This is a genomic window from Pseudoalteromonas distincta, from assembly GCF_000814675.1.
Taxonomy (GTDB): Bacteria; Pseudomonadota; Gammaproteobacteria; order Enterobacterales; family Alteromonadaceae; genus Pseudoalteromonas; species Pseudoalteromonas distincta.
Genome location: NZ_JWIG01000011.1, coordinates 173,014 through 218,359, shown reverse-complemented (window position 1 = coordinate 218,359; position 45,346 = coordinate 173,014). Strand labels below are relative to the sequence as shown.

The 45,346-nt window shown below is 38.0% G+C and carries 41 protein-coding genes, 2 tRNA genes and 1 pseudogene (1 of these 44 cut by a window edge); 25 read left to right on the top strand and 19 right to left on the bottom strand.

What is annotated here, in order from left to right:
* The 4 genes and pseudogenes from QT16_RS20575 to QT16_RS08905 form a co-directional block, all read right to left on the bottom strand.
* A pseudogene (locus QT16_RS20575) lies at positions 1 to 712 on the bottom strand (helix-turn-helix domain-containing protein); the annotation flags it as partial.
* A gap of 177 nt (positions 713 to 889) precedes the next feature.
* Positions 890 to 2,152, bottom strand: a complete 1,263-nt coding sequence (locus QT16_RS08915; protein ID WP_039488057.1) for a valine--pyruvate transaminase — start codon at positions 2,150 to 2,152, stop codon at positions 890 to 892.
* Between the two features lie 136 nt (positions 2,153 to 2,288).
* Positions 2,289 to 2,948, bottom strand: a complete 660-nt coding sequence (locus QT16_RS08910; protein ID WP_039488055.1) for a glutathione S-transferase — start codon at positions 2,946 to 2,948, stop codon at positions 2,289 to 2,291.
* Positions 2,949 to 2,958: 10 nt separating this feature from the next.
* Entirely contained in the window at positions 2,959 to 5,250 is a 2,292-nt protein-coding gene (locus tag QT16_RS08905; RefSeq protein ID WP_039488063.1) for a peptidase U32 family protein, read from the bottom strand.
* A 506-nt stretch (positions 5,251 to 5,756) separates the two neighbouring features.
* Between QT16_RS08905 and QT16_RS08900 the strand changes: the two genes are divergently transcribed.
* The 3 genes from QT16_RS08900 (at position 5,757) to QT16_RS08890 (ending at position 10,034) form a co-directional block, all read left to right on the top strand.
* On the top strand, positions 5,757 to 6,860 hold the full coding sequence (locus QT16_RS08900) for an endonuclease/exonuclease/phosphatase family protein (RefSeq protein WP_039488053.1): 1,104 nt from the start codon (positions 5,757 to 5,759) through the stop codon (positions 6,858 to 6,860).
* A gap of 177 nt (positions 6,861 to 7,037) precedes the next feature.
* Positions 7,038 to 9,425, top strand: coding sequence for a tetratricopeptide repeat-containing diguanylate cyclase (locus QT16_RS08895; RefSeq protein WP_039488050.1), 2,388 nt, complete (start codon positions 7,038 to 7,040; stop codon positions 9,423 to 9,425).
* Between the two features lie 189 nt (positions 9,426 to 9,614).
* Positions 9,615 to 10,034, top strand: a complete 420-nt coding sequence (locus tag QT16_RS08890) for an MAPEG family protein (protein WP_002963227.1) — start codon at positions 9,615 to 9,617, stop codon at positions 10,032 to 10,034.
* Positions 10,035 to 10,161: 127 nt separating this feature from the next.
* On the opposite strand, the gene QT16_RS08885 is transcribed toward QT16_RS08890, so the two are convergent.
* Together QT16_RS08885 and QT16_RS08880 are read right to left on the bottom strand one after the other, a co-directional pair.
* Positions 10,162 to 12,009 (bottom strand): ABC transporter ATP-binding protein, encoded by a 1,848-nt coding sequence (locus QT16_RS08885; RefSeq protein WP_039488048.1) that lies wholly within the window; start codon positions 12,007 to 12,009, stop codon positions 10,162 to 10,164.
* A 97-nt stretch (positions 12,010 to 12,106) separates the two neighbouring features.
* Positions 12,107 to 12,943 carry a hypothetical protein gene (locus QT16_RS08880; protein ID WP_039488046.1) on the bottom strand — a complete coding sequence of 279 codons (837 nt, stop codon included), beginning with the start codon at positions 12,941 to 12,943 and terminating at the stop codon, positions 12,107 to 12,109.
* 248 nt (positions 12,944 to 13,191) lie between these two features.
* Between QT16_RS08880 and QT16_RS08875 the strand changes: the two genes are divergently transcribed.
* On the top strand, positions 13,192 to 13,596 hold the full coding sequence (locus tag QT16_RS08875; protein WP_007580188.1) for a GFA family protein: 405 nt from the start codon (positions 13,192 to 13,194) through the stop codon (positions 13,594 to 13,596).
* A gap of 6 nt (positions 13,597 to 13,602) precedes the next feature.
* On the opposite strand, the gene QT16_RS08870 is transcribed toward QT16_RS08875, so the two are convergent.
* A complete protein-coding gene (locus tag QT16_RS08870; RefSeq protein ID WP_039488043.1) occupies positions 13,603 to 14,400 on the bottom strand; it encodes a class I SAM-dependent methyltransferase in 798 nt (265 codons plus the stop codon).
* Between the two features lie 149 nt (positions 14,401 to 14,549).
* Here QT16_RS08870 and QT16_RS08865 point away from each other — a divergent pair, with 149 nt between their 5' ends.
* The 3 genes from QT16_RS08865 (at position 14,550) to QT16_RS08855 (ending at position 17,105) form a co-directional block, all read left to right on the top strand.
* A complete protein-coding gene (locus QT16_RS08865; protein WP_039488041.1) occupies positions 14,550 to 14,963 on the top strand; it encodes a hypothetical protein in 414 nt (137 codons plus the stop codon).
* A gap of 174 nt (positions 14,964 to 15,137) precedes the next feature.
* Positions 15,138 to 16,541 (top strand): M28 family peptidase, encoded by a 1,404-nt coding sequence (locus tag QT16_RS08860; RefSeq protein WP_039488038.1) that lies wholly within the window; start codon positions 15,138 to 15,140, stop codon positions 16,539 to 16,541.
* A 117-nt stretch (positions 16,542 to 16,658) separates the two neighbouring features.
* Entirely contained in the window at positions 16,659 to 17,105 is a 447-nt protein-coding gene (locus QT16_RS08855) for a DUF4826 family protein (RefSeq protein ID WP_002962716.1), read from the top strand.
* Positions 17,106 to 17,167: 62 nt separating this feature from the next.
* Here the strand turns inward: QT16_RS08855 and QT16_RS08850 are convergent, their stop codons facing one another.
* The 12 genes from QT16_RS08850 to QT16_RS08795 all read right to left on the bottom strand — a co-directional run bounded on the left by QT16_RS08850 (position 17,168) and on the right by QT16_RS08795 (position 25,520).
* Positions 17,168 to 17,626, bottom strand: a complete 459-nt coding sequence (locus QT16_RS08850; protein WP_039488036.1) for a GNAT family N-acetyltransferase — start codon at positions 17,624 to 17,626, stop codon at positions 17,168 to 17,170.
* Between the two features lie 154 nt (positions 17,627 to 17,780).
* Positions 17,781 to 18,938: a ribosomal protein uL16 3-hydroxylase gene (locus QT16_RS08845; RefSeq protein ID WP_039488034.1), complete on the bottom strand. Its 1,158-nt coding sequence runs from the start codon at positions 18,936 to 18,938 to the stop codon at positions 17,781 to 17,783.
* Positions 18,939 to 19,026: 88 nt separating this feature from the next.
* A complete protein-coding gene (purB, locus tag QT16_RS08840) occupies positions 19,027 to 20,397 on the bottom strand; it encodes an adenylosuccinate lyase (RefSeq protein WP_002962710.1) in 1,371 nt (456 codons plus the stop codon).
* A gap of 31 nt (positions 20,398 to 20,428) precedes the next feature.
* Positions 20,429 to 21,031 (bottom strand): high frequency lysogenization protein HflD, encoded by a 603-nt coding sequence (gene hflD / locus QT16_RS08835; protein WP_033028400.1) that lies wholly within the window; start codon positions 21,029 to 21,031, stop codon positions 20,429 to 20,431.
* On the bottom strand, positions 21,031 to 22,131 hold the full coding sequence (mnmA, locus tag QT16_RS08830) for a tRNA 2-thiouridine(34) synthase MnmA (protein ID WP_002962705.1): 1,101 nt from the start codon (positions 22,129 to 22,131) through the stop codon (positions 21,031 to 21,033). Before mnmA ends, hflD begins: the two co-directional genes overlap by 1 nt.
* 246 nt (positions 22,132 to 22,377) lie before the next feature.
* The gene (locus QT16_RS08825) at positions 22,378 to 22,818 is read right to left on the bottom strand and encodes an NUDIX hydrolase (protein ID WP_039488031.1); all 441 of its coding nucleotides are present in this window, start codon (positions 22,816 to 22,818) and stop codon (positions 22,378 to 22,380) included.
* Positions 22,811 to 23,497 (bottom strand): pseudouridine synthase, encoded by a 687-nt coding sequence (locus tag QT16_RS08820; RefSeq protein ID WP_039488029.1) that lies wholly within the window; start codon positions 23,495 to 23,497, stop codon positions 22,811 to 22,813. The genes QT16_RS08825 and QT16_RS08820 overlap by 8 nt, the downstream gene beginning before the upstream one ends.
* Positions 23,497 to 23,826 (bottom strand): TusE/DsrC/DsvC family sulfur relay protein, encoded by a 330-nt coding sequence (locus QT16_RS08815; RefSeq protein ID WP_002962700.1) that lies wholly within the window; start codon positions 23,824 to 23,826, stop codon positions 23,497 to 23,499. The genes QT16_RS08820 and QT16_RS08815 overlap by 1 nt, the downstream gene beginning before the upstream one ends.
* Before the next feature lie 3 nt (positions 23,827 to 23,829).
* The gene (locus QT16_RS08810; protein WP_039488026.1) at positions 23,830 to 24,096 is read right to left on the bottom strand and encodes a DsrH/TusB family sulfur metabolism protein; all 267 of its coding nucleotides are present in this window, start codon (positions 24,094 to 24,096) and stop codon (positions 23,830 to 23,832) included.
* A complete protein-coding gene (tusC, locus tag QT16_RS08805) occupies positions 24,093 to 24,449 on the bottom strand; it encodes a sulfurtransferase complex subunit TusC (RefSeq protein ID WP_002962696.1) in 357 nt (118 codons plus the stop codon). The genes QT16_RS08810 and tusC overlap by 4 nt, the downstream gene beginning before the upstream one ends.
* Positions 24,446 to 24,799: a sulfurtransferase complex subunit TusD gene (gene tusD / locus QT16_RS08800; protein ID WP_024596911.1), complete on the bottom strand. Its 354-nt coding sequence runs from the start codon at positions 24,797 to 24,799 to the stop codon at positions 24,446 to 24,448. The genes tusC and tusD overlap by 4 nt, the downstream gene beginning before the upstream one ends.
* Positions 24,800 to 24,854: 55 nt before the next feature.
* The gene (locus QT16_RS08795; protein ID WP_008133668.1) at positions 24,855 to 25,520 is read right to left on the bottom strand and encodes a Bax inhibitor-1/YccA family protein; all 666 of its coding nucleotides are present in this window, start codon (positions 25,518 to 25,520) and stop codon (positions 24,855 to 24,857) included.
* Positions 25,521 to 25,771: 251 nt separating this feature from the next.
* Between QT16_RS08795 and QT16_RS08790 the strand changes: the two genes are divergently transcribed.
* The 18 genes from QT16_RS08790 to QT16_RS08705 all read left to right on the top strand — a co-directional run.
* Positions 25,772 to 25,862, top strand: a tRNA-Ser gene (locus tag QT16_RS08790).
* An 83-nt stretch (positions 25,863 to 25,945) separates the two neighbouring features.
* Positions 25,946 to 26,036: transfer RNA gene (locus QT16_RS08785), tRNA-Ser, on the top strand.
* Between the two features lie 431 nt (positions 26,037 to 26,467).
* A complete protein-coding gene (locus QT16_RS08780) occupies positions 26,468 to 27,304 on the top strand; it encodes a LytR/AlgR family response regulator transcription factor (protein ID WP_039488022.1) in 837 nt (278 codons plus the stop codon).
* A gap of 118 nt (positions 27,305 to 27,422) precedes the next feature.
* Entirely contained in the window at positions 27,423 to 28,235 is an 813-nt protein-coding gene (locus tag QT16_RS08775; protein WP_039488021.1) for a CPBP family intramembrane glutamic endopeptidase, read from the top strand.
* Positions 28,236 to 28,248: 13 nt separating this feature from the next.
* Complete coding sequence (locus tag QT16_RS08770) at positions 28,249 to 28,497, top strand: hypothetical protein (protein ID WP_039488019.1); 249 nt, start codon at positions 28,249 to 28,251, stop codon at positions 28,495 to 28,497.
* 173 nt (positions 28,498 to 28,670) lie between these two features.
* Positions 28,671 to 29,051 (top strand): hypothetical protein, encoded by a 381-nt coding sequence (locus QT16_RS08765; RefSeq protein WP_039488017.1) that lies wholly within the window; start codon positions 28,671 to 28,673, stop codon positions 29,049 to 29,051.
* 128 nt (positions 29,052 to 29,179) lie between these two features.
* Entirely contained in the window at positions 29,180 to 29,638 is a 459-nt protein-coding gene (msrC, locus tag QT16_RS08760; protein WP_039488015.1) for a free L-methionine (R)-S-oxide reductase MsrC, read from the top strand.
* Positions 29,638 to 29,916 carry a hypothetical protein gene (locus QT16_RS08755; RefSeq protein WP_002961910.1) on the top strand — a complete coding sequence of 93 codons (279 nt, stop codon included), beginning with the start codon at positions 29,638 to 29,640 and terminating at the stop codon, positions 29,914 to 29,916. Before msrC ends, QT16_RS08755 begins: the two co-directional genes overlap by 1 nt.
* Before the next feature lie 15 nt (positions 29,917 to 29,931).
* On the top strand, positions 29,932 to 30,582 hold the full coding sequence (gene proQ / locus QT16_RS08750; RefSeq protein ID WP_002961909.1) for an RNA chaperone ProQ: 651 nt from the start codon (positions 29,932 to 29,934) through the stop codon (positions 30,580 to 30,582).
* A 26-nt stretch (positions 30,583 to 30,608) separates the two neighbouring features.
* Positions 30,609 to 32,633, top strand: coding sequence for a carboxy terminal-processing peptidase (prc, locus tag QT16_RS08745; protein ID WP_039488011.1), 2,025 nt, complete (start codon positions 30,609 to 30,611; stop codon positions 32,631 to 32,633).
* A 181-nt stretch (positions 32,634 to 32,814) separates the two neighbouring features.
* Positions 32,815 to 34,263 (top strand): Na+/H+ antiporter NhaC, encoded by a 1,449-nt coding sequence (nhaC, locus tag QT16_RS08740; protein ID WP_200886964.1) that lies wholly within the window; start codon positions 32,815 to 32,817, stop codon positions 34,261 to 34,263.
* Between the two features lie 47 nt (positions 34,264 to 34,310).
* Positions 34,311 to 36,905, top strand: coding sequence for an aminopeptidase N (gene pepN / locus QT16_RS08735; protein ID WP_039488006.1), 2,595 nt, complete (start codon positions 34,311 to 34,313; stop codon positions 36,903 to 36,905).
* Entirely contained in the window at positions 36,906 to 37,127 is a 222-nt protein-coding gene (locus QT16_RS08730) for a DUF2835 family protein (protein WP_010552655.1), read from the top strand. It begins immediately after the preceding gene.
* A gap of 252 nt (positions 37,128 to 37,379) precedes the next feature.
* Complete coding sequence (locus QT16_RS08725; RefSeq protein WP_002961905.1) at positions 37,380 to 39,479, top strand: DUF1302 domain-containing protein; 2,100 nt, start codon at positions 37,380 to 37,382, stop codon at positions 39,477 to 39,479.
* 13 nt (positions 39,480 to 39,492) lie between these two features.
* Positions 39,493 to 40,857, top strand: coding sequence for a DUF1329 domain-containing protein (locus QT16_RS08720; RefSeq protein ID WP_002961904.1), 1,365 nt, complete (start codon positions 39,493 to 39,495; stop codon positions 40,855 to 40,857).
* 126 nt (positions 40,858 to 40,983) lie between these two features.
* Positions 40,984 to 41,979 (top strand): WD40/YVTN/BNR-like repeat-containing protein, encoded by a 996-nt coding sequence (locus tag QT16_RS08715; protein WP_002961903.1) that lies wholly within the window; start codon positions 40,984 to 40,986, stop codon positions 41,977 to 41,979.
* Positions 41,979 to 44,300 carry an efflux RND transporter permease subunit gene (locus tag QT16_RS08710; protein ID WP_002961901.1) on the top strand — a complete coding sequence of 774 codons (2,322 nt, stop codon included), beginning with the start codon at positions 41,979 to 41,981 and terminating at the stop codon, positions 44,298 to 44,300. Before QT16_RS08715 ends, QT16_RS08710 begins: the two co-directional genes overlap by 1 nt.
* 208 nt (positions 44,301 to 44,508) lie before the next feature.
* On the top strand, positions 44,509 to 45,346 hold the 5' portion of the coding sequence (locus QT16_RS08705; RefSeq protein WP_039488002.1) for an NAD-glutamate dehydrogenase. The gene runs 4,004 nt beyond the window's last position; the window shows 838 of its 4,842 coding nt (coding positions 1-838); its start codon is at positions 44,509 to 44,511; the stop codon falls past the right edge of the window.

Below are 45,346 nucleotides of genomic sequence, written 5' to 3'. Positions count from 1 at the left end.
TTAGGATGCTTTTTCATCCAATGTTTACTAAACGTAGTTTTTGTATAACTACGCTTAGGCTTAACCAATAAATGTTCATTTTTCAGGTAACTAAAGAAAGCGTCTCGACCTAAACTTATGCCTTGCTCTATGAATTTGGGTTTAAGTAGAAAGTATAATTTTCTTCCGCCTAAACGCGGCATAAAACGCCGTATTTCCAATACCATCGCTTTAACTGGTGCGAGTTCAATCGCACGCAATTTAGCTCTGCTCTCTCGTTGATATATCGCTTGTCTCGTTATACCAAGCAGCTTGCAAGCACGTTCTAAGCTAACTATTTTTTGCTTTTGAAGGCTTCTTGCTCCTTGGCAATATACTTTTTTCGAAGGCTTGTCCCATGCTCAGCGTCAAGAATATTAACCACTTCATTGAGTAACAGGTTACTTAAATGCTCATCTTCAAGCTCTCGTTCGAGGCGTTTTATTTTTTGAGCGGGACTTTCTTTGGCTTTAGGTGATGTAGGCATAGTTATCTTAGGTGATTGAGTCCAATCCATCTTACCGTGTTTTCTTAACCAAGTAAGCACGGTAGAACGACCTTGTATGCCATAAATTTTTTGGGCTTGTTTATAAGTCATATCGCCTTTTTCTACAGCGTCGACAACTTGTAATTTAAAGCCTAATGAATAATCTCGTTGTGTTCGTTTGATCGGTGTATTATTTGACTTGGTCATAATAAATCCTAAATGTGTAAACACATTTCAGGACGAGACAATATGTTAAAAAAGGGCGCGTAGGATACCAACTTGTATATAAATTTAAAGGGGATAAAGTGCGTTTGCATGAATTTCAAACGAATATATAAGCGAGTTAAATGACTGATGCCGATATTAATATCGGCATCGTTATATTTACTTTATTAGGCTTTTAATCGCTTCTAAGCCTTTTTTTAGGGTATCTGCATCGGTAGCATAGTTAATACGGATACACTCGTGCTTGTGCGCCCAATCATCGTTAATGCCGATAAAAAAGTTGTGACCTGGGATCACATACACGTCTTGCTCTTTAAGTTGTTGATACAACACCTCGCTTGTTATTTTTGCATCTTTAAACCACAGCCACATAAAAAATGCACCTTCAACTTTGTGCAAATAAACAGGCAGTTCGGCAAATACTTCGTCAAACAACTCAATTGCTATGTGTGCTTTATTACGATAAAAAGGCAGTACAACATTACGACACAGTGGCAGTAGTTCGTCGTCGTTAATTAAGCGTGTCACTAAGCTTGGGCCAATACTATTTGGCGATAAAACCATGCTGCCGTTTACGCGGCCAATTGCTTTAATAATCTCATTATTGGCAACCACAATACCGCTGCGTAAACCCGGTAGGCCCAGTTTTGAAAGTGACATACATAAAATAATGTTTGAGTTCCACGTTAGGTTTGCGTCGGTGTAAATACAACCTGGGAACGGATCGCCGTACGCGTTATCAATAATGAGTGGAATACCATATTGCTTAGCAAGCAAATCAAGGTGTTTTACTTCATCATCAGTAATTACATTACCTGTTGGATTGGTAGGGCGTGATACGCACAGCGCGCTTATGCTGTTGTCGTTTGCTAGTGTTTTTTCAACTGCTTTAAAATCAATGACGTATTTAAACTGTTTTGATGTGCTGCCTGTATTTAAAATTTCGATATCAGGCTTTATGGCAACAAACATATCAGCCGATAAACCTTGATCGGCATAACCTATATACTCTGGCGCGAGGGGGAATAAAATCTTTTTATGGCTGCCATCCGGCATTTCGCCTGCCAACATATTAAACAGCACAAAAAAGTTAGCTTGACTGCCATTACCAAGTGCTACGTTATCAGCGCTAATATCCCATGCGTACTCTTTACTTAGCTGGCCAGCTAATGCGGCTCTAAACTCGTCGTTACCGGTTGGGCCATCGTAAAGGCCAAACACCTGCGATACTTTATTGCTGGCAACAAGTTTTTGTAATTCACTTAAAAAAACCTCATTTACTTGTGGTACTAATGCGGGGTTACCGCCACCCAGCATAACAATATTGGGATTGTTACTGTTTTTAGCACCGCCTAAGTCTTCCATTAATTGGGTAATGCCGTTGGGTTGTGTAAATTTAGTGCCAAAGTTTGAGTAGTTCATAATGCATAGCGTTTGTTAATAATGGGGAGGGCAGTATAGCGTAAATATAGGGCTTAAATCCGATGATGAGAATAATTCAATGCTGAGATTTACAGCTAGTTAAAGTAATGTAATTCCTTATAAAACAAAGGCTAATTTAAGACTTTTTAACGCCGTATAAAAACTCTTCGCCGCAGTCCATATACAAATCAAATTTGGCCATGACTTTGGTGAACATGGGGGCGTGTAAAAACTCGTTTAACCATGCGCGTACATGCGTGTATTCACTTTGTAAGTACCAGTGTTTATCTACACGGGCAAACTGTCTAATAAATGGCAGCAGGGCATAATCGGCTAGACTTTTTTCATCGCCCATCAAGTATTTATGGGTGGTTAGTTTTGCTTCAAATTGCTTAATAAACTCTTCGCAGGCTTTTTGGTAATAAATTTGTGCCATGTCTTTTGTACGCGCATAAAATTTGTGCTTTTCGAGCACAGGTTTAAATTGCGTATCGTTTAGCTTAATTAACTCAAGCATGCGCTCAAGTGCTAATGGGTCTTGAGTATGCAGTAAATTATGCGGATCGTTTTGCTTTAAAGCCCACAGCATAATATCGAGGCTTTCATCTATAACTTGGTTATTAGGCAGTAATAAAACAGGCACAGTGCCTTTAGGCGATATTTGCAATAGATGCGGCGGTTTATTTTTAGTTTTTATAGCGCGTAGAAGTACTTGTTGCTCTGCCATTAAAATACCCATTCGTGCACGCATTGCGTATGGGCAGTGTTGTAATGAATATAATAATGGCAATGTCATGTTAGTTACCTTAGCTATTTAGGCCTTCAACATACTGCTGGCGGGTTTGTACTTTAACCAAGCTATTTAAGTGTTCAACCGCTTGTGTTTGCCCGTTAATTAAATCTTGAAAATGCGCAAGTAACACGGCTTTATCCAGTTTTTCTTTATCGCCTGAACCAATGTCGGTTAAATCAATCATAAACTCGTCAAATTTGTCGGCAAAGTCACTCACAATATCCATGTTTAAAAATTGCTCATGGTTATAAATACTTGGGTAGCCGCCTTTTTGCTTATCAATAGCAAAGCTAATACCTTTAACATTGGTAACGGTAGTTTCTTTTTTACAGCTCAGCATACAGCTTGCGTCAATACGTGGTTTTTTACATCCTACTGTTTGCTGGAAAAAACACTGTCGGCTAGTCATCATTAGTATTGGATGATAAATGCTGTACATCATTTTAAAGTTGTTAGGGCGTTTAATATTACGCATTTGTGGTTTGTTTATTTCGTTTGAAATAAACGCGCCTTTTGCGTTTAAATCTTCTTGTAGTGTTAGTAACGCATAAGAGTTTGTGGTGTTTAACAACGGGCCTGCAATCCAGTCAATACCCATTTGTACTGCTTTAAATGCAACGCCTGTGTTGTTACTAATAATAAGCTTAGGTTTTACAACCTCGAGCAAACGTACCGCTTCTTCAAAATCTTTACCAATTAACACCGCCGGAAACCACGGAATTAACTGTGGGTGCTCTAAAAATACATTAATGTATTTATCGTTATCGGTTCTAAAGCTCTCTGGTAATTTAAAGTAAACATCGCCACCTGTTAAATCACATAGATGAACGTCTTTTATGTCCGATATTAAAATAGAGAGTGTTGTTTTGTTGTCGGCTTTAGGGTGGTTTACTAGTTTTGGCAGTTCAACAGGGGCGAGGACGTCTTTGCCTTCGTTTAATAAAAACGCGACTTGCTTCTTAATACGGGCAAGCTCTTTAAACGGAATGCTCAAGTTGTCGCCTAAGTTTGAGTAATCCATATTTTTAATTTCAAAATTGGCATTACTAAAGGTTTTAAAGCGTTTATCAATAGCTGCAATATCAACAACCGATTTATCGGCGGTTTGCATAGGCATTTGCGATTGAACTTCAAAGCGTAGAGGTTGAAGGGCGCTTTGCTCTGCTAGGGTGTTGTCGTGTTTATCGTTTATTGTCAGTGTGACTGTAAATGGCTGGTTTAATTGGCCGCTAAACTCAAAGCGTAGTTCTCGTTTTGAAATATCTAAAAACTCAATCTTCTTTTTAACTAACGTATCAATGTCATTTTTTTCTGCGGCGAGTTCTTGTTGTGCATCGTAAATTTGCACAACCGAAATTGCGTTACTCTTTTCGTTAGCGTGATCAAAGCTATGGTCGCGCGGGTTGTCGGTAAACATGTTTTTTGTCATGTCACCTTGCAAAAACTTATTAGTGAAATTACGGTTAAATACTTTATATAAGCTTGAATCGTCTTCAATTAAATTACCTGTTTGTACAAAGGTATCTATTTGTTTGCGCCAGCTATCAATAACGGTATGAACGTAGTTAGCACCTTTAATGCGGCCTTCTACTTTTAACGAGTCAACACCCGCGGCTACCAACTCCGGTAAATCAAAATAGGCTGAATTGTCTTTTAAGTTTAATGGGTGTTTGTTACCCATAGCGGTTGGCTCGTATTCATCACGACATGCTTGTGAGCAACGACCACGGTTACCTGAGTTACCCACACTTACTGAGCTTGAATAACATTGCCCCGAAAACGCAATACACAATGCACCATGTACAAACACCTCGGTTAATACATCGCATTTGTGCGCTACGTCGGTCAATATTTTAATTTCAGTTAAGTTAAGCTCGCGCGATAAATTTACACGTGTAGCGCCAATGCGCGCTAAAAACTCAACCTGTGATTCGTTATGCGTAGTTAACTGAGTCGATGCGTGAATATGCAAAGTAGGAAAGTGCTTTTTAACAATGTTGAACAACCCTAAATCTTGCACAATAATGCCATCGAGCGTGGTATTTACGAGTTGGTTAAGTAGCTTAAATAGCGCGCCCATTTCGTGCTCTAATATAACTACGTTTAGCGTTAAAAATATTTCACAGCCGTATTCATGGGCTAGGCGAAGTGCGCCGTTAAGCTCATCAAACGAAAGATTAGACGCTCGGTTACGTGCATTAAAGGTATCTAATCCACAATAAACCGCATTAGCACCGGCTACAATGGCGGCTTTTACCGCGTTAACATCACCGCCTGGGGCTAATAGTTCAATCTTTCTACTCATTACAATGTCGCTTTGCTCATATTTAATTGCCGCGAATTTTATATGGTTAAGCACGTTAATGCTATTTATTGAGGGATATAATAAAGACTAATACCAATTCGCTTAATTAAGTGATCTATTTTGAGGCTGGAAAAACGTGTTGATAGCTAGGCAAAAAATTCGCTATTTAGTTGTTCTCGGCAATTGCTCCTGCATTGCTCTACCTTCTGCATCCATGCAGTCGTAAATGAGAATTTTTTAACACAGGTAGCGACACGTTTAGCCCCGCAAAATGATTAAGTATTATTGCGGATTGGTATAGAATAAAAGAGTGCATAAAATTACAATTAAGGTGGCTGATTTATTACGTAAACATGTAATAAAATGATAGTTTATAAGCAGGCAACACTTTCAACTTTACTTAGGCGAACCCCATCAGCAATCAAGATCTTAAACAGTTAGATACAGATTTAAACAGTGATGAATCTGGAATTATTAACACCCAACTAAAAATAGCCACATTTAACCTGTTTAACTATCTTGAGCCGCCCAATGCATACTATGAGTTTGAGAAAATTTATACCGCGCAGCAGTGGGCTAAAAAGCAGCGTTGGATTGTTGATTACTTAACAGAACACGCCCCTGATGTGATTGGTTTTCAGGAAGTGTTTAGTATTGACTCATTAAAAGAGCTAGTAGGCGAGCAAGGTTATAATTACTTTGCAGTAGTTGATACGCCAGAGGTGATTGACGACTTTATTTATAAACGCCCCGTAGTGGCGATTGCCTCTAAATACCCCATAGTTGAAGTGGCAGCGGTTGATCACGATAGTGAGCTTGCAAGTATGCTTGGCCTTAATAGTGAGTTTACTTTTAGTCGTAAAGTATTAAGAGCAACCATAGTGTTGCCGCACATAGGCAATACCGATTGTTATGTGGTGCATTTTAAATCTAAGCGGCCAATGATTAATGTTGACGAGCACAATAAAGAGCTTACGCCCGAGCAAAACATAATTGAGATTTTAAAAGCCAATTTAGCGGGTGGGTGGGGCTCAACGATTCAGCGTGGCAGTGAAGCCACATTGCTAATGATACAAATGATTGCTCGCCGCGAAGCTACGCAGCAACCAATGCTATTAATGGGGGACTTTAATAATGAACTTGCGGATGGCGTATTAAGTCATTTACTGACAAGTACGCTACGCTTTGCGCCTGCATTTGATGCTAAAACCTACCTCGCTAAATATTGTTTAAATGATTCATGGGATTTGTTTGTTAAGTCGCAGCTAAGCGAAGATGAACCGTCTAATGGTGAGGCAATGGCTAGCGATGAAATAAGCCATAGTGAAAGCCATAGCATTTTTGATTTAGCTGATGAAAACGAAGCAAAAAATGTTAATACAACTAAGCTTATGCCTTTAAGAGCACCAACACATTATTATGGCGCAAGCAGCTCCGTGCTTGATTATATTTTATTATCATGTGAGTTTGATGCCAGCTACCTTGGCAGTTTTTTTGAGGTGATTGAGTATAATACTTATGATCGTCACTTAATTAATCCCGAATTTGAGCGCGATGATTTAAGTACCGATCATGGAATTGTGTTAGTTACACTAAAACTAAGAAGTTAGGCTTGCTCTATGCATAATTATGCTAAAATTATAAATTAAAAGTATTCATATAGCAGCAATACTTGATGTATTGCGCCGGTTTGTATATTTTATCACCAGTCTTTTGAATTGTATTAATAATAAATTACTAAAATGGTAAATATGGAATTTTATACCTACTTGAATCATAAGCGAAATATGGATTTACCTTCGCAAATACATAGTTTCATTGTAAAGCGAATTTATAATTTTACATTTTTAGTGAAAGCTTTGCTTTTTGCTTTGTTTGTTAGCTTAAACAGCGCTTACGCACAAGAAACCACCTCATACAGTTTAACTAATGAATCTAATGCAGGGCTGCTAAAAAGAGCTGAATTACTTATAGATACTGACGTTATAACAAGTATTGAACTAAGTAAGTCGTTGTTGTCACAAGCGCAAAGTGCTGATGACACGTTACTCAGCGCAAAGCTACATAACTTGCTAGGTAGGGCGAATAAAAAAAATAACAATATTAATGCATCGCTCGAGCACTTTTTACAATCCTCTGTTTACTACAGCAAATTAAATGATTCACGAAACCAAATAAAGGCGTCTATTAATTATATAAATATATTATTAGAAGAAAAACGTTATGACGAACTTACTACCCGCATTGAAACTTTATTACCAACAACCCTTGTGTATGGCGATGACTTTTTTATAGCGCAAGTGCTACTTATTAAGGGAGATTCGTTTTATGGGCAAAAAAAGTACGATAACGCGAACGCGCAATATACATCTGCTTTAAAATACCTTGTTGACGAAGACGAATTAATACAAAGACAGTTAGGTGAAACGTATAAAAAATTAGCTCAGTCGTACAAACGCCTCAAAAATAGAGAGCAAACGGCTCACTTTTATACAAAAGCTTTAGAAATATACACAAGTTTAGGTGATTTAAAGCTAATGGCGCGTACTTTAAATACACTAGCAGAAGCACACCGTTATTTAGATAACTTAGTTTTAGCCCTTGATTACTCCACTCGCGCATTAGAAATACATAAAGACATTGACGATCCTGTTGGCTTTGCTAAAGCATTACTAGGGGCGGGTATTATTTATCGTCATATTAATCTTTATGAAAAATCACTTGAACATATAAATGAGGCATATTTATATTATAAAAAAGTTAATAACATGCTTGGGATTGCTAAAACATCAAATCAAATGGGACTGGTTTATACACGATTAAGGCAGTTTGATCAGGCCGAATTTTTCTATCAAATAACTATCGATTTGCCAAAAGGTATGGTCGAGGAAAAAACGCTCGCTTCAGCTTTAAGAGAAATGGCTGTTATTAACCTCGAATCTGGCGACTTAGCATCAGCGATGCAATATGCTAAAAAAGCTTATATCACTTATAAAAACAAAAACCTTACATCGTACATTTCTACAACAGCACGTATTATTGGTAATATTTATCGTGCCCAAGGAAATAACAACAAGGCTATAGAGTATTACAAAGAGTCATTGTCGTTTGCCAGAGAAACAGGTGGTAAACTTTATGAGATAAAGTCGCTTACTGCGCTTGCGGGCATTTTAATTGGTATTGATACAAATGAGGCGATTTCCTTACTGAAAAGGTCACTCGCTTTATCAACCGAAATAGATGATAAATTACATATGCTATATGCCTATCGTGAAATTCGAATAGCAGAAAAATTGCGTGGTCGTATAGAAGAGTCACTTCGTTATGCAGAAGAAGAAATAGCCCTAACCGATATTATTCAAAATGAAAGAAATGAAGATAAATTGGCGCTTGAAAAAGCACATTTACATTCGCACAAAATGGAAATAGAGCTTGAGACGTTAAGAGAAAAAGAAAAACGCCATCAGCTTGAGCTTGAAAAGAAAAATAATCAAATTGAAATCGCCGCCCAAGCTAGAGTTATATCAGAGCTAGAGCTATCAAAGAATAAATACGCCAGTATTGCGCTCGCATTTTTATTAGCCGCTTGTTTAGCTATTGTATTACTGGTTTATAGAAGTTTTATTGCCTCTAAAAAACGTAATGAAGAGTTAGACTATTTGGCAGCAAGAGACCCTTTAACCAATTGTTATAACCGTCGTATTTTATTTGAGGTTATGAATCGCGACTTTTTGGATTTACCTCAGATTGAAGAGTACTGTATTTTAATGGTCGATATTGATCATTTTAAAAGCGTTAACGACACCTATGGGCATAGCATTGGCGACACAGTACTTTGTGGCGTAGCCGAGCTTTTACAAGCTAATATACGTAAAAGTGATAGCGTGGCCCGTTTTGGTGGCGAAGAATTTTGTATTATTTTGCCCAACACAACTCAAGAGCAAGCAATACGTATAGCTGAGGCTATTCGTATTAAAGTGGAAAAAGCGACATTTGATGATATTCCTGTTACGTGTAGCTTTGGGGTTACGTCTATTAAATTTAAAGCCAGAACACCTTCTGAGTTAATTGAACAGGCTGATTTAGCTCTTTATGAGGCTAAGTCCTTGGGGCGTAATCAGGTAGCGTTATGGGATGCTTCGCTTGAAGAGTTTAAACTTTTTAGATCGGAGTAAACCCAGCAGTATACAGTTTAGTTTTGATGTTATTTTTTAAAATTATAACAAGTAAATTTTATACAATGCTGTGTGTTACTTACATATGTAATTAGGCTTATTAAATTAACCCTTTGAATATCAGTGTATTAACTTAGGCTTTAAAATTGCAATCAATACTAAGTTAAAAACAAAACAAGGGATTTAATAATGACTGAAGTTGCACTTTCGGCCTATTTGGCATTTTACCTCTATTTAATTATGTTGCTTGTACAGTGGGCTGTGGCTACGTTTAGCAAAGCTAAAGAACCAAATGCTGTACCAGGTAAAATTGACGAGGATTTATCGCACGACAGCTTTATATTTAGAGCACATCGTACGTTTCATAATACGCTTGAAAACAGTGCATTATTTATAGGTACGGTGTTATTTGCGTTTGTAATTAATTATCAAAGCCCGATTTTTGCAATGTGTATTTGGGTGTATTTAATTGCGCGTTTAATTCACATGGCGCTGTACTACGCTATAGCAACGGAGAAAAACCCAAGCCCACGTAGTTACTTTTTTTTAATCGGCGTACTTGCTAATGTGGTTATGCTGATAATGATAGGGTTAAGGCTAATCTCTTAATTTATAAAAAAGTTATAAAATTTATTTATAACGATAAAAAAAGCGAAGAGCCTCTAAGGCATCTTCGCTTTTTTGTTTAGGTAGCAGCAGAATATAAACCACGTCTACAGTAAGGTAATATTAATGGCTAATCGACGCCTATAAACCCACCCGTTTGGTGAGTCCACAGAGCGGCGTAAATCCCGCCTTTAGCGATTAGTTCTTCATGAGTGCCTTGCTCAACTACGCCGCCATCATCAAGTACAATTAATCTATCCATTTGTGCAATGGTTGAGAGCCTATGCGCTATCGCGATTACTGTTTTACCTGTCATTAAATCATCAAGGCTTGCCTGAATTGCTGCTTCTACTTCTGAGTCGAGTGCGCTGGTGGCTTCGTCGAGTATGAGTATTGGAGCGTTTTTAAGAAGTACACGTGCAATAGCAATACGTTGGCGTTGACCGCCTGAAAGCGTAACACCGCGTTCGCCCACTTGTGCATCAAAGCCTTTATTACCTTTGCTGTCGACCAAGTCGTTTATAAACTCAAGCGCCTTAGCTTGTTTGGTGGCGTTAATCATCTCATCGTGGGTTGCATCGGGGCGACCGTACAAAATATTGTCTTTTACTGAGCGATGAAGCAAGGAGGTATCTTGCGTTACCATGGCTATATATCTGCGTAGGCTTTCTTGGCTTACGTCTGTGATGTTTTGCCCATCAATTTTTATTGTTCCAGAGTCGGTATCATAAAAACGCAGTAATAAGTTAACAAGTGTTGATTTACCCGCGCCAGAGCGACCAACTAAACCAATTTTCTCGCCAGGTTTAATATTTAAGTTTAAACCGTTCATTACAGGGCTGCGATTAGTCTCGTTTGCAGCTTTTCCGTAATTAAAGTGTACGTTGTTAAACTCAATGGCACCTTGGCTTACGTTAAGCGTATTAGCGTTTGGTTTATCGGCAACTTCGATAGGGTTTGACAGTGTTTTCATACCATCGGCTACGGTGCCAATGTTTTCAAATAAGCTGCTTATTTCCCACATGATCCACTGCGCCATACCGTTTAATCTAAGCGCTAAACTAACAGCAACTGCAATGGCGCCGGCGCTAATTGCACTAAGTGACCATAAATAAAGTGATACAGCGGCAACCGAAAATACTAATAGGTAATTTAAGCTTTGAATAACAAAGTTTAAGCTGGTTACTAAGCGCATTTGCTTGTACACAGGCTGTAAAAATACATCCATGCTTTGTTTTGCGTATTGCTCTTCACGCTGGGTATACGAAAACAATTTAATAGTGGAAATGTTGGTGTAGCTATCAACAATACGGCCGGTCATTTCTGAGCGCGCATCGGCTTGTGAGCTGGCAATTTTTTTAAGGCGCGGTACAAAGTAAAGTTGCACGCAAATGTATAAAACCAACCAAACTAATAAAGGGATCATTAAGCGCCAATCAGCTTCGGCAACTAAAAATACCATTGAGCCAAAATAAACCACGATATACATTAATACATCGAGTAGTTTGGTCACTGTTTCGCGAACGGCTAAAGAAGTTTGCAGTACTTTAGTGGCTATTCTTCCTGCAAATTCATTTTGATAAAAGCTAACACTTTGGCGCAGTAAATAACGATGCGCTAACCAGCGAATCGACATAGGGTAATTGCCCAGTAATGCTTGGTGCAAAATAGCAGAATGAAAAAATACGACTACGGGCAATACCAGTAAGAGCATGACAGCCATTTTGATAAGTTCTGATTTTTGCTCTACAAACAAGGTTTCTGGTGTGTAGGCCGTTAACCAATCAACAAGTTGGCCCATGTAGCTAAATAAAGAAACCTCTAAAATAGCGAGCATGGCGGCGCTGATTGACATTAGCACCAACGACAATTCCATTCCTTTGGTGTAGTGACGACAAAAAGCAAATAAAGTAGAAGGCGGCTGAGTGGGTTGGTCCTCAGGAAATGCTTTTGTCATTTTTTCAAATAATCGATACATTTTAAAAACTTAAATGGCAAATAATGGTGAGTATCATACCATTTAAGTATTTTTAAATGCAGGTTTGTGGGGCATTAATTATGAGTGTTATTCTTATTTATTGCGTTGGGTTACTTAGGTTTATTCCTTCGCTCATGTATAAATCGTCATATCTGAGACCACCATTTCCGTAAGGCTTTTTAATTGGGCCTGTATTACAGTTTGCTAAAAAGTATATAAGAGGTTGTTCGCGCTTCATTCTAAATTGTGCATTTTTATATACCAGCGTTTGACTGTTAAACTCACCACCTTTTACGTAAACATCATATTGCTGACCTTGCTCTGAGGCTGCTGCGTTATTAACAACGTACCATACGTCGTACCAAGTATTTGTTTGCAGAGGTTTAGCTGACTGTTTTGTAGTGTAGTTTTGAATGTTGCTATATCCGCTGTCGGTTTTAACCATTAAAGCGCCATCGTTTACAAACCCGTTTGATTCTGTTTTATCGGTTACGCGAAGTGTTGGCTCAAAGGCATCGTAAGCATGTTTATTTATTAGCGCTGGAGAAAGGTTACTCAATCCAAAAGCATGGTTATTAGGAAACGCAGCCACGTTTATACGCATATAAAATGTGTAGGTGGCGCCAACTTCAACCGCTTGTGGAAGTTTTGTATAAGAAAGCGCTTTACGATTTCCTACAATGCCCTCAGCCGCAGGCTTTTTGAGTAAATAATGATTTGTTGATGCAGATGCTTGTTCTGATTGTATAACTGTTATTTGTGGATTTTTAACCTGTGGCTTAGTTTCATTTTGGGTATCGACACTTTGCCACTTGCTAAGTGAATTTTCAAAGTCATCAATAAGCAGCCAATCGCTCGATGTATTTTTTTGAATGGTTGAACACGACGCTAACGCGCTTAACAAACATAAAAGTGACATGTGTTTAAAATGCATAATTGGCTCTCAGTAAGTTTAGATATTTTTGGTTAACCAATTATTGTTTTGGCTATAACTTTAAAGTAAAGGTTATGTAACCAATTTAATGTTTTTATGTCAATCATTAAAAAAATAGGTATGGCGTGGGAATTGCGGAGATATAAAAATTATTATTCCATTCAGAAAATTAACCAGTAAACTTATCCATTAAAGCAACTCAGCAAATTTAAGCTGAGTTTAAAATAATTTAATAGTTAGGATGTTATATGTATACGGGTTCATGTTTGTGCGGTGAGGTAAGCGTTGAAGTGTCGGGCAGTATAACCAGCATTATTCATTGTCATTGTTCACTGTGCAGAAAAAACAGCGGGACTGCATTTGCAACCAATGGCTTTGTAAATACAGATGACTTCACAATAACTAAAGGGCAGGCACTACTTAGCGAGTATAGTTTTAAAGTAGGGCGTACTCGTTACTTTTGTAAATGTTGTGGCTCGCCGGTTTATAGTAGCAATAATGATGACAAAAGCAGAATACGAATTCGTTTAGGAATATTTGATAGCGATATTACTGAGCAGGTTTTATCGCATAATTTTGTTACGTCTAAAGCTAACTGGGAGAAGCTAGAAACAAGCTTACCGTGCTATGAAAAACATGAACCTGGTCGGTAAAGCGTTTTATTCAATGTGGTAAATGCTGTTAATACTTTTATAAAGGTCTGGCGCAAAGTTTATAAACACCGGTGAGTTTTGTATTTCATCAACGTTTATATGCATTAATGTTTGCTGGCTTAGTATGATCACTATATTTTTGTATTCGTTAAACTCTATTATCGCTAAGCACTTAAAATGTTGCCTTAAAAGTACTAAAAGCATTTGCAGCTCTTGGCCTGTTTGTGGGTTTAAATTAATGATTACTTGCGTATTTTGCTCACTGCAGCGATTTATATTTTGCCAAAAGCTATCGCTGGTTAAAAAAGGCTGATGATATTCACCACTAAAAATATCGATAGTGATTACGTTAAAGTGATCATGGCATTGGGTAATATATTGTTCGGCGCATTGTAAATAGCTGCTGTGCTTAATAGGTAACTTAAAGTGCTGGGCTGCAATTAAGGCAATGCTTGGGTTTATTTCTACCGTGTTAAATGTATTGATGGTGTTTATGTAATGCGTATTACTTTGTAAGTGATACATAATTCGCTCAAACCCTGCAGTGCCTAAACCTAAATTTAATATATTTAGTGTATCTACCGGTTTAAGTAAAAATAACATCATACACTGGTTTACAGGTACTATTACTTGCTCTGGGTGCGTAAGGTTCATAACGCCTTGAATTGTTATGTCTTCATTGGTTTTTTGTGCAAGCGTTAACCAACGGTATTCTTTATTTTGATACACGCATACGGGGCCGTATGCACTTTGCTGCGACTCAATAAGGTTACTTTTAATTGTATCTTCTTTTAGCTGACGCATAACTTAAACTATTAATATATACACAATGACAGTGTGCCACGAAAAACACATTTTTTTGTAGATTATTGTGTAACAAGGTTTGTAATTTAACCTCTAAATATAATATTGTATTAGCAATTAACCACTTAGACGTTATTCAAGGATTGGAAATGGGATTGATTTTAGGGCCTGCTGTTTTAGCGTGGTTTGCGGTATTTATCTATTCTTTACGATTAGGGTATGTGCTTATTTATAAAAATATGAGCGTATTAACCACAGTGTCTACTTTTGCAATTAGTATTGTTGGTATGTTGGCTTTTATGACGTATGGATATAGGCAGTTTGTAAACAATACCTCAGTTTGGGCATTTGAGATCCCAAGTTACTTTTTATTTAGCAAAATAGCTTTTATAGGTGTATTGAGTGGTTTTTTACTTAACTACTATATTAAGCCTGAAAATAGTTCGGAGTTTTTGAGCTGTTTTGCATTTGTATTAATATTTATGTTTTCTGCTGGTGTGCTTGCAAGCTTAGGAGGACATGAGGCCTTTTTGAAAGAATTTGATATTAAAACCACTCATTAAAAGTATGCACAATAAATTTTGGCCCAGTACATACTAAAGGTAGTGGGCTTTTTACTTTCCTAGTAACCTCTTGTAAATGCGCTTTAGCGTGCTCCTTTCTTCATCTACCTCAAATGTATTGCCATAAAATCTTAGTTAAGTAATGGTTACACTATAATAATTAGGAGCTAATAGATGCTTAAAACACCTTTAAAAATCACAACAACGTTACTTAAATTTACTGCAATTGCAGGCGCCTGCACACTTGCATTATCAGCACATGGGAAAACACAACTTCAATACACAGAACAGCAAAAATTACATGATATAGCAGCTCAAGTATCAGCCGAACGTATTGGTAGTGACATTCAAACGCTGGTGGATTTTGGTACTCGCCATACGCTTTCAGAAACTAAATCGGATACTCGAGGCATTGGTGCGGCTAGGCGCTGGATAAAAAATGAATTTGAAAAAATATCCGCGCAGTGTGGCGGTTGTTTGGAAATCATTGAAGTAAAGGACACTATATCGGGCGAAAAGCGCATTCCTAATCCTGTTGAAGTGGTTAACATTGTGGCTATTCAACGAGGGTCAAGCGAGCCTAATCGCATGGTGATTATGTCGGGTGATATAGATTCTCGTGTAAGTGATGTTATGGACTTTACGAGTGATTCACCTGGGGCAAATGATAACGCATCAGGTGTGGCGGGAGTAATTGAAGCTGCTCGTGTTTTAAGTAAATACAAATTTAATGGTTCGGTAGTTTACGCGGCGCTTTCGGGCGAAGAGCAGGGTTTGTTTGGCGGAAAAATATTAACGGCTTATGCGCAAAAGCATGACTGGCAAGTTCATGGCGTTTTAAACAACGATATGATTGGCAATATTACCGGTATTAATGGGGTAACTGATAATACAACTGCGCGTATATTTTCAGAAGGTACCCGTGTTGTAGAAACAAAAGAGCAAGCTAAGACTCGCCGCTTTACAGGTGGTGAAGTTGATTCGGCGAGTCGAAATTTAGCTCGTTACATAGATACTATTGCTGACAGATACATTCCTAACCTAGATACAATGCTTGTATATCGATTAGATAGATTTGGCCGTGGTGGGCATCATCGTCCATTTAATGATGCAGGTTTTGCTGCAGTGCGTATTATGGAAACTAACGAGCACTACGATCGTCAACATCAAGATTTACGCACTGAAAATGGCGTTGAGTATGGCGATACTATTGAAGGCGTTGATTTTGATTATACAGCTAAGTTAACTTCACTTAATGCGGTAACGATGGCATCTATGGCGTGGGCGCCCGCACCGCCAAAAGAAGTTAAAATAAAGGGAGCTGTTACAGCTGATACGTCGTTTTCATGGCAACAAAGCAGTGATGAAAATATTGCTGGCTATAAAATTTATTGGCGTTACACGAGCGAGCCGCAATGGCAGTTTAGTAAATACGTTGGTAAGGTTTCACAGTACACACTTAAAAACGTAGTGATTGATAATTATTACTTTGGTGTAGCCTCTGTTAGTAAAGACGGTGTTGAGTCGCCAGTAGTATTTCCGGGTGATGTGGGTTCGTTTGATCACAATATAAAATAATAGTTTGGCTAAAAACACAGCAAACAGAGCGCTTTAAGGTGCAAATGACCGTTTTATACTTGCACCTTATTTACTAAGCCCTTAGAGTGTTAAAAAAGAAGTAAAAGGTTAATAAAAATGCAGCAACAAGAAAAAAAGCCGTTAACAGCAAAAGAACAAGTTATAACTGATGAGCAAAGAATGCAGTGGCAACGCGAATGTTTTCAAACAGCGCAAAAGCATTTAGCCGAAAAGGGCATTATGCCAAAATCAGTAGTTGATAAAGACAGCCGTTTTTTAGCACCACTTTGTGCAATGTGGAAATTTAAAGCACAGAACGGTAAAACATATTGGGTAGTAACAGGGCGGTTACCTACAGATCATGCTGAAGTAAGTGCAGCTACAGATGCGCGTGATGCAATGCGGTATTTTTCTTTGCAGTGGCAATTAAAAGCGGATCAGATTATGAGTACAGGCGCGCGTGATAAAACACAAGTAGACTTTGCTAACTTACTTATAAATAGAGCACATGGCTTGTACGAAATGTATGATAATGAACCGCTGTGGGCAAATGAGACAAAATAACGACAGTTTGGGTTAAGTAAAAAAGTAGAGGGTGATAGCTTATTTATTGCCCTTTTCTTTATCTAATGGACAAGTGTAAAGGGAGTAGTATTAAACGCCGAAACGGGGCATTGCATACGTTGCCTAGGAATTCCCGCCTCCATAAATACATTCCCTTGCTGAATAAAGCCATTGCGCTTAAAACGTTCTACCTCATTTAAAATACAATTAATGCTTACTTCTTTAATACCTTGGTTTGACGCTAATTCAACAATAAAGTTGAGAAGCGATTTATATACTTTGCGATTACGGTGCTCAGGTAATACAGCTATTCTGCCGATTAAGCCATCTGTACATAATCTACCTGTTGCTATTGGGCAGTTTGCATCGTCTGTAACAAGTACATGTAATGCAATTTTATCTAGGCTATCAAATTCGATATGCTTGGGGATATGTAACTCGTAAACAAAAACTCGCTCTCGAATTTTTTGTAGCATATCTTTTTTTATATCCCATTCAACCTTATCAACCAGATAGCCCATTGCAAACTCCTATTGATACCAAATTAGAATGAGTAAGCAATCACAGCAAAATTATTTAAGCCAATATCAGATGAAAATTAAAAATTTTAACTGACCTGTATACATAATATTTTACGCTGTAAAATGCTCATCATTATTAATATAATTGGTATTATTACTCGTGGTCTATATTAAACCAGATCCCCTCATTAACAAGTGTAGTAAAAGTTTGAGTAAAAACTAAACTTGGCTTTGTTAAATTTAATGCTGAACTTTCAAAGTCAGTATGATCGGTAAGTAGTTTTACCGCCGCTAAGTCGGTTAACGGCATAGCGTAATTTTCGCCATTTACACTTAGTAAAACTTCTGTATCGAGTTGCTGATAAATAGCGCGTGTGCCACCTAAGCGTTCAAACACTGCTTCTTCATTACTTAAATCATCGCTTATTTGCTCTGACGTAAATGGAGGCTCTACTGGCGCTAAATCCATTTCATGTTTGGGCTGACTGAGTGTTGAGCCTAACCATTGTTTAAATAAATCGTCATTTTCTAAAAGTGCTGCCATCAGTGTTTTAACTTTATTAACTTCAAGGTTTGTAAGTTCACCTTTTGATTTTCTTAATGTGATGTTGTGATCGGTATAACGTTTTTGTCCGCTTTCGGTATCAATAATATGATCGGCAAAGCTCGACAATAAATCTTGTTGATTTGGCGCCCTAAAACCAACTGAATAATTGAGCGCGTTTTCTACAGCGTAACCTTCGTGAGGGCACCCTGGTGGAATATATAAAATATCGCCAGGCTCTAATATGCAATCGATTACGGCTTCAAATGCTTCTACTTGCAGTAATTTTTTGTTTTGAGCAAACTGCTTAAGTGTTGGATCGGGCAGGCCTACGCGCCAATGACGTTTACCTTCGCCTTGAATAATAAATACGTCATACTGGTCTAAATGTGGGCCAACACCACCATTAGGCGTTGAATAGCTAATCATTAAATCATCTATGCGCCAGTTTGGAATAAACCTAAATGGCTCTAGTAGTTGTGCAGCTTCGCTATGCCAGTGATCAACTGCTTGCACGAGCAATGTAGAATGATCGTCTGTTAATTGCTCAAAGTCTTCAAATGGACCTTGGTGCGTTTGCCAATCATTTTTATGATTGGTGATAATACGTGACTCTATGCTTTCTTCCATTGCGAGACCGGCAAGTTCATTAGCATCAAGTGGGTCTTGAAAATCAGCAAAACCTTGTTTGATTAAAAGCGGTTTCTTTTGCCAAAAATGGCTTAAAAACTCTTGCTCAGACAAATTATTTATTTTTAATTGATACATACATTATGCCTACTAGTTAGTGCAATGGGGTTAAAACAAAAAAAGCGAAAGGATGATCCTTTCGCTTTTTAAAAGAGCAATTTAGTTTTTAAACTAAATCATCAATAAACTCAACAGCACGACCAATGTAATTAGCAGGTGTTAGTTTTTTCATTTCTACTTTAGCGTGCTCTGGAAGGTCAAGACCATCGATAAAGTCAGCCATTATTTCTTGATTTACACGTTTACCGCGTGTTAAATCTTTAAGTTTTTCGTATGGCTTTTCAATGCCATATTTACGCATAACGGTTTGAATCGGCTCGGCTAGCAATTCCCAGTTTTGATCAAGCTCGTCAGCTAAACGTTGCTCGTTTACTTCAAGCTTGCTTACACCTTTAAGTGTTGATTGGTATGCAATAATCGCATAACCCATACCTACACCTAAGTTACGTAATACCGTTGAATCGGTAAGGTCACGCTGCCAGCGAGAAACTGGTAATTTTTGTGCTAGATGAGCAAAAATAGCGTTTGCTAAGCCTAAGTTACCTTCTGAGTTTTCAAAATCAATTGGGTTAACTTTATGCGGCATTGTTGATGAGCCAATTTCGCCAGCAATTGTTTTTTGCTTAAAGTGATTAAGGGCAATGTAGCCCCACATGTCACGGTCAAAATCGAGCAATATAGTGTTAAAACGTGCAATTGCGTCAAACAACTCTGCAATATAGTCATGCGGTTCAATTTGTGTCGTAAATGGATTTAGTGTTAAACCTAAGCTTGATACAAATTTATCTGCGTGAGTATGCCAGTCGTAATCTGGGTATGCACTAAGGTGAGCGTTGTAGTTACCAACAGCACCGTTAACTTTACCTAGCATTTCTACTTGAGCAATTTGGTCTCGTTGACGCTTCAAACGCATGTATACGTTAGCAAACTCTTTACCCATCGTTGATGGTGTAGCTGGTTGCCCGTGCGTACGAGTCATCATTGGAATGGCTTTGTACTCAATCGCTTTTTCTTTAATTGCGCTTAAAAGCTCATCGCAATAAGGAAGCAAAACCTTGTTACGTGCTTCGCTAAGCATTAAACCATGAGATAGGTTGTTAATATCTTCTGAAGTACAAGCAAAGTGAATAAATTCATTGATTGCATGAAGCTCACTGTTATCGGCTACTTTTTCTTTTAATAAGTATTCAACCGCTTTAACATCGTGGTTTGTAGTGCGTTCAATATCTTTAACGCGCTGTGCATCAGCTTCGCTGAAGTTATCTACAATAGCGTTAAGTAGTGCATTTGCTTGCTCGCTAAATGCAGGTACTTCTTTTATATCGCTTGCTGCAGCTAACGCTTGCAACCAACGCACTTCAACAATTACGCGGTATTTAATTAAGCCAAATTCGCTGAAAATACTGCGTAGTTCAGTGGTTTTGCTGCCGTAGCGACCATCCACTGGAGAGATAGCCGTTAACGCTGAAAGCTCCATAATAACTCCTAAATTTTAGTTTGAACGATAGTTAAATTTTTGATTTAGCAATGGCGAGTATTTTTCTTTTTGAAAAGAAAAAGTGACGGCGTTTACCGCCCATTTGTCGCCATAATACTGCACTTCTAACACCGGCTAGTAATAGCGCACGGATTTTATTTTGAGTGAGCTGCTGTTTTAATAACTCGGGTTTACCATAAACCTGTATTCGGTGCCCAAGGGGGCTCAGCACCGACGAGTATATATCTGCTAAGCCGGCAACAACACTCTCGTCGGTAATAGCAAAATGATCCAAACGACGATGAATATCATCAATTCGTTTGCCTAATTCGTTTAAGCTCTTGTCGTTTGCATTTAGTGCACGTTCAAGCTGCATTAAACCACCTACGTACTTTACTATTTCAACATCTTTTTGAGCGCCAGCAGTTAGCTGTGCCATTAATGTTTTATAGCCATCACGCAGGTTATCTGTACCTTGATAAACGTCCTCTGGTGATTCAGGAGATGTTTGAATAATACTTGAAAGTAAGATTTCTAAATCGTGTTCGTTGTTGCTGCCGTATTGAGCAATTTTTTGAACTTGTTTAGCAACCTGGCACATGGCGGCAAGCGCCATGACTTGGTATTCATTCATTACTTAATCACCGAGTCAATAATACCACCACCTAAACACACATCTTCTGCATAAAATACAGCAGATTGACCTGGCGTAACTGCTTTTTGTGGTTCATCAAATAATACACGAGCCATGCCGTCTTCACCTACAAGTAGGGTACAGCTTAAGTCTTCTTGACGGTAACGTGTTTTAACTGTGCAGCGAGTGGTACCTTTAGGGCCAACGCGGTCTACCCAATGTAATTGGTTTGCATTAAGACCATTACTGTATAGGCGAGGGTGATCTTTACCTTGACCAACAACAAGTACGTTACGTTCTAAATCTTTATCAACTACGTACCATGGTTCGCCAGAACCTTCCTTCATACCACCAATTAACAAGCCTTTGCGTTGTCCAAGCGTATGGTACATTAAGCCTTCGTGCTCGCCTACGTTGTTACCGTCAGTGTCTTCGATAACGCCAGGTTGAGCTGGTAAGAACTTTTGTAAAAAGTCTTTAAATTTACGCTCACCGATAAAGCAAATTCCGGTGCTGTCTTTTTTATCGTGAGTGATTAGGTCTTGTTCTTCTGCTATTCGGCGTACTTCTGGTTTTTCGATATCGCCTACCGGGAATAACGTTTGGCCAATATGTTCATGGCTTAAGGTATATAAGAAGTAGCTTTGATCTTTATTGTTATCAAGTCCGCGACACATTACGTATTTGTCATCGCGAAGCTCACGGCGAACGTAGTGTCCGGTTGCAATAAAGTCAGCACCGAGTGCTTGAGCCGCAAATTCTAAAAAGGCTTTAAATTTAATTTCTTTATTACACATTATATCTGGGTTTGGAGTACGACCCGCTTTGTACTCTGCTAAAAAGTACTCAAATACATTATCCCAATATTCAGCAGCAAAGTTTACTGTGTGAAGCTCAATGCCTAATTTGTCGCACACGGCTTGTGCATCTTTTAAGTCATCAGCGGCGGCACAGTATTCATCATTGTCGTCTTCTTCCCAGTTCTTCATAAACAGGCCTTCTACTTGGTAGCCCTGTTGTTGTAATAAATATGCAGATACAGAAGAATCAACACCGCCGGACATGCCAACAATGACTTTAATGTGACTATTTTCGCTCATGAATAATTTCGCTTATACAGATTGCTGTTAACTTGGAAAGGCCGCGATTATAGCATGTATTTTGTTTGTGCTTAAAGAGCGTAGGGCGGCAAAGGACATAATTTGTCACTATTTTATTTGTATAACAAATAGCAAAGTAACCTTACGAAGTATTGTATAAATTTATTTATCGATTTTTTGATGAAAAATGATACTTTCAAATTCCTCAAAATACATAAACTAGGGATTAGTGGAGGAAACTATAATTTAGTCATCGTAAATTGTATCTAATCTCAAAGCCTTTTTGCTTAAGCTATCTTCAACACACTTGAGCACTAAAGGGCTCCTAAGCGGTAATGATTTTATTTGCTCTAATGTATGCCAGTTAGCGCTGATAATGTCAGAATCTATTGGTGTTGGTGCTTTTATATTATTAGGCGCTTCAAATAAAAAGCAGAATCGCAAATAGTGCACTGCGTTATCGGCATGCAAATTATAAACACCTAAAAACCCAATAGGCGCAAGCGCTAAGCCTGTTTCTTCTAGTAGCTCTCTGCTTGCAGCTTGTACAAGTGTCTCATTTTGCTCTAAATGACCCGCAGGTTGATTGTAACAAATTTGCTTTGTAAATTTATCGCGCTCTTTTACAAGTAAAAACTCATTTTGCTTTTTTACTATTGCTGCAACCGTGACATGCAGTTTATGCATCAACTACGCCCTTAATTACTTTGTATTCACCACAATTAATATCATCCAACGTATAGTTGCCAATGCTATAGCGGATAAGGCGAAGTGTAGGGTGTCCAATATGCGCGGTCATTCGACGAACCTGTCTGTTTTTACCTTCATTAATAGTAATACTTAGCCAAGTGGTAGGGATTGCTTTTCGCTCGCGTACAGGGGGATTACGCGCCCAAATTGTTGGCTCATCAATTATTTTAACGTTAGCGGGGAGTGTAAGCCCGTCTTTAAGTTCTACGCCATTACATAAATCATTAATTGATTCTCTCGTTGGTTCACCCTCAACTTGTGCCCAGTAGGTTTTATTCGTTTTTTTATCAGGAGCAGTTAAGGAGTTTTGTAGTTTCCCACAGTTTGTTAAAAGCAATAAACCTTCACTGTCTCTGTCTAACCTTCCTGCTGCGTAAACTTCTTTAATAGGAATAAATTCAGCAAGCGTTTTTCTGTCTGCGTCATCTGTAAATTGGCATAGCACATCAAACGGCTTGTTGAATAACACAATTTTTCTGTCTTTAGATGCTATTTGCGGCTTTATTTCTCTTTTACCAGATGGCGTTTTGTTAAGTGCACTGCGTGAATAAGTACGCCCAGTACTTCTTTTTGGCTTGGCTTGTGTTGCTTGATTATTGCCTGATTTAGATCTCATTATATGCACCTAGCTGGTTTTGGTAATCCGGCTATTTTTGTTGCTTGCTTGGCTGGGCCTTTAGGAAATAATTTATATAAATAAAGGCTATTTCCTTTATCTTCACCGAGTGCTTTAGCCATTGCTTTTACAAGCATTCTAATCGCTGGACTGGTGTTATATTCAATGTAAAAATCACGAACAAAGTTAATAACTTCCCAGTGCTGCTCACTAAGTGTGATGTTTTCTTGAGTAGCAATTATAGGCGCCAGCTCCTTTGACCATAAAGTATGGTCGAGCAAGTAGCCTTGTTTGTCGGTTTCAATCTGTTGGTTGTTAAATTCAAGCATGAGTTACCACGTAATTGATTGATTAGTTGATAAAGTGAGTGCCATAAAGTCTTCATAGCTAATTGCTTTATCGTTATCTGCTAATTTTATTGCACGTACTTGCGCGTCTTGTTCAAGTATTAACAATGTATCTGCAAATTGTCTAAATTGTTTTTTTGCAAAGCAGGCATCACCAACAAGTAGTACCTTATCGCCTGATAAAATTAAATTCTCAAGCTGATTTGCCGAGTAATAGTTAAGCGGCTTTGAAAAAATATGTAACGTACTCATAGATTCACCACATGTTGCTGCGCTTTAATTAGTGTTTGTTGTTGACTAAAGTTAAGAGCTTTTGCCTCTATGAGTAAATCATGTTTATTTAAACCATAATCAAGCAATGATTTTTCACACACGAAAATATTTTCAACATCATATATTTCGAGTGTTTTAATATTTTTAAAAAAGTCTTTTAAGCCAATATTGTTTGGTTGTTGGTGCTTTTTTAAAGCTAAAACGGCGGGGCCGCTAAACAACCAACTTACATTTTGATCAACAGCAGCAAATATCAATGTCATATCTAGTGCATCACGAATATTTAAATCGTCAAATGGGCTGCACTGACTCATTACTAATACGTTTATCATTTAAATTGCACCCATTTATCTGCGTCGCTTGCAAGCATTGCAAATTCAGCTAATCCTGCGACTTTAAATACACCTGTGTTTTTAATATCTAACCCGCGCTTTTGCGCAGCGGTAACACACAGCATTAAATTTAGTTTTTGATCAGCGAGTTGCTGCCAAAGTGCTGAAATTTGAAGTTCGTCTGAGGATAAATCAAAGTGGGTAGATGCATGATAAATACCTTGCTGGTATAAAAAAATAGCATCAATGGTGTGCCCTTGGGCTAAACATGCGTTCGCAAATTTAACTATGCGTTGCGTGGTATCGTGATCGGATGGTGGTGTATGTAATGAAAGAACAAAGCGTGCCAAAACAATTCCAATAAAAAAGCCCCAATAAAGGGGCTATTTTAACAGAACTATTTAATTAGTCATCACTTGCGCCAAGTAGAGCAAGCAAAGAAGTAAATAAGTTATATACGCTTAGGTATAAAGACACAGTTGCGCGAATGTAGTTAGTTTCACCACCGTTTATGATTCGGCTTGTATCAAATAAAATCAAACCAGACATAATTAGTACAACTGCTGCATTAAGCACCATAAACATCAATGAACTGCCAATAAAAATATTAACGATGCTTGCTACAATCACAACGATTAAGCCAACAGTTAAAAAGCCACCCATGAATGAGAAGTCTTTTTTAGTATTTAGTGCATAAGCAGATAAACCAAAAAAGATAAGCGCTGTAGAACCTAAGGCTTGCATAATAAGCATTGGGCCATTTGGTAATGCAGCATAATGGTTAAGCAATGGACCTAAGCCTGCCCCCATTAAACCTGTGAAAGCAAACACCCAAAATACACCAGATGCTGTATCTGCTTTTTTATTTACAACAAATAATAAACCGAACGAAACGAGTGTAAACACAATTCCCATAAAGTAAGGTAATTGTAGTGCCATTGAAATACCGGCTGTAACTGCACTAAATGCAAGTGTCATAGCTAGTAAAAAGTAGGTGTTTTTAAGTACCTTGTTTGTTTCAATGGTAGACATTACCGGTTTCGCGGTATTGTACGATTGATTAAACGCCATTGTAGAGCTCCTTTAAGTGAAACGTGTGTGTTTCGATAATTTAACTAAAATTAGATTACCAACTCTTATATGTTTGGGCAAACCTTTGTAGATCAATAGAGTTAAATATTTAAATAAAAGTATATTGACGGCTAAATTAAAAACATTTTGTTTTAACTTTAAACAAATTAATTGTTTTTTAGGCACTTAAACAATTAATTTAAAAAAAAGCTTCACAAAAGGGATGGGTTTCCCTATTATGCAGGCCGTGCGGAGAGATGGCAGAGTGGTCGAATGCACCGGTCTTGAAAACCGGCATGGGTTTATAGCCCATCTAGGGTTCAAATCCCTATCTCTCCACCACTTATTTAATAAGTGTGTGGTAATTAAAATATCATTCATTTAAATAGTTATTAGTACACTCTTACTTTTAACTTAGCAGTATCGGAGAGATGGCAGAGTGGTCGAATGCACCGGTCTTGAAAACCGGCATGGGTTTATAGCCCATCTAGGGTTCAAATCCCTATCTCTCCACCATATAACAGAATAGCCCGCTAATTTAGCGGGCTTTTTTGTGTTTGGAACAAAATCAGTGCACTTATAACAATCCGCAATAATACTTAATCATTTTGCGGGGCTAAACGTGTCGCTCCCTGCGTTAAAAAATTCTCATTTTGAACAACTAAATAGCGAATTTATTGCCTAGCTATCAATACGTTTTTCCGCCCTCAAAATAGATCACTTCATTAAGCAAATTGGTATTACATCTCTTATCTCTTATTAGTAAAATCTTAAAAGCAGATAGAATTGCTCACACATCATCTTCTGATGTTAAAAAACGTTGATGTTCTCTTCCTATTTTTGTTTTTAATAAAACTACCATCACAAAAAACTTTAAATGAGTTGGAATGCACGTATTAATGTGTGTTATTTTTAAATACTAGTGTATTAAAGGTATGCAAAATAGGATGTTGTGGCTCAAAGATGATCTAGATTCGAGAAAGTTAGTTTTATATCGTGCCGTCATGTTTTCGTTTATAACGCTTTTTGTACTTTTTGTATTTCAACCTTTTGGCACTTCAAGCGATACCGAGTCTTACAAGTTTCTGCGGCTTTTTGGTTATGGGTTAGTAACCTTTTGTGCTTTGCTATTGTCAGGTTTCATAGAAATAGTGTTACTTAAGTTTAAGCTAAGTAAATTAAACCGTTTAATTATTATTCCTATCACATATATTTTAATTACTGCGATATTCAATCATGGGTATTTTGTGGTTGCTGTACTTGGGTCTTGGCATTGGCAGAATCAATTACTTTTTGTAGGGTATATTTTTTGTATTGGTGTATTTCCTCTTATTTTTTTACTTGTGGTAAATAGGCATGTAATAGATTTAACTAAGCCAAGTAAAGTTAGCGTTGATCAAGAGCAGTTGAGAGAAGTTGAATTAAAGACAATTACTCTCAAAGGTGATAACAAAAACGACAAAATTAACACGGCTCATCACCATATTTTATTTATTAAATCTTCAGACAACTATTGTGAAATAACAATACAAGAAGGAGCTTCAACTTCACGTAAACTATTACGTGTATCTCTTAGCGGTTTATTAAAGCAGCTTCCAGAAAATACAATCATATTACGATGCCACCGTTCTTATGCGGTCAACCTGCAAAACATTCAACACTACAGTGGTAATGCTGGAGGGTTGCAATTATCGCTACATACAATTGATATTAAAATTCCTGTGTCTCGTTCTTATGTAAAAGTAATAAAAGATGCTTTGTCATTAATCCCAAAATCATGTTAACCCCCCCTAAAACATGGGCTTTATACCTCGTCTTGTAATTGAGACCTAATAGGTCGCTTTGTATTTTTACTATTGCCAAGATTAAGTTGAAATTTACAACTTAACGAGAAAAGTAGATATGAAATACACTATCAAGGCACTTGCAATAATTTCTATATTTGTATTTTGCCACTATGTAATGAGGCAGTTTTGGGGAGAAGGTTGGTCTAGCTGGTTGTCTGAACTTGATAATCTAACTGGCATTTTATTTACCCCCGCTAAATATACTTTTTTATATGGACCGTTAGTTATTGCGGCTATTATTTTGTTTAAACAAAGTAAGCCTTTTGAATCTATAGGGCTCAATTCCTCTGGTTTTATTAACTATGCTCTCGCAGCAATTATTTGTTGTACTCCAATGGCTATAGGTTATGGATTTTTGAGTGATGAACTTAACCTATCAATACCAGCAATAATAACTGGCTCAGTTTATGCGGGTTTTTTTGAAGAGCTAATTTTTAGGGCTGCATTGTTTGGTGTTTTATTTAAATATTGTAGATGGGGCTTTGTGCCTGCGGCATTAATTAGTTCAGTAATATTTGGTCTGGGCCATATTTATCAAGGCAATGATGCGATTTCTGCATTGATGGCGGTTGCAATCACTACTGTAGCAGGTACATGGTTTGCGTGGCTATATTGTGAATGTGGTTATCGTATTTGGTTTCCTATGTGGATGCATATTTTTATGAATGCAGCTTACGGAATATTTGGTATGTCGGGTGGCGCAGTAGGTGATCTACAAGGTAACTTATTTAAAGCAACAGCCATTGTGTTAAGTATTGTGTATGTTGAGATGCTAATTCGACGAGGAAAGCAGCGCGAAATTACATTATCAAAATTATTTCAATGCACTAAAAATGGCCTTTACACGCAACAAGCTAACTTAAACTGAGTGGGAAACGACCATGCTAGAATTATTTATTGTAATAATTATATTTAGCTCACCCTTTTTGATTCTTATTATTACTAAACGTTATTTCTCCTATAAAACTACAATAATGGCAGCGTACGCAAAATTTAAAGGACTAAATAATAATAACAAGATAACAAAATTAGAGGAACAAACAGCGATGTTGAGCAAAAGGGTGGCAGTGCTTGAGGAAATAGTAACATCTAGCCATTTTGAGTTATCAAATAAAATAGCTAAGTTATAAGCATTTTGATAAGTGTGACCCAAACTTATGAGCCTATTAATAAAGTAATAGGCTCATACTGCAATAAGGTTTATTTTTAATCATAAATTACGACCATAGTCTCTGTTTCTAACCTTTAGATCTTGGTGCATGCTTTATACATAGAATTTAGATTTGTGTATTAAGGATTTTAAATGAAACATCAGCTAGCAAAAAGCGTAGGGCTTTCGTTATTATCGCCTGTTATTGTAGGCAGTTTACTTGGTGTTTATTACTCACTTACGCTTGAAGGCGAATTTGTCTCAATATTTCTTACCTTATTAATGACTGCTATATCAAATGCACACATAGTAGGCTTAACAATGGCTGCTTTTGTAGTGCCTGGGTATTTACTCATGTTTAAGTATTCTAAAGTTAATTATTCAGGGGTATTAACTCTTGGATTACTAGGCGGAGCGATATTTAGTTACTTATTAAGTGCCACAACAGGGGAGATATTTTTGATCAATAGTATAATGTCAGCATTCGCTGCTGGGCTGTTTTTGTTTGGTCTTCGTAAAACGGCAAAAAAATAATCGCAGCATTATTAACCAAGCGCACTGATAAACGGTGTGATTTCCTTTTTTTTACCTCCAAAAGGTTCCAATTTTTCACGACAAAGAGTACCTTTAGCTACTGTATGTTTAATAAGAAGTAGTTTGGTATGCAAAAGCACGATTTTTACCAGTCATTAGTTAAGCAAACTGAATCGCTGATAGCTGGTGAATCCAATGTAATTGCCAATATGGCAAACATAAGCGCGCTGTTATTTACCTCTTTAAAGGATGTAAATTGGGCGGGCTTTTACTTTATGGATTCTCCTACTGAATTAGTACTTGGTCCGTTTCAAGGTAACCCTGCATGCATTCGAATTCCAGTAGGAAAGGGTGTATGCGGAACTGCTGCGGCAACTGTAGAAACACAATTAATTGAAGATGTTCACGCTTTTGACGGCCACATAGCCTGTGATGCAGCGTCTAATTCTGAAGTGGTTGTACCTATCATGAAACATGGTAAAGTATTTGCTGTACTAGACATTGATAGTCCGAGTATCGGTCGATTTGATGCTGACGATAAAGCCGGTCTAGAAGCATTAGTAAAATGCTTAGAGGCGAGCTTGTAATGAAAGATTTGCTAAATGTTCAAGACTACCTATTTGCTGTACAAGATGTTGGCGATTGGGAAGGCGAAGAAGAACATGTAGCGGAAACGCTCAATGATTTGATTCATATTGCATGGGATCGTCTTCCAGATGATTCAGAATGTGAATTTATTGATGAAACAATTAATGGTATTTGGGAACACCTTCGAGGTGATATGGCTGTTATAGAAGCCGATTTCGAAGAGTTGGTCGACTGGGTAACACACTACGTCGATTCGTCCCTTGATGAAAAGATGTGAAAAATAGGTTCTAAAATGGAAACCACAAACAAGCTAAAAGATATTAATGAAGTGTTGGAATTTTTATATCAAGAATTCCCACAATGTTTTAAACAAAAAGATGGCATCAAGCCGCTTAAAGTAGGTATTTTTAAAGATATTGCTGAGCGTATTGAAGGGTCTGAAAAAGTAAGTAAGACTCAAGTTCGTCAAGCGCTTAGAAAATACACGTCTAACTGGCGTTATTTAGAAGCTGTGACCAAGTCAGAGTTTCGTATTGATCTTGATGGTAATCAAGGTGAAAAAGTTGAGCAAGAGCATATCGACCATGCGCAAAAAGCATTGGAAGAAAGCCGCGCTAAAATGGCTAAACGCAAAAAACAACAGCGTCCTCGCCAAGATTCTGATTCTAAATCTTTCAAGAAAAAACCAGCTCATGCTAGCAAACCAGGCGATAAAAACGCTCCTGCAGCTAACAAACCTGCTAAAGCAGCGCCGGCTAAGCGTTCAGGAAAAATTGAACCTTTGCCAGCAACTGAGGTCAAGGTTAATAATAAGGTTAAGGTTAAACTTGGCCAAGCACTTGTAAATGCAGTAATAACTGAAGTGAACAAAGATGATGTTCATGTTGAGTTAGTAACAGGTATGCAAGTTAAAACCAAAGCTGACAGCTTATACATTGTTTAAGTTGTAATTAAATTAAGGAGTTGTGTATGAGTAAAAAGTTTACGCTCATTCCGTTAGTTGCTGCCCTGTTTTCAGGTTCATTATTTGCTGCTGTAGAAGCCGTCACTATTGACGATTTACCCCAGCTCAAGCAAGAGAGTCAACATGGTACTGCTAGCAAACGAGTGGCTAGCTTATTTGCTCGTTCACACTATACACCGGTTCGATTTAACGATGAGCTTTCTAGTAAAGTGTACGATCGTTATATCGAATCCCTTGATTTTAATAAAAGCGTTTTCTTAGCCAGTGATATCGCCTCATTTGAGCAATATCGTGATGACTTTGATAACGCTATTACTACCGGTAAATTAGACTTTACGTTTGATATTTTTAACTTAAGTCTTAAACGCCGTTTTGAACGTTACGAGTATTCACTTACTCTGCTTGAAAAAGAGATGACGTTTGATAAAGAAGATGAATACTTTTTTGACCGTGAAGATTCAGCATGGCCTGCGTCACAAGCTGAGCTTGATGAAATTTGGCGTGAGCGTGTAAAGTACGACGCACTGCGTTTAAAAATGACGGGTAAAGATTGGGAAGGCATTAAAGAGGTGCTGACCAAACGCTACAAAAATGCAGAAAAACGTTTAGTACAATCAAATTCAGAAGATGCATTTCAAATTGTTATGAATTCGCTAGCACGCAGTATTGAGGCGCATACGTCTTATTTATCGCCACGTCGTGCAGAGCAATTCAAAATGGATATGGACTTAGAGCTTGAGGGCATTGGTGCCGTATTAAGCCCTGATGAAGATTACACTGTTATTCGCAGCTTAGTGCCGGGAGGCCCTGCAGATAAAACAGATCAAATTAAAGCTGATGATCGCATTATTGGTGTTGCTCAAGATGGAGAAGAGTTTGTAGATGTAATTGGCTGGCGTTTAGATGACGTAGTTGATTTAATTAAAGGTCCTAAAGGGACTAAAGTACGTCTACAGTATTTAAAAGGTGTTGATGCTCACGGCGCTCCGAAAGTTGTAGAAATCACTCGCGATAAAATTCGACTTGAAGATAGAGCGGCTAAATCAGAAGTATTTGAAGCAAAATACTCTGATCTAACAAGTAAAATTGGGGTGATTGAAATTCCTGGCTTTTACAATAATCTTTCGAAAGATGTAAAAGTAGAACTTGCTAAGCTTAAAGAAGAAAAGGTTGATGGTATTATTATCGACTTGCGCCAAAATGGTGGTGGTTCTTTATATGAAGCAACACAATTGTCAGGTTTGTTTTTTGACCAGGGCCCTGTTGTTCAAATTCATACCTTAAATAACCGTATTGAAGAGCAAAAAGATCGTGATGGTATAACTTACTATGACGGCCCTTTAACTGTGTTAGTTGATCGTTACAGTGCTTCTGCTTCTGAAATATTCGCAGCAGCAATGCAAGATTACGGTCGCGCTGTAATTATTGGTGAGCAAACATTTGGTAAGGGTACTGTACAGCAGCACAAAGGCTTAGGCCGTGCTTATGACCTATACGATAATGCGCTAGGCAGTGTACAGTATACTATTGCTAAGTTTTATCGTATTAACGGTGGTAGCACGCAACATAAAGGTGTTATCCCTGATATTTCGTTTCCATCAGCAATTGATCCTGCACAGTGGGGCGAAAGTAAGCAAGATAATGCACTTCCTTGGGACAGCATTGTTAAAGCGAAATATAAAAAACTAGGTAATCTAACACCTTTTATTACGTACCTTGAAAAACAACACGAAGTACGAATTAAATCAGAGCCAGAATTTGGTTATGTATTTAATGACATTACCTTATACAACGAAGAGAAAGACCGTAAAACTATCTCTTTAGTTGAAGCAGACCGTATTAAAGAAAAAGATGAAGGTGAAGCACGTGCACTTGTACGTACTAATGAACGTCTTAAGCGTTTAGGTAAAGACCCGGTAGAAAACTTAGACGATATACCAGAAGTAATCGAAGAGCTTGACCCATTTTTGGAAGAGGCTGCATTAATTACTCAAGATTATATTAATTATGGTCGTATAGCTAAGAAGTAATAACTGGTTTTACCTTTGTAAAAAAGGCGCATTGGCGCCTTTTTTACTACCTAAAATTTACTAAATTGTTATAATCTTCGATTACATAAAGTTGAGCTGGATTAATGACGCTCAATTAATGCGCTTTACGTGCTAAAAATAATAATTAAACACACAGCAAGTGTGTGTAGGAGTCTCTATTTTGAAGCCATTGGAAGATAAACCAATCAAACCCGCCTCGTTTTTTGATGCATTAATTCCTATCTCTGTATTAATCTGTTTACTTGGCGCGGCTGTATACTTATTCGGTGACAACTCTTCATCCGGTCCTAACCAAATAGCACTTTTATTTGCCACTTTTGCAGCGGCTTTAATTGGTCTTAAAAACGGTTACACATGGAAAAAATTAGAACAAGCTATGATCGAAGGCATAACGCTTTCACTTGGTGCTATTTTAATTTTACTTATGGTAGGTGCATTAATTGGTACTTGGCTACTTTCTGGGACTGTACCAACTCTAATTTATTATGGCTTACAAGTTATAAATCCAAGTTGGTTTTATGCAGCGAGTTGTTTAATTTGTGGCATTGTAGCAATGAGTATTGGTAGTTCTTGGACCACGGCTGCTACGATAGGTGTTGCTACGGGTCTTGGACTTGAGCAAACAGTAACCGCAGGTGCAGTTATATCTGGCGCGTACTTTGGTGATAAGCTAAGCCCGCTGTCAGAAACAACCAATCTAGCACCAGCAGTTGTTGGCGCTGATTTGTTTGAGCATATTCAACATATGCTGTGGACGACAGTACCGAGTTTTGTAATTGCACTAATTATATTTATATTCATGGGCTTTAATGCAACGGCTTCAAGCGAAGCAGGGCGCATTGATGAAATAACGGCTATTTTACAGCAAAACTTTAATATTGGTTTTGAAATGCTGATCCCGTTAATCGTACTTTTAGTTTTAGCTATTAAAAAAATGCCAGCATTTCCTGCTATCTCAATTGGTGCTGTTGTGGGCGCTGTTTGGGCTATGTTGTTTCAGTCTGATCTAATTGCTAGCCAAATTGACGTCTCTCAAGGACAGCTAGTTGGCTACTTCAAACTTGTTTGGACTACTTTTTTTGATGGTTTTAGCATAAGTACCGGCGATGATAAGATGGATTCCTTACTCAGCGGTGGCGGTATGGCCGGTATGCTTACAACTACATGGCTGATTATGACTGCACTGATGTTTGGTGCCATTATGGAAAAAACAGGTCTTTTGGATATTTTCGTAAAAAGCATACTTAAAATAGCTAAAAGCACGGGGTCGTTAATTGCGGCGACAATAGCTACGTGTATAGGAACTAACGTAATAGCGGCCGATCAATATATAGCGATTGTTGTACCTGGACGTATGTTTAAAGATGAATACGAAAAACGTGGTTTGAAGCCTGTTAACTTATCTCGTACATTGGAAGATGGCGGTACAATTACTAGCCCACTAATTCCATGGAATACGTGTGGCGCATACATGCAAAGCGTTTTACTTATAAACCCTTTTGATTATGCACTCTACGCTTTCTTTAACTTAATTAACCCTGTTTTAGCGGTTGTTTATGCCTACTTAGGCATTAAAATTTTACGTATTAAGCCAAAACAATCTGCCTAATTTTAAGCAGCTCCTTTTAACTTAAAAGGAGCTGCTTTGGAGTATCTATGACTGAATCAAGTAAACCTCAAGCACAATATCTTAAAGACTATAAAGCTCCTGACTTTCTAATTGACCACACAGAGCTAACATTTGACCTACAGCCTTTATCAACCAAAGTAAGCTCTTTACTAACACTTACCCGAGTTGGTGATAAAAAAGCACCTTTAGTGCTTGATGGTATTGATTTGCGTTTACTGTCTTTATCTGTTGATACAGTTGATATAACGGATTATGAAATTGTTGGTGAGCAGCTAATAATTAATAACCTACCGGATAGTTGCCAATTAAGTATTGTGACCGAGATATCACCTGAGACGAATACTTCTTTAGAAGGTTTATATTTATCGGGCGGTGCGTATTGCACACAGTGCGAAGCGCAGGGGTTTAGAAAAATCACCTATTACATGGATCGCCCTGACGTACTTGCCACGTTTGATGTAACTATTATTGCCGATAAAAAGTATCTACAACTTCTTTCTAATGGTAATCAAGTAGATAGCGGTGAAACATCAGATGGTCGTCATTTTGTGAAATGGCAAGACCCATTTAAAAAGCCGAGCTATTTATTTGCACTTGTAGCGGGCGATTTTGATGTTTTAAAAGATACGTACACGACTAAAAGCGGCAAAGACGTAGAGTTAGCATTATTTGTTGATAAAGGTAATTTATCTAAAACACCTCATGCTATTGCTTCACTTAAAAAAGCAATGCAATGGGATGAAGAACGCTTTAATTTAGAGTATGACCTTGATATTTATATGATTGTAGCCGTCGATTTTTTCAACATGGGCGCGATGGAAAATAAAGGGCTAAACGTTTTTAATAGTAAATGTGTATTAGCCAATCAAGAAACAGCGACAGACAAAGACTACCATACGATTGAATCCATTGTAGGGCATGAGTACTTTCATAACTGGACGGGCAATCGTGTAACGTGCCGAGATTGGTTTCAGTTATCGCTAAAAGAAGGGTTAACCGTATTTAGAGACCAAGAGTTTAGTAGTGATTTAGGCTCTCGTGCACTTAACCGAATTGATGCAGTTAAAGTAATGCGTACGCATCAGTTTAGCGAAGATGCAGGCCCTATGGCGCATCCGATTCGTCCTGAAAAAGTTATTGAAATGAATAACTTTTATACTGTAACTGTATACGATAAAGGTGCTGAAGTTATCCGTATGATGCACACGTTACTAGGTGAAACTAATTTTCAAAAAGGGATGACACTTTACTTTGAGCGCCACGATGGGCAAGCAGTAACATGTGATGACTTTGTCAGTGCAATGAGCGATGCATCAGGTGTAAATTTAGAGCAATTTAAGCTGTGGTATAGTCAATCGGGTACCCCGCGCTTAAATGCAATACAACATTTTGATAGCAGTTCAAATACGTATACATTAACAATAGAACAAGCAGCACCGGACAATCAGCCAGACAATAAACCACTTCATATACCTTTTGCTATTGAACTACTTGATGCGAATGGGGAAAGTATTGCTCTGCAATACAAAGGTAAAAAACTAGATGATGTACTTGATGTAACAAGTACGACTCAAACATTTAGCTTTGACAATATCTTAGAAAAGCCTGTTGCGGTTTTACTCGAAGATTTTTCTGCACCTTGTATTTTAAATCAGCAAACAACAGAGCCCGAACTATTGCATATTATGCGTTTTGCACGCAGTGATTTTTCACGTTGGGATGCCCAACAGCAGCTATTTATTAAAGCGATTAAATCTCAGATTACCGACACAACTAATAGCATGTTAAGTAGCGAAACTATAAATGCGCTACGTGTACTTATAAACACCAAAGAGGGTGATTTAGCCTTAATCGCAGAGCTATTTAAACTGCCAAGTTTTGATACATTAGCCGCTGAATTTGAAGTAATACCTGTTGATGAGATTATTGAAATAACAGAAAAGTTTGAGCAACAAATTGCTGACGAACTTGCTGATGAACTGCTTGCTTGTTACGAATCTCTTGAAGATGATGGCAGTATAAGTGCAAGCTCCGTTGCTAAGCGCGCTTTAAAACAAACATGCTTGCATTATTTGGCTAAAACTCAAAAGCCAGAGGCTGTAAGCTTTATTAAAGAAGCCGCAAGTTCGACTAATATGACCAATGTACTTGGTGCACTAAGCGCAGTGGTAAAAGCATCCCACCCTATACAAGAAGAGCTTTTGAATCATTTTGATAGTCAATGGCGCCATGATGTTTTAGTGATGGATAAGTGGTTTGCACTGCAAGCTATGCAGTCAGGCAATAAAGCTATAGATAATATTAAGGCACTTTACGAACATCCGTGTTTTGATTTTTCAAACCCCAACCGTGTACGTGCACTTGTAGGAAGCTTTAGTCACTTTAATACAGCACAATTTCATCGCTCAGATGCCCAAGGCTATACGTTATTAGGTGACTTGTTAATAAAACTTAATGCAATTAATCCACAAAATGCGTCTCGTATGCTAACACCGTTCATGTCATGGAAGCGTTACGATGATGTTCGCTCTCAAGCAATGAAACTGCAATTACAACGCTTAGCTAATCTAGATGGGCTAAGTGCTGATTTGTATGAAAAGGTTGAAAAAGCGCTCGCATAAATGATTGAGTATTATTTTACCTTAAGATTGAGCTATAACGAGTGCATGGATTACTACCATGGCCGTTTTAGCTCTTTACAAGTTGTAGAAGATGGCGGTAAAACGATTCGTTTTGCTGCTACACATTTGAGGCCCTTCATTTCAAGTTTAGGTGTACGTGGCCGTTTTAGACTCTTATTAACCCCCGAAAACAAGTTTATCCGCCTAGAGCGAGTGGCCTGACACTCGGTTTTTATGTTATATATACATAAAAATATTGTATTTTTGTTAATTTCAATTTGTCCTATTGTTAAATTACGTGTATAAATTATCTGGTACGACGTCTTACCAATACGTAAGCGTCAACCAAAATATAAAGTATACGGAAGATTAGAGCGAGTATTTGTAATTTCACTGATTCGCTTCTATCGTTATGATTACACTAAAAACAATAACTTGATCACACAAAATGACCCGCGACAGGGGGGAACCAAAATGATAAGAAGATCGCTTTTTGTTAAAAATAGAATCGCTATAGGTATAGCAGCCGCTAGCTTAGGTTTATCTGCAGCAAGTACACAAGCTGTAACATTTGAAGCTGGAGGTTTTGATATTACCTTCGATTCAACCTTTTCATATGGGCAAAGTGTTCGCGTAGAAGACAGAGACTTTAGCCTAATTGGTAAAAGTAACAATCCGGCATTTGATTGGACAGGTTACAACCCTGCGCTAAACAACACTATTTACTCATCTCAAGATGTATGGGCTCAACCTGGCTCTTATTCAAATAATGGTGATGCTGGTAATTTAAATTTTGACAGTGGTGACTCATTTTCAAAACTTTTGAAGGGAACACACGACCTTTCAATAAATAAAGATAACTACGGTTTGTTCACTCGCTTCATGTATTTTTATGACTTTGCGTTGATGGATGGCAATCATGCATATTCAAATCCTACATCAGGGCAGGGGGTTGATCCGTGTGATGATAAAGACACTAAAGCGCAAAGTTGTGCAGATATTCGTTTATTAGATGCGTTTGTGTGGGCTGATTTTGATTTAAATGATGGTAATAACCCTTTATCTGTCCGTTTAGGTCAACAAGTAGTTAACTGGGGTGAGAGTACACTTATATCTCATGGTATTAACGTAAACCCAGTTGATATTGACCGATTGAAAGCGCCAGGTGCTGAGCTTAAAGAAGCATTCATACCTGTAGGCATGCTTTGGGCATCGCTTGGCATTACTGACAACATTACCCTTGAAGGTTTCTACCAATACCAATGGCAAGAAACGCGTTTACCAGCAGCTGGTACGTATTTTTCGACTAATGACTTTGCAGCAGAAAATGGTTATCAGCAGAATGTTCAATTAGGTTTTACGTCTAACCCTGATATTGATGTTGCTTTTTTAACAGATAGCTTGAATAACTTAACATCTGATTTTGCATTAGCCGCAGCAGCACAAGGTATTGATCCTTCAAGTGCAGAAGGAAGTGCTTTATTAGCTCAAATGTATCTTGCATACCCAACTAAAGTTGCTTTAAAAGGTAAAGGGGATAATGGTAAAACAGAGCCAGAAGATGGCGGCCAGTATGGTTTACGTTTAGGTGTATTTTTACCTGAATTTAATGATACTGAGATTGCACTCTATCATGTGAATTACCATAGCCGTCGTCCGCTTATATCTGGTCGCGTATCAAACTTTTCACAAGCTGCAATTGCCCAAGATTTAGCGATGATCATGACAACAGAAATTACGTCAGATAATGTTGCTGATTTAACTGCTTTTTCTAAAGCTGAAAATGAGTACCCTGAAGATATTAAGTTATATGGTTTAAGTTTTAATACGACTATCGGCGAAACAGCCTTCGCGGGTGAATTTGCTTTTCGCCAAGATGAACCGCTACAAATTGATGACGTAGAGTTACTTTACACAGCTATGCCTGAACAATTGGCGGTTGCTGGTATTCGTCCTGATTTTGCGGGTATTTCGCAAATGAGTATAGGCGATGCGGTAAGCTCAGTTGGTGCAGGTGAAGTTGCCAAAGGCTACATTGAACGCGATACATCACAAATTCAATTTACAGCAACACATTTATTTGGTCCTTCATTAGGTGCTGATAGTTGGGCTGTAGTTGGTGAAGTGGGTGCAGTTAAAATTCACGATATGCCTGACTATGACGAAATGCGTTTAAATGTATCCGGTACTGGCCGTAGTGGCACAATAACAGGCCCAGGTACTACTGATTATTCAACATTGCAACTTGGTCTATCAAATGGCGCTGAAGAAAAATCATTCGCTACAGCATCGTCTTGGGGTTACCGCCTAATTGCGAAAGGCGATTACTTCAACTTTTACAAAGGTATTAACTTTTCACCACGTTTTGTATTTTCTCATGACGTAAACGGTAATACACCAGATCCTATGTTCTTATTTATCGAAGATCGTAAATCTTTAGGTGCTACGATGAACTTTAACTACCAAAATGCGTGGTCACTTGATGTGAGCTATAACTCGTTTTGGGGCGGTGGCGGTGTTAATACATTCTCAGACCGCGATTACGTTTCTTTTAACTTAAAATATTCTATTTAGGGGTAACATTACTATGATTAAAAAACCTACCCTCATCGCTACAGCATTTTGTAGTTTGTTTGCAAGCAGCGCAGCTTTGGCTAAATTAAGCGCTGATGAAGTTGCTCAATTAGGTCAAAACTTAACACCAATGGGTGCAGAAAAAGCTGCGAATGCTGATGGTTCTATTCCAGCGTGGAATAACGGAATTACAACAGCGCCTGCAGGTTATGAAGCTGGTATGCATCACCTTGACCCATTTGCGACTGACAAAGTACTTTTCACTATCGATAAAAGTAATATTGAAAAGTACAAAGCCAATTTAAGTCCGGGTCAAATTGCTTTATTTGAAGCATACCCAGACACATTTAAAATGCCAGTGTATGAAACACGCCGCTCAGCTTCTTACCCTCAGTTTGTTTATGACGCAACTAAAAAGTTTGCATCAACTGCTGAATTAATCGAAGGCGGTAACGGTATTAAAAATACCGCGATTGGTATTCCTTTCCCTATCCCTAAAACAGGTTTAGAGGCAATTTGGAATCACTTATTACGTTACCGTGGCCAGTCTATTGAGCGTTTTGGTGGTCAAGCTGCACCGACTGCATCTGGTTCTTACAACTATGTTGGTTTTGATGAGCAGCTATTAGTTAAATACTCAGACCCAAGCGCTACACCAGCAGAGCTACAAGACTCAAACATTTTGTTTAAGTTTAAACAAAGCGTTACAGAGCCTGCACGTTTAGCGGGTACTGCATTATTAGTTCATGAAACAATGGACCAAATATTAACGCCGCGCCAAGCATGGACTTATAACTCGGGACAACGTCGTGTTCGTCGTGCACCTAATGTTGCATATGATGCACCAGGCACAGCTGCAGATAGCCTGCGCACTACCGATGATTTTGATATGTTTAATGGCTCACCAAATCGTTACAACTGGACGCTGAAAGGTAAGCAAGAGTTATATATACCTTACAACAGCTACAAACTTCATAGCGACAAGCTAGAGTACGATGATATTTTAATGCCTGGCCATATTAACCCAGAACATACACGTTACGAAAAACATCGTGTTTGGGTTGTTGAAGCTAACTTAAAAGATGATACACGCCATATCTATAAAAAACGTGTGTTTTACATTGATGAAGATAGCTGGCAAGTACAGGTAACTGATATTTATGATAACCGCGACCAACTTTACCGTGTAGCCATGGCTTATGGCCTTAACTATTACGAAGTTCCTACACAGTGGAGTACGCTTGAGGTTTATCATGATTTGAATTCTCGTCGTTATTTAGCAATTGGTTTAGATAACCAAGAAAAAATGTACGATTTTTCACAGTCGTTTAACGATAACGAATTTACTTCAAGCGCTTTACGTCGCGCTGGTAGATAGTATTAAACTAGGCACTTAACAATATGTTAAGTGCCTTTTCCTTTCTCATCGCGTTTGTCTTACAGCGCGCAACGCACTCCCTAGTAAAAAGACAAACAACTCTCTCGTACAAGGCGATTAAAATTTATGAAGTATTTGGTATATGCCAGCCTGATAATAAGCGGTGCGAGTGTTGCACAAGAAGCCCCTAACTATGCAATCAGTGCAACAAATGCAGCTAAAACCTTACTCACCGATATAACTAACACGGGTAATGGCTTAATTGCTGTTGGTAAACACGGTACTGTTATTAAAAGTACATCGGGTGATTCATGGCAACAAGCTGAGCTAGTTCCGACTCAAGTGCTCTTAACTGCCGTTGATTTTAGTAACGAAAATAATGGATGGGCGTGTGGCCACGATGCAACAATCATAAATACTATTGACGGTGGCGTTAATTGGCAGCTACAACAAGCATTACCTGAATTAGACAAACCATGTTTAGATATTTTATTTGAAGATGACTTAAAAGGTTTTGCAGTGGGCGCATATGGCATGTTTTATCAAACTACAGACGGTGGTCAACATTGGCAAAAACGCTTTTTAGATTCGCTACTTTTTAGTGATGATCGTGATTACTTAAACGATTTAAAAGAAAATGACCCACAAGGATACGAAGCGGAAACTGCTTCTATTTTACCGCACTTTAATCGCATAGAAAAAACAGACAATGGATTAATGCTCGTTGGTGAAATGGGTTTAATGGCCAGAAGCGTTGACGATGGTCAAACTTGGCAAAGAATAGAAGAAGTTTATCCCGGTTCATTCTTTGCAGTTGCCTCTGATAGCACACAAGAAATTGTGGCAGGGCTTCGAGGTAATGTTTTTGCAAAGCAAAGTGGCGAAAAGCAGTGGCAGCATTTTGAAAATGTTAAAACAGCGACGATTAACAACATCATTAATTATAATAACAAACAATGGCTCATGCTCGCTAATAGTGGCGTTATTTTTCATCTTCAAGATGGGTTACTCACCCATGAGCAGCTTGCTGACGGTAAAGCGATTCTTGATGGTGTAATTTTAGATAACAGATTGATCATGGCTACAGAAGATGGCATTAAAGTGAAGGAGTTAACCCCTTAATGCATAAGTTACTCGATTTTATTGAAAAGGCGATTTTTAGACATCGCTTAATTATGCTTATAAGTTTTGCACTTATAACCTGTTTACTTGTATTTAAAGCGACTCAAATTCAACTTGATGCATCGTTTAATAAAAATATTCCGTTAAATCACGATTACATGAAGGTATACACTAAACATGAAAAACAGTTTGGTGGTGCAAACAGTATTTTAATTTCAGTATGTGACGACAGCGGAGATATATTTAATCCAGAATTTTTTACTCAATTAAAAGCGGTTCACGATCAGCTTTATTTTATTCCTGGTGTAAATCGTCCTTTAGTGAATTCTATATTTTCACCTAGTGCTCGCTTTGTAGAAGTAGTAGAGGATGGCTTTGCCGGTGGTCCAATTATTCCTGCAAACTTTAAAGCAGATACGCGTGGATTAGGTGTAGTAAAGGAAAACATTGAAAAAGCAAAAGTTGTAGGGCGTATGATTGCCAGCGATTACTCGTGTGCAATGGTAACGGCTCAACTTTTAGAAACAGATCCTCAAACACAACAAAAATTAGACACATTAGCTTTTGCACAAAAGCTAGAAAGTGATTTAAGAGAGCCTTTAAGTACAGACAAAGTAAGTATTCATATTATTGGCTTTGCAAAAATGGCTGGTGATATAGCTGAAGGCGCAAAAGGGGTGGTCGTATTTTTTGCCATTGCTATCGCCTTTACCTTTATTATGGTTTGGCTATTTTGTGGCAGTTTAAAGCTAACTATTTTGCCAATCGCGTGTTCTATTATTGCTGTTATTTGGCAATTAGGCCTGCTTTCAAGTTTAGGGTTTGGACTAGACCCTATGTCTATATTGGTGCCGTTTTTAGTGTTTGCTATTGGTGTAAGCCATGGTGTGCAGATGATCAATGCGATTGGTAAAAAAGTAGGTGAAGGAAAAAGTACGCGAATTTGTTGTCAGTCAAGTTTCAGGGCTTTATTAATACCTGGTGGTATTGCACTGCTTTCAGATACCGTAGGCTTTTTAACATTACTTACTATTGATATTGGTATTATCCGCGAACTTGCTATTACAGCGAGTTTAGGTGTGGCAGTAATTATATTTACAAATTTAATTTTGCTGCCAGTTTGGGCGTCGTACATGAACTTTGAAAACAGTGTACATATTCAATCTGGTGATGCTGAGAAGCCTAATATACTTGATAAGATCAGAGACATTTTAGTAAAAGCAACCGATCCTAAAATCGCTAAAATGATTATCGGTTTTACCCTTGTTTTATTTGCTCTAGGCTACTGGCAAGCTGATAAAATGCGCATAGGTGACTTACACGCAGGCGCGCCATCTCTGCATCAAGATGCCCGTTATAACCAAGACACGTTTTTAATATCGGATAAGTACACTATCTCGTCTGATATTTTAAAAGTAATTGTAGAGGCGTATCCTGCAGCATGTACTGAGCATGATGTGATGGAGCGTATAAGCCGTTTTCAATACAAAGTTGAGAATGTGCCCGGTGTGCAGTCTGCTGTAAGTTTGAGCTCTGTAGCTCAATCGGTTAACGCGGGCTACAACGAAGGCAATTTAAAATGGCAGAGTTTGCCAAGAAATTCAGCGAGCTTAGTACAGTCAACGTCTCGAGTTGAAACTAGTACAGGCTTACTTAACGGTGATTGTTCTGTTATGCCAGTGATTATATTCTTAGATGATCATAAAGCACAAACTATCGATACCGTAATTAAGAGTGTTAAGCAATTTGCCCAAGAAGAGGGCACTGATAAATTGGCATTTAAATTAGCGTCAGGACCTGTGGGCGTAATGGCAGCTACTAATGAGTCTGTATCAGAAGCACAAATACCCATGATGCTTTACGTTTATGGTGCCGTTATTATTTTATGTTTAATGAGCTTTAGAAGCGTAAAAGCAACAATAGCCGTGGTATTACCGCTTTATATTGTATCAACCCTTGCCCAAGCACTTATGGTACAGCTGGAAATAGGCTTAACTGTTTCTACTTTACCTGTAATTGCATTAGGTGTAGGTATTGGTGTTGATTACGGTATTTATATACTGTCGTCGATGATGGGGCAGCTTAAGCAAAACGTACCGCTTAGTGTTGCTTATCGAAATGCGCTTGTTGAGCGTGGCAGCGCGGTTCTATTTACTGGTATTACATTAGCTATTGGTGTGAGCACTTGGATATTCTCAGATCTTAAATTCCAAGTTGATATGGGTATACTATTAACCTTCATGTTTTTAGTGAATATGTTAGGTGCAGTGTTGTTATTACCCGCAATTGGCAGCCTCCTCTGGACTGACCAGAAAAAATAATGTGAATACTTTTGCTCCTAAATGGCCAGTAATGGCCATTTATATCTATATTTTGTGAATAGATGACCAAATAGCTGAAATGCTTAAAATGTTTTCATCGAAAAGGCTGTTTATTAGCTGTAAAAGGGTTAGAATTTAACTGACTCCACGCTAATAATACGCTGTACAAATATTCTGCTTTTAGCAGTAATAGATTAAGGAACATACAATGACACGAAATGAAGGCCAAGCCTCGGTTATCCTAGATAATGTCTGTAAGCTGATCCAGAAAAAAGTTCGCGCTGATAATGTGTTACTCGTTGAGAAATTCGCCAAAGCCTTGTACAGCAATATGTCTAAAGAGGATTTGGCAAACCGCAACGATAGTGACCTATATGGCGCAGCATTAAGCCTTTGGAACTCGCTAGAAAAAAATACTACTGACGACGCTGTTATCCGCGTTTTCAATCCAGAAGTGGCAAAAGATGGCTGGCAGTCATCACATACAATCGTTGAAATTATCACTAAAGATATGCCGTTCTTAGTTGATTCTGTTCGTATGGCCATGACTCGTGAAAATATCGCCTCTCACTTATTACTTCACTGCCCATTAAAAATTAAGCGCGATGAAAACGCTAAAATTTCTGGATTATCAAATTTAAAAGCAGAGCAAGAATCTTCATCTACTAAAACAGTATTTTTTATTGAAATTGACCGTCAAACAGATTCTTCTGTGATTGAGTCTTTCAAAAAAGAATTAGAGTCTGTGCTTGTTGATGTATCAGTTGCTGTTGATGATTGGCAACCAATCCGTAAAAAATTAATTGCAGTGACTAAAGAGTTACCTAAACGTCATCATAATAAAAGTAAAGATGAAGTTTCAGAAACAACTGAGTTTTTAGATTGGTTAGCTAAAGATAATTTTACCCTAATGGGTTACCGTGAATATGAGTTAAGCCCAGTTCAAGGTGATTACCAACTAAAAGGTAAAATGGATACAAGCCTAGGCTTGATGAAAAACTCGACTGAAGAACACACTCGCTTATTATCAGAATTACCTGAAGTTG

What these genes read in the sequence shown, in the direction of transcription:
- QT16_RS08890 (WP_002963227.1), top strand. Translation starts at nt 9,615, where the DNA reads ATGACTGAAGTTGCACTTTCGGCCTATTTGGCATTTTACCTCTATTTA.
- QT16_RS08915 (WP_039488057.1), bottom strand. Translation starts at nt 2,152, where the DNA reads ATGAACTACTCAAACTTTGGCACTAAATTTACACAACCCAACGGCATT.
- QT16_RS08905 (WP_039488063.1), bottom strand. Translation starts at nt 5,250, where the DNA reads ATGAGTAGAAAGATTGAACTATTAGCCCCAGGCGGTGATGTTAACGCG.
- proQ (WP_002961909.1), top strand. Translation starts at nt 29,932, where the DNA reads ATGGAAACCACAAACAAGCTAAAAGATATTAATGAAGTGTTGGAATTT.
- QT16_RS08870 (WP_039488043.1), bottom strand. Translation starts at nt 14,400, where the DNA reads ATGCGTCAGCTAAAAGAAGATACAATTAAAAGTAACCTTATTGAGTCG.
- QT16_RS08720 (WP_002961904.1), top strand. Translation starts at nt 39,493, where the DNA reads ATGATTAAAAAACCTACCCTCATCGCTACAGCATTTTGTAGTTTGTTT.
- tusC (WP_002962696.1), bottom strand. Translation starts at nt 24,449, where the DNA reads ATGATAAACGTATTAGTAATGAGTCAGTGCAGCCCATTTGACGATTTA.
- QT16_RS08710 (WP_002961901.1), top strand. Translation starts at nt 41,979, where the DNA reads ATGCATAAGTTACTCGATTTTATTGAAAAGGCGATTTTTAGACATCGC.
- QT16_RS08780 (WP_039488022.1), top strand. Translation starts at nt 26,468, where the DNA reads ATGTTGTGGCTCAAAGATGATCTAGATTCGAGAAAGTTAGTTTTATAT.
- QT16_RS08810 (WP_039488026.1), bottom strand. Translation starts at nt 24,096, where the DNA reads ATGAGTACGTTACATATTTTTTCAAAGCCGCTTAACTATTACTCGGCA.
- msrC (WP_039488015.1), top strand. Translation starts at nt 29,180, where the DNA reads ATGCAAAAGCACGATTTTTACCAGTCATTAGTTAAGCAAACTGAATCG.
- QT16_RS08715 (WP_002961903.1), top strand. Translation starts at nt 40,984, where the DNA reads ATGAAGTATTTGGTATATGCCAGCCTGATAATAAGCGGTGCGAGTGTT.
- pepN (WP_039488006.1), top strand. Translation starts at nt 34,311, where the DNA reads ATGACTGAATCAAGTAAACCTCAAGCACAATATCTTAAAGACTATAAA.
- QT16_RS08815 (WP_002962700.1), bottom strand. Translation starts at nt 23,826, where the DNA reads ATGCTTGAATTTAACAACCAACAGATTGAAACCGACAAACAAGGCTAC.
- QT16_RS08775 (WP_039488021.1), top strand. Translation starts at nt 27,423, where the DNA reads ATGAAATACACTATCAAGGCACTTGCAATAATTTCTATATTTGTATTT.
- QT16_RS08795 (WP_008133668.1), bottom strand. Translation starts at nt 25,520, where the DNA reads ATGGCGTTTAATCAATCGTACAATACCGCGAAACCGGTAATGTCTACC.
- purB (WP_002962710.1), bottom strand. Translation starts at nt 20,397, where the DNA reads ATGGAGCTTTCAGCGTTAACGGCTATCTCTCCAGTGGATGGTCGCTAC.
- QT16_RS08910 (WP_039488055.1), bottom strand. Translation starts at nt 2,948, where the DNA reads ATGACATTGCCATTATTATATTCATTACAACACTGCCCATACGCAATG.
- QT16_RS08725 (WP_002961905.1), top strand. Translation starts at nt 37,380, where the DNA reads ATGATAAGAAGATCGCTTTTTGTTAAAAATAGAATCGCTATAGGTATA.
- QT16_RS08895 (WP_039488050.1), top strand. Translation starts at nt 7,038, where the DNA reads ATGGATTTACCTTCGCAAATACATAGTTTCATTGTAAAGCGAATTTAT.
- QT16_RS08755 (WP_002961910.1), top strand. Translation starts at nt 29,638, where the DNA reads ATGAAAGATTTGCTAAATGTTCAAGACTACCTATTTGCTGTACAAGAT.
- mnmA (WP_002962705.1), bottom strand. Translation starts at nt 22,131, where the DNA reads ATGAGCGAAAATAGTCACATTAAAGTCATTGTTGGCATGTCCGGCGGT.
- QT16_RS08860 (WP_039488038.1), top strand. Translation starts at nt 15,138, where the DNA reads ATGCTTAAAACACCTTTAAAAATCACAACAACGTTACTTAAATTTACT.
- prc (WP_039488011.1), top strand. Translation starts at nt 30,609, where the DNA reads ATGAGTAAAAAGTTTACGCTCATTCCGTTAGTTGCTGCCCTGTTTTCA.
- QT16_RS08730 (WP_010552655.1), top strand. Translation starts at nt 36,906, where the DNA reads ATGATTGAGTATTATTTTACCTTAAGATTGAGCTATAACGAGTGCATG.
- hflD (WP_033028400.1), bottom strand. Translation starts at nt 21,031, where the DNA reads ATGAATGAATACCAAGTCATGGCGCTTGCCGCCATGTGCCAGGTTGCT.
- QT16_RS08765 (WP_039488017.1), top strand. Translation starts at nt 28,671, where the DNA reads ATGAAACATCAGCTAGCAAAAAGCGTAGGGCTTTCGTTATTATCGCCT.
- QT16_RS08845 (WP_039488034.1), bottom strand. Translation starts at nt 18,938, where the DNA reads ATGTATCAATTAAAAATAAATAATTTGTCTGAGCAAGAGTTTTTAAGC.
- QT16_RS08850 (WP_039488036.1), bottom strand. Translation starts at nt 17,626, where the DNA reads ATGGGCTATCTGGTTGATAAGGTTGAATGGGATATAAAAAAAGATATG.
- QT16_RS08770 (WP_039488019.1), top strand. Translation starts at nt 28,249, where the DNA reads ATGCTAGAATTATTTATTGTAATAATTATATTTAGCTCACCCTTTTTG.
- QT16_RS08820 (WP_039488029.1), bottom strand. Translation starts at nt 23,497, where the DNA reads ATGAGATCTAAATCAGGCAATAATCAAGCAACACAAGCCAAGCCAAAA.
- QT16_RS08825 (WP_039488031.1), bottom strand. Translation starts at nt 22,818, where the DNA reads ATGCATAAACTGCATGTCACGGTTGCAGCAATAGTAAAAAAGCAAAAT.
- QT16_RS08885 (WP_039488048.1), bottom strand. Translation starts at nt 12,009, where the DNA reads ATGTATCGATTATTTGAAAAAATGACAAAAGCATTTCCTGAGGACCAA.
- QT16_RS08875 (WP_007580188.1), top strand. Translation starts at nt 13,192, where the DNA reads ATGTATACGGGTTCATGTTTGTGCGGTGAGGTAAGCGTTGAAGTGTCG.
- QT16_RS08855 (WP_002962716.1), top strand. Translation starts at nt 16,659, where the DNA reads ATGCAGCAACAAGAAAAAAAGCCGTTAACAGCAAAAGAACAAGTTATA.
- QT16_RS08865 (WP_039488041.1), top strand. Translation starts at nt 14,550, where the DNA reads ATGGGATTGATTTTAGGGCCTGCTGTTTTAGCGTGGTTTGCGGTATTT.
- QT16_RS08880 (WP_039488046.1), bottom strand. Translation starts at nt 12,943, where the DNA reads ATGCATTTTAAACACATGTCACTTTTATGTTTGTTAAGCGCGTTAGCG.